The 57671-nt window shown below is 36.2% G+C and carries 52 protein-coding genes, 1 other RNA gene, 1 pseudogene and 2 riboswitches (1 of these 56 running past the window's edge); of the genes and pseudogenes, 42 read left to right on the forward strand and 12 right to left on the reverse strand.

From position 1 onward, the window contains the following. The first annotated feature begins 192 nt into the window (after nt 1-192). The 5 genes from ACQV2G_RS04270 to ACQV2G_RS04290 all read left to right on the forward strand — a co-directional run bounded on the left by ACQV2G_RS04270 (nt 193) and on the right by ACQV2G_RS04290 (nt 6160). Nucleotides 193-2190, forward strand: coding sequence for a DHH family phosphoesterase (locus ACQV2G_RS04270; protein ID WP_428873051.1), 1998 nt, complete (start codon nt 193-195; stop codon nt 2188-2190). Nucleotides 2191-2192: 2 nt separating this feature from the next. Beyond that, nucleotides 2193-2645 (forward strand): 50S ribosomal protein L9, encoded by a 453-nt coding sequence (rplI, locus tag ACQV2G_RS04275; RefSeq protein ID WP_428873052.1) that lies wholly within the window; start codon nt 2193-2195, stop codon nt 2643-2645. Nucleotides 2646-2668: 23 nt separating this feature from the next. Further along, the gene (dnaB, locus tag ACQV2G_RS04280) at nt 2669-4048 is read left to right on the forward strand and encodes a replicative DNA helicase (protein ID WP_428876220.1); all 1380 of its coding nucleotides are present in this window, start codon (nt 2669-2671) and stop codon (nt 4046-4048) included. A gap of 69 nt (nt 4049-4117) precedes the next feature. Next, nucleotides 4118-4936, forward strand: a complete 819-nt coding sequence (locus ACQV2G_RS04285; protein ID WP_428875072.1) for a hypothetical protein — start codon at nt 4118-4120, stop codon at nt 4934-4936. 33 nt (nt 4937-4969) lie between these two features. Then, complete coding sequence (locus ACQV2G_RS04290; RefSeq protein WP_428876221.1) at nt 4970-6160, forward strand: acetyl-CoA C-acetyltransferase; 1191 nt, start codon at nt 4970-4972, stop codon at nt 6158-6160. Between the two features lie 563 nt (nt 6161-6723). Here the strand turns inward: ACQV2G_RS04290 and ACQV2G_RS04295 are convergent. Together ACQV2G_RS04295 and ACQV2G_RS04300 are read right to left on the reverse strand one after the other, a co-directional pair. After that, nucleotides 6724-7581: a cation diffusion facilitator family transporter gene (locus tag ACQV2G_RS04295; protein WP_428873056.1), complete on the reverse strand. Its 858-nt coding sequence runs from the start codon at nt 7579-7581 to the stop codon at nt 6724-6726. A gap of 43 nt (nt 7582-7624) precedes the next feature. After that, nucleotides 7625-8572: a C39 family peptidase gene (locus tag ACQV2G_RS04300; RefSeq protein WP_428876222.1), complete on the reverse strand. Its 948-nt coding sequence runs from the start codon at nt 8570-8572 to the stop codon at nt 7625-7627. A 229-nt stretch (nt 8573-8801) separates the two neighbouring features. Between ACQV2G_RS04300 and ACQV2G_RS04305 the strand changes: the two genes are divergently transcribed. The 24 genes from ACQV2G_RS04305 (at nt 8802) to ACQV2G_RS04420 (ending at nt 32595) form a co-directional block, all read left to right on the forward strand. Beyond that, nucleotides 8802-10253 carry an alpha-amylase gene (locus ACQV2G_RS04305; protein ID WP_428876223.1) on the forward strand — a complete coding sequence of 484 codons (1452 nt, stop codon included), beginning with the start codon at nt 8802-8804 and terminating at the stop codon, nt 10251-10253. A 121-nt stretch (nt 10254-10374) separates the two neighbouring features. Next, the gene (locus ACQV2G_RS04310; protein WP_428876224.1) at nt 10375-10911 is read left to right on the forward strand and encodes a dUTP diphosphatase; all 537 of its coding nucleotides are present in this window, start codon (nt 10375-10377) and stop codon (nt 10909-10911) included. Between the two features lie 12 nt (nt 10912-10923). Next, a complete protein-coding gene (radA, locus tag ACQV2G_RS04315; RefSeq protein ID WP_428873060.1) occupies nt 10924-12300 on the forward strand; it encodes a DNA repair protein RadA in 1377 nt (458 codons plus the stop codon). A 29-nt stretch (nt 12301-12329) separates the two neighbouring features. Next, nucleotides 12330-13424 carry a PIN/TRAM domain-containing protein gene (locus ACQV2G_RS04320; protein ID WP_428873061.1) on the forward strand — a complete coding sequence of 365 codons (1095 nt, stop codon included), beginning with the start codon at nt 12330-12332 and terminating at the stop codon, nt 13422-13424. A gap of 73 nt (nt 13425-13497) precedes the next feature. Beyond that, entirely contained in the window at nt 13498-14970 is a 1473-nt protein-coding gene (gene gltX, locus ACQV2G_RS04325; protein WP_428873062.1) for a glutamate--tRNA ligase, read from the forward strand. A gap of 110 nt (nt 14971-15080) precedes the next feature. Beyond that, nucleotides 15081-16088 (forward strand): lipoate--protein ligase, encoded by a 1008-nt coding sequence (locus ACQV2G_RS04330; RefSeq protein ID WP_428873063.1) that lies wholly within the window; start codon nt 15081-15083, stop codon nt 16086-16088. A 145-nt stretch (nt 16089-16233) separates the two neighbouring features. Then, nucleotides 16234-17664, forward strand: a complete 1431-nt coding sequence (cysS, locus tag ACQV2G_RS04335; RefSeq protein ID WP_428876225.1) for a cysteine--tRNA ligase — start codon at nt 16234-16236, stop codon at nt 17662-17664. Between the two features lie 2 nt (nt 17665-17666). Then, a complete protein-coding gene (locus ACQV2G_RS04340; RefSeq protein ID WP_428876226.1) occupies nt 17667-18083 on the forward strand; it encodes a Mini-ribonuclease 3 in 417 nt (138 codons plus the stop codon). A 2-nt stretch (nt 18084-18085) separates the two neighbouring features. Next, the gene (gene rlmB / locus ACQV2G_RS04345; protein ID WP_428873066.1) at nt 18086-18916 is read left to right on the forward strand and encodes a 23S rRNA (guanosine(2251)-2'-O)-methyltransferase RlmB; all 831 of its coding nucleotides are present in this window, start codon (nt 18086-18088) and stop codon (nt 18914-18916) included. An 8-nt stretch (nt 18917-18924) separates the two neighbouring features. Beyond that, a complete protein-coding gene (locus ACQV2G_RS04350) occupies nt 18925-19467 on the forward strand; it encodes an NYN domain-containing protein (protein WP_428873067.1) in 543 nt (180 codons plus the stop codon). A gap of 12 nt (nt 19468-19479) precedes the next feature. Beyond that, nucleotides 19480-20085 (forward strand): sigma-70 family RNA polymerase sigma factor, encoded by a 606-nt coding sequence (locus tag ACQV2G_RS04355; RefSeq protein ID WP_428873068.1) that lies wholly within the window; start codon nt 19480-19482, stop codon nt 20083-20085. Nucleotides 20086-20292: 207 nt separating this feature from the next. Continuing rightward, nucleotides 20293-20817, forward strand: a complete 525-nt coding sequence (locus tag ACQV2G_RS04360) for a QueT transporter family protein (protein WP_428876227.1) — start codon at nt 20293-20295, stop codon at nt 20815-20817. 137 nt (nt 20818-20954) lie between these two features. Next, nucleotides 20955-21054: riboswitch (TPP riboswitch) on the forward strand. 47 nt (nt 21055-21101) lie between these two features. Continuing rightward, entirely contained in the window at nt 21102-21656 is a 555-nt protein-coding gene (thiT, locus tag ACQV2G_RS04365) for an energy-coupled thiamine transporter ThiT (protein WP_428876228.1), read from the forward strand. Nucleotides 21657-21877: 221 nt separating this feature from the next. Then, entirely contained in the window at nt 21878-22609 is a 732-nt protein-coding gene (locus tag ACQV2G_RS04370) for a methionine ABC transporter ATP-binding protein (protein WP_428876229.1), read from the forward strand. Nucleotide 22610: 1 nt separating this feature from the next. After that, nucleotides 22611-23300: a methionine ABC transporter permease gene (locus ACQV2G_RS04375; protein ID WP_428873072.1), complete on the forward strand. Its 690-nt coding sequence runs from the start codon at nt 22611-22613 to the stop codon at nt 23298-23300. Between the two features lie 13 nt (nt 23301-23313). Further along, nucleotides 23314-24219 (forward strand): MetQ/NlpA family ABC transporter substrate-binding protein, encoded by a 906-nt coding sequence (locus tag ACQV2G_RS04380; protein WP_428876230.1) that lies wholly within the window; start codon nt 23314-23316, stop codon nt 24217-24219. Nucleotides 24220-24362: 143 nt separating this feature from the next. Beyond that, nucleotides 24363-25679, forward strand: a complete 1317-nt coding sequence (brnQ, locus tag ACQV2G_RS04385) for a branched-chain amino acid transport system II carrier protein (protein WP_428876231.1) — start codon at nt 24363-24365, stop codon at nt 25677-25679. Between the two features lie 575 nt (nt 25680-26254). Next, complete coding sequence (locus tag ACQV2G_RS04390; RefSeq protein ID WP_428873075.1) at nt 26255-27775, forward strand: ABC transporter substrate-binding protein; 1521 nt, start codon at nt 26255-26257, stop codon at nt 27773-27775. Between the two features lie 63 nt (nt 27776-27838). Further along, entirely contained in the window at nt 27839-28768 is a 930-nt protein-coding gene (locus ACQV2G_RS04395) for an ABC transporter permease (RefSeq protein ID WP_428873076.1), read from the forward strand. A gap of 12 nt (nt 28769-28780) precedes the next feature. Then, nucleotides 28781-29758, forward strand: coding sequence for a nickel transporter permease (gene nikC / locus ACQV2G_RS04400; protein ID WP_428875066.1), 978 nt, complete (start codon nt 28781-28783; stop codon nt 29756-29758). Between the two features lie 11 nt (nt 29759-29769). Next, nucleotides 29770-30753 (forward strand): ABC transporter ATP-binding protein, encoded by a 984-nt coding sequence (locus tag ACQV2G_RS04405; protein ID WP_428873078.1) that lies wholly within the window; start codon nt 29770-29772, stop codon nt 30751-30753. Then, nucleotides 30746-31765: an ABC transporter ATP-binding protein gene (locus tag ACQV2G_RS04410; RefSeq protein WP_428875065.1), complete on the forward strand. Its 1020-nt coding sequence runs from the start codon at nt 30746-30748 to the stop codon at nt 31763-31765. Before ACQV2G_RS04405 ends, ACQV2G_RS04410 begins: the two co-directional genes overlap by 8 nt. A 301-nt stretch (nt 31766-32066) precedes the next feature. After that, the gene (locus tag ACQV2G_RS04415; protein WP_428873080.1) at nt 32067-32381 is read left to right on the forward strand and encodes a DUF6442 family protein; all 315 of its coding nucleotides are present in this window, start codon (nt 32067-32069) and stop codon (nt 32379-32381) included. Further along, entirely contained in the window at nt 32374-32595 is a 222-nt protein-coding gene (locus tag ACQV2G_RS04420) for a helix-turn-helix transcriptional regulator (RefSeq protein WP_090289833.1), read from the forward strand. The genes ACQV2G_RS04415 and ACQV2G_RS04420 overlap by 8 nt, the downstream gene beginning before the upstream one ends. Nucleotides 32596-32766: 171 nt before the next feature. Here the strand turns inward: ACQV2G_RS04420 and ACQV2G_RS04425 are convergent, their stop codons facing one another. Both ACQV2G_RS04425 and ACQV2G_RS04430 read right to left on the reverse strand, forming a co-directional pair. Continuing rightward, nucleotides 32767-33471, reverse strand: a complete 705-nt coding sequence (locus ACQV2G_RS04425; protein ID WP_428876232.1) for a YaaA family protein — start codon at nt 33469-33471, stop codon at nt 32767-32769. A gap of 12 nt (nt 33472-33483) precedes the next feature. Next, nucleotides 33484-34137 (reverse strand): YitT family protein, encoded by a 654-nt coding sequence (locus tag ACQV2G_RS04430; protein ID WP_428876233.1) that lies wholly within the window; start codon nt 34135-34137, stop codon nt 33484-33486. A 386-nt stretch (nt 34138-34523) separates the two neighbouring features. Beyond that, a riboswitch (Fluoride riboswitch) is annotated at nt 34524-34606 on the forward strand. 43 nt (nt 34607-34649) lie between these two features. Here ACQV2G_RS04430 and ACQV2G_RS04435 point away from each other — a divergent pair. Continuing rightward, a complete protein-coding gene (locus ACQV2G_RS04435; protein ID WP_428876234.1) occupies nt 34650-35843 on the forward strand; it encodes a cation:proton antiporter in 1194 nt (397 codons plus the stop codon). Nucleotides 35844-35952: 109 nt separating this feature from the next. Here ACQV2G_RS04435 and ACQV2G_RS04440 read toward each other — a convergent pair whose 3' ends face one another. Both ACQV2G_RS04440 and ACQV2G_RS04445 read right to left on the reverse strand, forming a co-directional pair. After that, a complete protein-coding gene (locus ACQV2G_RS04440) occupies nt 35953-36108 on the reverse strand; it encodes a transposase (RefSeq protein WP_428876242.1) in 156 nt (51 codons plus the stop codon). Between the two features lie 351 nt (nt 36109-36459). Further along, nucleotides 36460-36762: a rhodanese-like domain-containing protein gene (locus tag ACQV2G_RS04445; RefSeq protein ID WP_428875062.1), complete on the reverse strand. Its 303-nt coding sequence runs from the start codon at nt 36760-36762 to the stop codon at nt 36460-36462. 167 nt (nt 36763-36929) lie between these two features. Between ACQV2G_RS04445 and ACQV2G_RS04450 the strand changes: the two genes are divergently transcribed. The 5 genes and pseudogenes from ACQV2G_RS04450 to ACQV2G_RS04470 all read left to right on the forward strand — a co-directional run bounded on the left by ACQV2G_RS04450 (nt 36930) and on the right by ACQV2G_RS04470 (nt 41625). Then, nucleotides 36930-37196, forward strand: coding sequence for a metal-sensitive transcriptional regulator (locus ACQV2G_RS04450; RefSeq protein ID WP_428873085.1), 267 nt, complete (start codon nt 36930-36932; stop codon nt 37194-37196). A gap of 117 nt (nt 37197-37313) precedes the next feature. Continuing rightward, nucleotides 37314-37724 (forward strand): OsmC family protein, encoded by a 411-nt coding sequence (locus ACQV2G_RS04455; RefSeq protein WP_428873086.1) that lies wholly within the window; start codon nt 37314-37316, stop codon nt 37722-37724. A 47-nt stretch (nt 37725-37771) separates the two neighbouring features. After that, nucleotides 37772-39091 (forward strand): DUF4767 domain-containing protein, encoded by a 1320-nt coding sequence (locus ACQV2G_RS04460; protein WP_428873087.1) that lies wholly within the window; start codon nt 37772-37774, stop codon nt 39089-39091. A 130-nt stretch (nt 39092-39221) separates the two neighbouring features. Then, the gene (locus tag ACQV2G_RS04465) at nt 39222-40493 is read left to right on the forward strand and encodes a GntP family permease (protein WP_428876235.1); all 1272 of its coding nucleotides are present in this window, start codon (nt 39222-39224) and stop codon (nt 40491-40493) included. A 20-nt stretch (nt 40494-40513) separates the two neighbouring features. Beyond that, a pseudogene (locus ACQV2G_RS04470) lies at nt 40514-41625 on the forward strand (glycerate kinase family protein). A gap of 58 nt (nt 41626-41683) precedes the next feature. Here ACQV2G_RS04470 and ACQV2G_RS04475 read toward each other — a convergent pair. The 6 genes from ACQV2G_RS04475 to ACQV2G_RS04500 form a co-directional block, all read right to left on the reverse strand. After that, on the reverse strand, nt 41684-42574 hold the full coding sequence (locus tag ACQV2G_RS04475) for an ABC transporter ATP-binding protein (protein WP_428875060.1): 891 nt from the start codon (nt 42572-42574) through the stop codon (nt 41684-41686). Continuing rightward, nucleotides 42567-43637: an ABC transporter ATP-binding protein gene (locus ACQV2G_RS04480; protein WP_428876236.1), complete on the reverse strand. Its 1071-nt coding sequence runs from the start codon at nt 43635-43637 to the stop codon at nt 42567-42569. Before ACQV2G_RS04480 ends, ACQV2G_RS04475 begins: the two co-directional genes overlap by 8 nt. Before the next feature lie 8 nt (nt 43638-43645). Then, a complete protein-coding gene (gene opp3C / locus ACQV2G_RS04485; protein WP_428873092.1) occupies nt 43646-44716 on the reverse strand; it encodes an oligopeptide ABC transporter permease in 1071 nt (356 codons plus the stop codon). Further along, nucleotides 44717-45658, reverse strand: coding sequence for an ABC transporter permease (locus tag ACQV2G_RS04490; protein ID WP_428873093.1), 942 nt, complete (start codon nt 45656-45658; stop codon nt 44717-44719). Nucleotides 45659-46428: 770 nt separating this feature from the next. Beyond that, nucleotides 46429-48063, reverse strand: a complete 1635-nt coding sequence (locus ACQV2G_RS04495; RefSeq protein WP_428876237.1) for a peptide ABC transporter substrate-binding protein — start codon at nt 48061-48063, stop codon at nt 46429-46431. 163 nt (nt 48064-48226) lie between these two features. After that, nucleotides 48227-50839, reverse strand: a complete 2613-nt coding sequence (locus tag ACQV2G_RS04500; protein WP_428876238.1) for a vitamin B12-dependent ribonucleotide reductase — start codon at nt 50837-50839, stop codon at nt 48227-48229. 320 nt (nt 50840-51159) lie between these two features. Between ACQV2G_RS04500 and ACQV2G_RS04505 the strand changes: the two genes are divergently transcribed. The 7 genes from ACQV2G_RS04505 to ACQV2G_RS04535 all read left to right on the forward strand — a co-directional run. Beyond that, nucleotides 51160-51630 carry a CtsR family transcriptional regulator gene (locus tag ACQV2G_RS04505; protein WP_428876239.1) on the forward strand — a complete coding sequence of 157 codons (471 nt, stop codon included), beginning with the start codon at nt 51160-51162 and terminating at the stop codon, nt 51628-51630. Nucleotides 51631-51666: 36 nt separating this feature from the next. Then, nucleotides 51667-54138 (forward strand): ATP-dependent Clp protease ATP-binding subunit, encoded by a 2472-nt coding sequence (locus ACQV2G_RS04510; RefSeq protein WP_428873097.1) that lies wholly within the window; start codon nt 51667-51669, stop codon nt 54136-54138. 185 nt (nt 54139-54323) lie between these two features. Further along, a complete protein-coding gene (locus ACQV2G_RS04515) occupies nt 54324-54674 on the forward strand; it encodes a hypothetical protein (RefSeq protein WP_258437020.1) in 351 nt (116 codons plus the stop codon). Nucleotides 54675-54760: 86 nt separating this feature from the next. After that, on the forward strand, nt 54761-55285 hold the full coding sequence (gene tadA, locus ACQV2G_RS04520) for a tRNA adenosine(34) deaminase TadA (protein WP_428873098.1): 525 nt from the start codon (nt 54761-54763) through the stop codon (nt 55283-55285). A 117-nt stretch (nt 55286-55402) separates the two neighbouring features. After that, nucleotides 55403-55493: signal recognition particle sRNA small type (gene ffs, locus ACQV2G_RS04525), an RNA gene on the forward strand. 706 nt (nt 55494-56199) lie between these two features. Continuing rightward, nucleotides 56200-57516, forward strand: coding sequence for an ABC transporter substrate-binding protein (locus ACQV2G_RS04530; protein ID WP_428875056.1), 1317 nt, complete (start codon nt 56200-56202; stop codon nt 57514-57516). Between the two features lie 97 nt (nt 57517-57613). Then, a protein-coding gene (locus ACQV2G_RS04535; protein WP_428876240.1) for a carbohydrate ABC transporter permease crosses the window boundary here: on the forward strand, nt 57614-57671 show its start. The gene runs 827 nt beyond the window's last position; 58 of the gene's 885 nt are visible here — the first part of the coding sequence; the start codon lies at nt 57614-57616; its stop codon lies off the right edge, out of view.

Raw genomic sequence — 57671 nt, forward strand, 5'->3', positions numbered from 1 at the left:
TTTCTTTTTATTATATATCAAAAAGCCCTCTAAATCACCATAGGTTGGTGATTTAGAGGACTTTGTCTACAGTCTGTACCACCCTTTGGGTGGTTTTTTTGTTTCACGTGAAACATTAAGTAATTAATTAGTAGATAGAACATTTCACTTAAATATGATAAAATAAGTGATATTAATACTACGAGGTGTACTGTGTTTAAAAAAATAAAACTAAAAGAATTTTTTGATTACTTCCATTCGCTTCAAATTTCTTGGCAGATTTATTCTATTTTATTAATTTATATAGTTTTAATTGGAGTAGCCTTTAAATTAGAGTGGCGTATAGGTGTATTATTACTAATTTTTCTTAGTATCATCATTCTATTTTTTACCTTTAATATTAAAGGTTTTATTAAGGATTTAACGAAGATGGCGAGTCATATGTCAGAAAATGCTTCTTTAGCGCAAGAATATGCCCTATATAATGCTCCAATAGGAGTAATACTCTATGATCAAGAAGAAAGAGTAACGTGGACTAACCCAGCTATTAAGAAGATTTTTGAACAGGATATTATTGGTGAAAAAATTGAAAAAGTGGATGGGAAATTGACACAAATTCTTGGACAAAGTAATATGAGTCAATGGCAAGAAGTGTCTTTAACTAATGGGTATTACCGAGCCTTACATCATCATGAATATAAAGCACTTTATCTTTATGACATTACACAAGATATCGAAATTCAAAAAGTAATCGGTGAATCCATTCTAGTAATGGGATCTTTATTATTAGATGATTTTGATGATCTCATTTATGCGATGGATGATGAAGCAAGTGCAAAATTTGAATCTGATTTAATCAGTCGTCTTAATCGCTGGGCAGATCATTATCAAATTTACTTAAAGCAAACTGATGAAGATCAGTTTCTACTTTTGTTGAATGAGAGTTCTTTAAATGAACTCGAAAAAGAAAAGTTTGAATCCATTGAAGCTATTAAAGAGTATTATACCAGTCGAAAAATTCCTATATCGCTTTCTCTCGCTTTTTCTTATAGTCGAAATACTCAACAAAATATAATTGAAGTTTCTAAGCAGGTTAAATCCAACCTAGACTTAGCACTAGGTCGTGGCGGAGACCAAGTTGTCATTCGTGAAATAGAAGGAAAAGCAAGGTTCTATGGCGCAAAGACTAGTTTTACAGAAAACCGTTCGGATATACGCAGTAAAATGTTTTTCCAGGCGCTTAAAAGTACGGTATTAACTTATGATCGAATTTTAATTAGTGGACATCAGTCACCAGACTTAGATTCAATTGGTTCAGCCTTAGCTGTCAGACAAATTGTAAAATCTTTTGATCGCCAAGCCAAAATTCTGATTGATAGAGATGAACTCAACCAAGATATAAAAGGGATTATTAATAATGAGTACTTCGAGAAGTCTGATGAAGAAGTTTTCATTGAAGAAGCAGATTTAGATAACTACTTAAATGAAAAAACTTTACTAATTTTGGTAGACCATCATCGAGCGATGATTTCACAAGCTGAGTCAATCTTTTTTGACTACGATATTGTTATCATTGATCACCATCGCCAGGCAGAAGAATTCCCCAAAAATTGTGTGCTAAGTTATTTAGAACCTTCGGCTTCATCAGCGGTCGAATTACTCACGGAATACTTTAGTGTGATGGATGAAAAGGAAAATGCAATTGATGAAATGCTTGCAACAGTTATGCTAGCTGGTATAATTATTGATACCAATCAATTTTCTTTAAGGACCGGGTCGAGAACTTTTGAAGCAGCGGCATATTTAAAGTCTATGGGTGCAGATAATATAAAAATTAAGCATCTGTTAAAAGAAAGTTTAGAAAGCATTAAAATTAAAAATCGCTTGATTGAGAATACTGAAATAATCGATAAGGTCTTTGCGGTAACAGTAACGGATGAAGATATAGTAGTGGACAATGTCTTAGCTTCTCAAACAGCTGATGATTTGTTAGGAATTGATCAAATTGAAGCTTCATTTGTTATTTATAAACGCCATGAGAACGAAATAGGTATTTCAGCTAGAAGCTTGGGTAAAATAAATGTCCAAGTTATTATGGAAAAGCTTGGAGGTGGAGGTCATTTATCTAACGCAGCAACACAGATAAAAGACCAAACAATCCAAGAAGTAGAAGAACAATTAATTAAGGTAATTAATGTTAAGGAGGACTAAAAATGAAAGTCATTTTGTTAGAAGATGTTCGTAAGCAAGGTAAAAAGGGTCAGATTATAAATGTTTCAGATGGTTATGCTAATAATTACTTAATTAAAAATGGTTTAGCAAAAGTAGCTGATGCTAAAGCAATGAGTGAATTCAAAGCACAAAAGAAAGCTCAAGCAAAGTTGGAAGCGGAAGCATTGCAAGAGGCAAAAGATTTAAAAGTACAAATTGAAAAAGAAGAAACCATCGTTATCATTTCAGCTAAATCAGGTGAAGATGGTCGTTTATTTGGAACCATCCCTTCTAAACAAATAGCACAAGAATTAAAGAAACAATACGACATAGAAGTAGATAAACGTAAAATTGAGTTAGAAAATAACCTTTCATCCTTAGGTTTCCACAATGTTCCGGTTAAATTGCACACCGAAGTAATAGCAACTATTCGTGTAAAAGTCGAAGCAGTTTAGATAAAATATAAAGAGGTGAGACGATGGATATTTCGCAAATGAATCAGATGCAAGCACCTCAAAATATTGAAGCAGAAAGATCTGTCTTAGGTGGTCTTTTATTAGATCCAAAGAAATTAGCAACTGTTCAAACACTTTTACAAGAGCAGGACTTTTATAAAGTAGCCCATCAGCAAATTTTTGCAGCTATGGAGAGAGTTTTTGATCGCGATAATACCTTAGACCATTTGATGTTAAAGAATCAATTAGATGCTTTGGATCAACTAGAAAATGTCGGAGGCTATGAATATATTGTTGAACTAACAGGTTTCACTCCGACCACTGCTAATATTGAAAATTATGCCAGAATTGTTAAAGAAAAATCTATATTGCGACAACTCATTCATGCATCATCGAAAATTTCTCAAGTTGCTTATGATGAAGAACATGCAATAGAAGAGATCATCGATCAAAGTGAAAAGTTAATTTTATCAATAGGAGAAGGCTCTCAGAGTAATAGACCTCAAATGATGAGGCAATTGATAGCCGAGGCTTTTGATAATATCGTAAAATTAGCAGAGGAAAAACGTGATGTTGTTGGTCTTCCTACTGGTTATCATGAGCTGGACAAATTAACTAGTGGTTTTCAACCCGATCAGTTAGTTATTATTGCCGCTAGACCTTCTGTTGGTAAAACAGCATTTGCCTTAAATATAGCACAGAATGTCGCAACTAAATCTAAGGTTCCAGTTGTAATTTTCTCCTTAGAGATGGGTGCATTAGACATGGTATATCGGATGATTTGTGCAGAAGGAAGTATACATGCATCGAATCTACGAACAGGGCAATTGACGGATGATGAATGGAAAAGTTTCACGGTAGCAACTGATATATTAAGAGAAGCTCCTATTTATATTGATGACTCAGCTGGTATACGCGTTTCAGAAATTAGGGCTAAGTGTCGTCGTCTAAAACAAGAAAATCCTGATTTAGGTTTAATCGTCATTGACTATTTACAACTTATTGATGGAAATGGAAGAGAAAACCGCCAACAAGAAGTCTCAGAAATTTCGCGTCAGTTAAAGAAACTTTCTAAGGAATTATCGGTTCCAGTAATTGCCTTATCACAACTTTCTCGTGGTCTGGAACAAAGGCAAAATAAGCGACCTATTTTAAGTGATATTCGCGAGTCGGGTTCAATTGAACAAGATGCAGATATTGTTGCTTTTCTTTACCGTGAGGATTATCACCAGCAAAATGGTGATGCAGACGAAGGACACAAGGACGATTTACCAGATAATACGGTAGAAGTAATTATTGCTAAAAATAGAGCAGGTGCAAGAGATACTGTCAAACTACTTTTTAAAAAAGAGTATAATAAGTTTTCAAGTTTATCCTATCAAAAAGAACCTTTTACTGTATAATATAGTAAAAGGTTCTTTTGTTATTTGACAAAGAGTAGTGATTTGAAAGATAGAATACGAGGAGATAATATGGAAGAATATTTAACAGCCCAGGAATTTGCTGATGAATTAGAAGTTACTCGACAATTGATCTATTATCATGCAAAAAAGATTCCTAATGAGGAGAAAGTGTATAATGAAGAAAACAGATTGGTTTTTACAAAAGAACAGCAAAAGCTATTAAAATCTTTTATGACAGATACATTTGACACTCAAATAGAAGAAACAGTCAAAGCCAAAGCCGAAAATAAAAATGAAGTGACAAAAGAAAAAAGTCAGAATTATGAAGAAAGTATAAAAGATAAACCAGGTGAGGAAAATACTGAATCCCTAGATCATTTGACAGAACTCAAGCGTGATTTTTCTTATGATCCTGAACTGGCGAAGCAAATCTCATTTGTACTTGAAAATGAACGTGACTCAAAAAACGAAAAGTCAAGTGAAAACGAAGAAGTAAAAGAAAAAGGCTCTTCAAATACTATAAAAAAAAATCTGATGTCAGATGATACGGATCTAAAAAAACAGCAACAAGCTATTAGAACTTATATTGAAAAGACTGTCAAAGAACAACTGAAAGAAAAATGGTTGAAGGATGAAAAAGAAAGAAATGTTCTTATTAATGAACTAAAAGAAAAAAATAAACAAATTAATGATTTACTGCAATTAGTCGACCAGCAACAGCAGCTAATGCTCTTGACAGAAAAGAAGAATAATCATTTAATAGAGACTATTGAACATCTGGGAATAGAAGATAAAGTAGCTCAATCGATGAAAGTCTCTTCGGATGAAGATGATGAACAAAACGAATCAATTAAGTCAAAGTCATGGTTGCAAAGGTTATTTAGCTAATTTTATTCGCAGTAAGAAATTTAGGAGGATTTTATGAATTTAGAGGAAGTAGTGATTGTTTCAGCAAATCGAACAGCTATAGGAAGATTTGGCGGCAGTTTGAAAGATGTTTCGGCAGTGGAAATGACTAGTCAGTTACTCAAAAGGATGCTTGATAATATCACTCTCGATCCTTCTTTAGTTGATGAAGTTTTCATGGGAAATGTCTTGTCCGCAGGTTTAGGTCAAAACGTTGCTCGTCAAATAGCTATTCAATCTGGTATTAGTTTCAAAACACCTGCTACAACTATCAATCAAGTTTGCGGATCCGGAATGAAAGCTGTTATGTTAGCTAGCCAGTCTATTATGACAGGTGAAAATGAAATTGTGGTGGCGGGGGGTTGTGAAAATATGAGTCAAGCCCCTCATATTCTTTCCAATCATCGCTGGGGCTCCAAGCTAGGCAATGATAGGGTAGTGGATACTTTAGTTTTTGATGGTTTGACTGATGCTTTTGAAGGTTATCACATGGGAGTAACCGCTGAAAACTTGGCTGAAAAATATCAAATCAGTCGCGAAGAACAAGATGAATTTGCGTTAAGCAGTCAAAAGAAAGCTGAAAAAGCTTATTCTTCTGGTCGGTTTAAGCAAGAAATTATTCCTATTGTCCAAATGAAGCGTGGTCAAGAAGTTGTTTTTGAAGAGGATGAAAATATTCGCATGGGACAAACTCTTGCCGACTTAGAAAAATTGAAACCAGTATTTAAAGAGAATGGGACTGTGACTGCAGGCAATTCCTCAACTATTAATGATGGTGCTGCTGTCTTACTCCTAATGTCTAAGCGTAAAGCGAAAGAGTTAGGACTAGAAATAATGGCTAGTATTCGTTCAATAGGTAAAGCAGGCGTTGAACCCTCTTTAATGGGAACAGGACCTATTCCAGCTACTCAAAATGCTTTAAATAATGTCGGTTTAACCATTGAAGATATGGATTTAATCGAAGGAAATGAAGCATTCGCAGTTCAATCTTTAGTAGTCAATCGAGCATTAGGAATTAAGGACGAAATCATTAATGTTAATGGAGGAGCTATTGCTTTAGGGCATCCAATTGGCTGTAGTGGAGCGAGAATTCTTGTCACCCTGATTCACGAAATGAAGATACGTAATGTGGAAAGAGGATTAGCGACCTTATGTATAGGTGGCGGACAAGGAAATGCTGTCATAATAGAAAGAACGCGAGCATAATTTTACAAAAAATAAAGGGGCTGGGACAAAAGCCTTGAATAATTAAAGAAAGTCCGGTCAACGAGACAATCGTTAATCGGACTTTTTCTTTAAAAATATAAACAAAGAAAGCTTTTATTGTTGTAATAGTAGTAATCACAAAACCATTGTGGAGGGTTTTCTACGTAGCAACAGTATACTATGAATTAAAATTGCTTGTCACTGAAAATGGATTGTTTATTCCCTGAAAATCATAGTGTTTAGGTGAATTCATGAGATAGTCGAACAGATTCAACCTGAGATTCAGCAGGTCATGTCTTTCGATCAAGCTGATACCTTCCTGGAAGCCCTTGTTACGATTGAGAAGCGTTTGTAAACGGAAAAGAAAAAGCAAAGTTAGATTTTACTCGCCACCCCCTTTGTGATAAAGATAAGGTGAAGATCGAAGTCAAGCTGATATTTGTGGTCAATAATCTACGTAAATACGCAAAGTAGCGAGCCTAGATTGGAAAGTGACTTTCCAATCTAGGCTCGCTGAAAATTTTGAGGCGGCTGAGAAGCCCTTTTGTTCCAGCCGCTTTAATTTATTCATAGGGTTCAACATGAATGTCGATATCTTTAATTTGAAATTGATCTTGTAAGATAGCTTCGATTTCTTCTGTAATACAATGTGATTGATAGACGGACATACTCGGATCTAAAGCAATGGTAACATCTAAATAGATCTGTTGTGTAGCCATTCTTGCGCGAATGGAATTAATAGCAATCACATCAGGGTGGGAGAGAATACATTTTTCATAAATTAATAATGTTTCAGGGTCAAATCCATCTGATAAAGTAAAAGTCGATTCTTTAAAGACTTCAAAGGCAGACAGTATAATAATAATGCCCACTGTAATTGAAAGAAACGTATCGATAATAGGAAAGCCCCAGCTGACACATAAACTTCCGATAAGAGTTGCTATTGAAATAAGTAAGTCACCTTGCATATCCTTAGCAGTAGCTTTTAAACCGACAGAATTTGATTGGGTGGCTAATTTTTTTAAATAGGACTTCGTTAAAGTCAGAATTACGATTGAAAGAAGTGTAGTAAGAAGAACTTGTTGGCTTGTTTGTGAATAGTCTTTGGAAAAAAGTTGACTCATTCCTGAAAGAATTACTTGAAAGCCAATTGTGAACATTAGCAAAGAGACAATGAAACTGGATATAATTTCGTATTTTTCATGTCCAAATTTATGGTTATGATCAGCAGGCTTCTTTGCTAAATATAATCCAATCCACACAGCAGAAGAGGCAATAATGTCTGATAAGTTATTCAGACCATCAGCTTGTAAAGAATTTGCTTTAAAGATTGAAGCGGTAGTTAACTTGATTGTTGTCAGTAATAAATAAACTGTAATTCCAATCACTGCACCTTTGGAAGCGAGTTTGTAATTATTCATAAAGATTGAAAACTCCTAACGGTTTATTTCTATGAAATTAAATTTAATCATTATAAAAAGACCAGTAGTTTAATCCTTCATCTAGCAAAATTTGCTCATTAATGGGCTGGAAACTATACATTTTTTCAGGATTATCATTGGGATCATTGACATAGACATAGCCAGGTTCATAGCCACGAATTACGATAATGTGACCTACATCGGTAAAGAAACCAGGTTTGACAGATGCAATCACCACTTGGCCTTTTTGGACAGCTTCCATAGCAGAGTAAAAATTATTACCATGATTATAAAAATTAAATCCATGATCGGTTGCATAATCTGAAAATATAGTCCAGGAGGTACCCTCATTTTCGAAAAAATAATCGTGACCGGACCATTCAAGCACTTCTTCTGGCTCAACTAATCGGTTGGATAGATAAGAATATACCATGGCTAAAGATACGATTGCACAACCATTGTCACCTAAAGTATCTTGTTGACTAGCGCCATAATCGATGTCTGAATAAAGGGGTGACTTTTGTAAAATTAATGGAACATCCATTTGTAAATAAGAGTTTTTACTAGCGAAGGAAGGCTGATCAGGGAGAAAGAGGGTTCCTTCTCTTTCAATACTCATCTGGTTCTCATTGATGGCTTGTACAATATCTTGTTGAGCACTCATAATATTTCCTTGATAATCTGTTCTTATAATATCAGCAATCGATTCTTGAACATCTTGAATGGAAGCTGTTTTGGAACCATATTTATTTAATTCAAGGGCCAGCATTTTTTCTTCTTCTGTAGCTGTTTCTTCATTAATGGTTTCATTTTTTACACTCGGTAATTTTTTTTTAATTAGTGCTTGATTGGATGTTGTAACTTTCTCTGGACTGGTATTTTCTTTTGTAGAAAGATGGTTTAAGTAGAAAGTTAAGCTTAGACTTAATAGGATGGTTATAAGGGATAAGAAGGCTGCAAGACGATTTATTTTGTCTTGAAATGAATGCATGGTTTTCCTCCTCAATGGAGCATTACTCCGTAAATTCTTGTTTATGATAGCATAAATTATAAGGGAAACCTATCGAAAAACAAAACTAAAAAATTTGTAATCATATCGCAATTAGGTAAATTTAAATTCTAAATGAGAATCTCTAAGAGCTTATTTGTGACTATTTTTAAGTCCTGTGTTTTAATGGAAGAGTATATAAAGGAGAGAGTACAGTGGAAAAAATAACTTATTGATGCAGTATTTTGAATGGTATCTGCCTAATGAAGGAAAACATTGGATAAACTTACAAAATGATGTAGATCACTTGTATGAAATAGGTGTGGATCATATCTGGCTTCCTCCTTTTTGTAAAGCCACTTCTATTAATGATGTGGGGTATGGAGTCTATGATCTTTGGGATTTGGGCGAGTTTGATCAAGCAGGAAATGTGCGCACTAAGTATGGTAAAAAGGAAGACTTATTGAAGGCTATTCAATTACTCAAACAAAAAGATATTCTACCAATTGCTGATCTTGTGATTAATCATAAGGCTTATGCAGATGGTAAAGAAAAATTTCATGTGATGAAAGTGAATCCTGAAAACCGTCAAGAAATGATTTCTGATCCTTATGAAATTGAAGGTTGGACCCATTTCTATTTTCCAGGTAGAGCGAATAAATACTCAGATTTTGAATGGCACTGGTACCATTTTAGTGGCATTGATTATGATGCGACTAATAATGAAGAGGGTGTTTATTTAATTTTAGGCGACGAAAAAGGTTGGGCTGATGATCAATCGGTAGATAGTACCTATGGTAATTATGACTATCTGATGTTTGCTGATATTGATTTTTCTCATCCTGAAGTAAACGAACATATCAAACAGTGGTTAAAATGGATGGTGAATGAAACGGGAGTTAAAGGTTTACGCTTCGATGCATTAAAACATATTGATTCTCACTATATAAAAGAACTCTGTGAAGAAATTAATTTTACACAAGGTGATGATTTTTATTTAATTGGTGAATATTGGAATCCTGATCTTGAAAAAAAATTAGATTATTTAGAATCGATTAATTATCAGTTAGATCTCTTTGATGTAGGCTTACATATGAATTTATACCAAGCCAGTCAAGCGGGTAATCAGTATGATTTAAGTAAAATTTTTGCAGGAAGCTTAGTTAAGGACAATCCATTAGTCAGTGTAACATTTGTTAATAATCACGACACACAACTAGGACAATCTCTTGAGTCTCAAGTCGAAGAATGGTTTATACAACATGCCTATGCTTTAATTCTTTTGCGTCAGCAAGGACTTCCTACTCTCTTTTATGGCGATTATTATGGAGTACAAAATGGAGAGAAGTCCCCATCCTATCAAGAGCAAATCGATCCTTTACTACACTTGCGAAAATATCATACTTACGGAGAGCAAGTGGATTACTTTGACCATCGAAATACCGTAGGCTGGACTTGTCTAGGAACACAAGAACATCCCTATGGGATAGCAGTAGTGATGACTAATAGTGAGGCAGGTTTTAAAGAGATGAGTATGGGTGAATTGAATGCAGGAGCTATTTATGTTGATTATCTAAATAATCACTCAGGCAAAGTAGAATTAAATGAGCAAGGAAAAGGATTTTTCCCAGTTAATCAAGCCTCAGTATCTGTTTGGATTGATGAAAAAGCTATATGGGACTAGTGAAATAAGATAAATTTAAAACTATTAAAGATAGATATATCTAAAAGAATCACGTATAATATTATTAAGCGTTTTCATATAAACGGCTTATTTAGCATGGGAATGAAAGGATGTGAATAAAATGGAAAAGAAAAATCGGGGCTTTGAAGTTATCCGTTCGTATAAGGATAAAGCGATTCGAATTCCTCAACGGCAAACCAAGTACTCAGCTGGCTATGACATTGAAGCTGCCGAAACGGTTGTACTTCCTTCCTTTTGGAAACAGTCTGTTTATTATTTAATACATAATACCTTTTTAATGATTAAGGGTCAGGAAACCATGAAGGAAGATGACTTATGGCAGGCTACTTTAGTTCCAACGGGTTTAAAGGCCTACATGATGGAAAACGAATATTTGAAGATTGTTAATCGCTCGTCGGGAAGTTATAAGTACCAAACAACCCTACCTAATGGTATTGGTATTATTGATCAAGATTATTATAATAATGAAAAAAATGAAGGACATATATATATTCAACTTATTAATTATGGCTTGAAGGATCGAACCATTCATAAGGGTGAAAGGATTGCTCAAGGAATTTTTTCTAAATTTCTACAAGTAGATGACGATCAAGTAGTTAATAGTGATCGACAGGGTGGTTTTGGGTCATCTGGTTAAGGGAGGGATTGAATGGCAAAAAATAAGGTAATGTATGAGTGTTTAGCTTGTGGCTATGAGTCACCTAAGTGGTTAGGAAAATGTCCAAATTGTGGCAGTTGGAATCAAATGGAAGAACAATTGGTCCCTACAACCACTACTTCAACTACTTTGACTCATACATCACAATCAATGGTCGGCAAAGCCACTCAATTGGATCAAATTCCAAGTCAAGTTGAAGAAAGAATTAATACAAAAATGGGAGAGTTCGATCGAGTATTAGGCGGGGGAATTGTTCCAGGTGGTTTAGTTTTAATTGGAGGCGATCCTGGAATTGGGAAATCGACTTTATTACTTCAGGTATCCATTCGCTTGGCTAATTTGAAACAGCGGGTCCTTTATGTTTCTGGTGAAGAAAGTTTAACCCAAATTAAACTCAGAGCTGAAAGACTGGCATTAAGTGGTAAAGATTTTTATTTATTATCTGATACGGACTTGGGTAATATTGTGACTCAAATTCAAGAAGTGAATCCTGAAATCGTAGTCATCGATTCTATTCAAACGATGGCATCACCAGACAATCAAGGCTTAGTGGGATCTGTTTCTCAGTTACGGGCAGCGACTAATATTTTGATGCGAATAGCCAAAGACCATAAAATTGCTATTTTTATAGTTGGCCATGTAACTAAAGAAGGCAATATAGCGGGACCTAGAATGTTGGAACATATGGTAGATGCGGTTTTATACTTTGAAGGTGAAAAACATAATCGCTTCAGAATCTTAAGGGCTGTAAAAAACCGATACGGATCTACCAATGAGATTGGCGTCTTTGAAATGATTGATACAGGTTTAGTAGAAGTAACCAACCCCTCAGAGTTATTCTTAGAGGAGAGGATAGAAGGTGCTACCGGATCCACAGTTGTTGCTGCCATGGAAGGGACGCGAACGGTATTAGCTGAAATCCAATCATTAATGACTCCGACGGTGTTTGGTAACGCCAAACGCACCGCATCAGGAATAGAGTACCAACGTATATCGCTCTTATTAGCAGTCATGGAGAAACATTGTGGTCTTTTAGTTCAAAACCAAGATGCTTTTTTTAAAACGACTGGAGGGGTTCGCTTAGATGAACCCGCCATTGATTTAGCCATAGCTGTAAGCATTGCTTCTAGCTATTGGAATCGAGAAGTGAGAGTAGATGATGTCTTTATTGGTGAGATTGGTCTAACTGGAGAAATTAGAAGAGTCAATCAGATTGAAGAACGAATTAAGGAAGCAAGTAAATTAGGCTTTAAGCGTGTTTTTATCCCTTATAATAATCAATCGCATCTAAAACAACTGGACCTATCGATTGAAGTCATCCCAGTTAAAACGATCAAACAAGCTATTTCAATCGTTTTTCCTAAATAATTGAAAATTCTTACAAAGGAGGTGAAAAAATGATAAAAAAAATGACGATTAGTGTATCAATGATTGTTGGCTTAAGTTTTGGCTATACTTTAGGAGCAGAAATTTGGCGTAGTCTTCGCTTATACCATCAATTATTAATCAATCCTTTTGTGAATAGTATGATTTTCGGACTTATTTTTATGTTATTAGGTATTTTACTTGCGCCGCTTTTTGAACAATTAATTCATAAATTACTATCTATTTTGGAAAAGCAGTCAACGCCAAATCTGTTATTCGGTGCTTTAGGCATTTTATTAGGACTATTAATCGGTTATTTACTTTCGTTGCCGATTGGGTCTTTAGATATCCCTTTCTTATCGAGTACAATGCCGCTTGTTCTGACTGTTTTAGGGGGAATGATTGGTTATCAAATGATGATCAATCGCCGAGATGAAGTCTTACATCTCTTTACAAAATCTGGCCAAAAACTACAATCTGCTTCTTTTGAATTGAATAAAAAACCTAAACAAAGCGAAGTCAAAGCAGGTCAAAGATTGAAGATATTAGACACTAGTGTAATTATTGATGGAAGAATAGCAGAAGTGGTTCAAACAGGCTTTATAGAAGGAAGTTTATTAGTTCCAAAATTTGTCTTATCTGAATTGCAACATATTGCAGATGCTTCTGATTCTTTAAAAAGGGCAAAAGGTAGACGTGGGTTAGATATTCTAAACCTTTTACAAAAGTCTTCCAAAATAAATATTGATTTTTTTGAAGGAGACTATGCGGATATCGAAGAAGTTGATGCGAAATTAGTAAGGCTAGCTAAAGATTTAAATGCGATCTTGGTAACCAATGATTACAATTTAAATAAAGTTTCAGAATTTCAAAATGTTCCTGTCTTGAACATTAATGAGTTAGCCAATGCGGTAAAACCAGAAGTGTTACCTGGTGAGGAAATGCAAGTTCAAATTATAAAAGCAGGAACCGAACGCCGCCAAGGGGTGGCCTATCTTGATGATGGCACCATGGTAGTGGTTGAGGATGGCCAAAATTATATTAATAAGCATTTAAATGTAGTAGTTACTTCATCTTTGCAAACAGCTGCTGGTAGAATGATTTTTGCTAAAATTTTTGAAAATTAAGAGCATTTGAATCTCATTAGATGAAGGAGTACAATAGCTTTTGTAGACTAGATGGAATTAAAGGAGAAATACAATGAGCGATAAAATTCGTGTGCGTTATGCACCAAGCCCTACGGGCGATTTACACATTGGGAATGCGAGAACAGCTTTGTTTAATTATCTATATGCACGTTCACAAGATGGAACGTTTATCATTCGGACAGAAGATACAGATACAAAACGTAATCTAGAACATGGTGAACAAAGCCAATTAGACAATCTAACTTGGCTAGGTATTGATTGGGACGAATCCCCGGTTAATCCTGGTGAATATGGTCCTTACAGACAATCAGAGCGTTTGCATATCTATCAACCCTTGATTGATGACTTATTAGCTCGTGACTTGGCTTATAAATGCTATATGACTGAAGAAGAGTTAGAAGCAGAAAGAGAAGAACAAAAGGCTCGTGGAGAAATGCCTCATTATGGGGGAAAACATGCCCACTTAACCAAGGAAGAACAAGAAACTTTTGAAGCTGAGGGCCGTCAGCCTGTTGTTCGTTTTAGAGTACCAGCAAATGTTACTTATCAATTTGATGATATAGTAAAAGGGCCTGTAAGCTTTGAATCGAAAAATATTTCAGGCGATTGGGTAATTCAAAAGAGAGACGGTATGCCTACTTATAACTTTGCTGTAACTGTGGATGATCATATGATGAAGATCACTCATGTTTTACGTGGAGATGACCATATTGCGAACACCCCTAAACAAATGATGATTTATGATGCTTTTGATTGGGAATATCCAGAATTTGGTCATATGACATTAATTATTAATGCCGAAACTAATAAAAAGTTATCTAAACGTGATGGTGGAATCCTACAATTTATTGAGCAATACCGTAACTTAGGTTATTTACCAGAGGCTTTGTTTAACTTTATTGCCTTATTAGGTTGGTCACCAAAAGGTGAAGAAGAAATCTTCTCGCCACAAGAGTTAGTGGAACAATTTGACCCAGAACGTCTATCAACTTCTCCTGCTTCATTTGATAAGAAGAAATTAGAATGGATTAACAACACTTACATGAAAGCAGCAGATCTTGAGACAGTGGTAGACTATGCATTACCTCATTTACAAAAAGCAGGAAAAGTAAGTGCTGATCCTAATGCAGAAGAATTAGCCTGGGTTAAAAAGCTAGTTAGCTTATACCATGAGCAAATTTCTTATGGTGCTGAGATTGTTGAAGCATCTAGCTTATTCTTCAATGATAAGTTAGAGCTGAGTGAGGAAGCAAAAGAAATTATGCAAGCTGAGAGTGCTTCAACAGTCGTTCAAGCTATGCAAAGCAAATTACAGGCTTTGTCAGATGAAGATTTTGTAGCTAGCAATATCAAACCATTGACTAAGGAAATTCAAAAGGAAACTGGTATTAAAGGGAAAACCCTCTTTATGCCAATCCGAATTGCGGTTTCTGGTCAAATGCATGGTCCAGAATTGCCGGATATGATTGAAGTACTAGGCAAGAAAAAAGCCTTAGACCATATTCAGCAAGTTTTATCGCTTTAGTGAATACAAAGTGGAAACCGATGGTTTCCACTTTTGTTTGAGAGCTTTTTCTTGAGCTTTAAATAATGGAATGTCATAATAAATATGCACAAATTTGAAGGAGGCTACTTATGTATTTCGTAGATAATGAAAATAACTATGATGCGAGTGTCAATATTGCTTTGGAAACTTATTTAGTAGAGAATCGCTTAGTCGATGAGCCAATTTTACTTTTCTACATTAATGAACCTTCGATTATTATTGGCCGTAATCAAAACACTTTTGAAGAAATTAATCAAGCTTATGTTGATGAACATAATATTCGAGTAGTTCGCCGTATGTCAGGTGGGGGAGCCGTTTACCATGATTTAGGAAACTTCTCATTCTGCTTTATCAAAGATGATGATGGAACATTTAGAGATTTTAAAGCATTTACTCAACCCGTCATTGATGCTTTACATAAGATGGGAGCCACTTCAGCTGAATTGTTAGGCCGAAATGATTTACTAGTAGATGGCAAGAAGTTCTCTGGTAATGCAATGTATGCTAAACGTGGGCGTATGACAGCTCATGGAACGATTTTATTCGATTCTGATTTAGACGAAGTCAATAATGCATTAAAACCAAACAAAGCAAAGTTTGAATCTAAAGGTGTCAAGTCAGTACGCTCACGGGTGACAAACTTAAAGCCTTACGTGGATGATAAGTATAAAGAGTTAACTACTGAGCAATTCAGAGACCTTGTCTTATTAGAAATCTTTAATGTTGAAAAACGCGAAGATGTTAAAGAATATCATTTGACAAAAGAAGACTGGGAAAAGGTTTATCAAATTCGTGAAGAGCGTTTTGGTAATTGGGATTGGAACTACGGTCACTCACCAAAATTTGATATTCAAGCCTCTCACAAATTCCCTTTCGGTTTTGTAGATATGCGCTTCAACATTAAAGATGCCATGATTACCGATACCAAAATTTATGGTGATTTCTTTGGACTTGGTGAAATTGAAGATGTAGAAAATGCTATAACTGGCGTTAAATTTGAACGTCAAAGTATTTTAAAGGCCCTAGAAAATATGGATCTTAAAAAATATTTAGGAAATGTTGAAGCAGAAGAGCTTGTTGAAATGATTTTCTCATAAAAGTGCAATAAATTATTGGCCGGAAATATTTCCGGCTTTTTTAATTCTTTATGGACTCATTAAATGCCAATATATTTATTCGAAAGTAAGTGCTAGTAATGATATAATAAGCCTCAAGTTTAATGATAGAAAGAGGGTTCATAAGATGGCTATTCAATTATTTAATACCTTAACACGTCAAAAGGAAAACTTTATTCCCCTAGAAGAAGGAAAAGTGAGCTTTTATCTTTGTGGGCCAACAGTATATAACTATATTCATATTGGTAATGCACGTTCTGCTGTTGCTTTTGATACTATTCGTCGTTATTTAGAGTATCGCGGTTATGAAGTGAATTTTGTCAGTAACTTTACTGATGTGGATGATAAAATTATTAAGGCAGCTGAAAAGGAAGGATTAACAGCCAAAGAGCTTTCTGATAAGTATATTGCTGCCTATAAAGAAGATATGCGTGCGATTAATGTTAAGCCCGCCAGCAATAACCCGCGTGTTATGGAAAACATCCCAGAAATCATTGATTTTATTAAAGTTTTAATCGATAAGGGCTATGCTTATGAAAGCCAAGGAGACGTCTATTATCGGACAGCTAAATTTGAGAAGTATGGCCAATTATCGGACCAGTCTATCAGCGATTTGCGTGATGGCGCTAGTCAACGAATTACTGATGAAGAGAGTGAAAAAAAGGAAAATGCGATTGATTTTGCTTTATGGAAGGCAGCTGGAAAAAGTGCGGTTTCTTGGGAATCGCCATGGAGTAAAGGTAGACCCGGATGGCATATTGAGTGCTCGGTAATGGCTACGAAATACTTGGGTGAAACGATTGATATTCATGGGGGTGGTCAAGACTTACAGTTTCCTCATCATGAAAATGAAATCGCTCAGTCCGAAGCCCATTCTGATTATTCTCATCCATTTGCTAAATATTGGTTACATAATGGGTTTGTAACTATGGGATCCAATGGAGAGAAAATGTCGAAATCATTAGGTAATTTTGTGCTTCTAAGGGATATTATTAAAGAATACGATCCAATGGTTATACGCTATCTTTTAGCTAGTGTGCAATACCGTCGTCCTATCCGTTATGATGCTAATGCCATCGCTACTGCAAGTCGTGAAGTTGAACGTTTGAAAGAACTGATGGATCGCTTAGCCTATCGAATGGATCATTTAGGAAGTGGACAAGCTAGTCTTGATAGAGAACAGGAAGTAAGAGAAGCAATCAAAGAAGGCCTGGATGCTTTTAATCAAGCGATGGAAGATGACTTCAATACGGCTAATGCTTTATCAGCTATTTTTGAAATGAGTAAGCAAATTCATCGCTATCTTGATCAAGAAGCTGTGGCGCTTCAATTGTTAAAAGAAATCAATCAATTGATGTATCAACTTTTAGGGATCTTCGGTTTGGAATTAAATTCGACAGAAGTCCTTGATAGCGAAATTGAAAATTTAATTGAGGAAAGAAATCAAGCGCGTAAAGAGAAAAACTTTCAAAGAGCGGATGAAATTCGTGATTGGTTGAAAGAGCAAAATATTTTATTAGATGATACTCCGCAAGGAACAAGGTGGAAAAGAGGATAAAAGTGACAAATGAAAATACACCAGATAAGTATTCTTTGCTAAATGGCGCAGCCTTAGCCTATGTAGGAGATGCTGTTTTTGAAGTAGAGATACGCAAGCATGTGATTGAATTAGGAAAAACGCATCCCAATAAATTGCACAAAGCCGCCATCAAATATGTTTCGGCTAAGGGGCAAGCGAAAGTGATGCATCATTGGATTCAGCAAGATGATTTCTTAACAGCTGAAGAAATTCAAATCTATAAACGTGGGCGCAATCATAAGGCCAATACAAAAGCTAAAAATGCTTCGATCGGTGATTACCGTCAAGCTAGCGGATTTGAGGCATTATTGGGTTGGCTTAAATTAAGTGGACAAGAAGAGCGTTGCTATCATTTAATTGAACTAGCGATTCAATATATTAATGAAGAAGGAGCCTAATAATGAGAAAGAAAAATCATACAGCGGATTTTCATAAGAAAAAACGCTCCAATATAAATTCTTTCAAAGAGCCTTTGGTAGACTCAAAAGCTTTTGAAAATAGTGAATCGATCTACGGTAAACATGCTGTTCAAGCTTATTTAGAAACAAAAAAGCAAGTTAATAAATTATTTATTCAAATAGGGATTGCAGGAGAAGTAATATCTAGTATAATAAAAATGGCTAAAATTAAAGGAATTGTATTCCAGGAAGTGCCAAAGTCGAAGCTAGATGAAATGGTTGATGGTGAAAATCATCAAGGTGTTGTTCTAACTATTCCTCCTTTTGATTACGCTGAACTAGAAGATGCTCTTCAGTTAGCAGCTTCAAGAGGAGAGGATCCTTTTATTCTTATTTTAGATGGGATTGTCGATCCACATAACTTGGGCTCTATTCTAAGAACGGCAGACGCTACAGGCGTTCATGGGGTGATTATCCCTAAAAGACGTTCAGTTGGATTAACCAATGTAGTTGCAAAAATATCTACTGGAGCCATTGAACATGTTCCAGTGATCCGAGTAGCTAACATTAAACAGGTTATGGATCAGTTAAAAGAAAAGGGAATATGGATCTTTGCGACGGATATGGCTGGAGAAGATATGCGTCAGTGGGATTCACATGGACCAATTGCATTAGTAATTGGTAATGAAGGTCAAGGGGTTTCTGAACTTGTAAAAAAATCAGCAGATGGAATCGTTACTATTCCGATGGTTGGGCATGTGCAAAGTCTGAATGCATCTGTTGCAAGTGCAGTCTTGATGTATGAAGTAGCACGCCACCGTATTGGAAAGTAGGGATTATCATGCGATATAAACGTCAGGAAATTTTATTTGTTGACGGTTATAACATGATTGGTGCATGGCCAGAACTTACCCAACTTAAAAAAATGGACCAGTTAAATCAAGCGCGCGATCAATTATTATTTGAGCTTTCAGAATATCGAAAATACCGAGACCTCAAAATTATCGTTGTCTTTGATGCACAATTTGTTCCCGGAATAACACAAATTTATGAACACTATCAAGTCGAAGTTGTTTTTACACAAGAAGGGGAAACAGCTGATTCCTATATTGAAAGAGAAGTAGCTCATTGGATTTCTCCTCTTAATCGTGTGGTAGTTGCGACAAGCGATATGGCAGAGCAATGGCTAATTTTTCAAAAAGGTGCCATGCGAATGTCTGCTAATGAGCTTTATATGCAGTTACAATTTAATAAAAGACAAGTTCGACAAACAGTTGAAGACCACTATTCACAGTTAATCAGGCGGCGGAGCCCTTGGAAGCTTGACCAATTGAAGCTATTAGATGATCTAAGATTTCGCTTAGATGATGACAAGAATGAATAATGGAGAGATGAAATGAACGAGTTTGACCATTTGACCAATGAAATGTTGATTATGCGCTTGAAAGAAAATATCGCTGATGAGTTTTCATTTATGTTACTAGTTGAACGTTTTATTCCCCTCTTAAAAAAATTTGCTTATCAAATGCCAGTGGATGGCTATGAACCAGAAGACATTATTCAAGAAGGAGTTATCCTGATGTATCGGGTAATTCAACATTATGATCCTGCTTATGGTGGTTATTTTGCCCCTTATTTTCAAAGATCATTGTATAATTACCTGATTAATTTACTCCGTCGCAATTCCAAAGAAGCTCAAACCATTCGCTTTGGAATGGACGCTGAACGCGATCAGCTTGAAATTGGTGATAGTATTAGTCATAAGAGCTTAAGCTATGACTATCAATTAGCAACTACTCCCGAATTACAAGTTATTGTCAATGAAGAAAAAGAACGTTATCTTGCTAAGCTAAGTCTTTTTGAAAGACAGATTATCTTCTGTTATAGTGATTTATCAATGAAACCAAGAGAAATTGCTGAGTATTTAGGTATTGATAAAAATCGAGTCAAAAATGCTTTGAGACGAGCAAAAGATAAGTTAAGAGATATTATCGCTGAGTAGAAACTACTAATAATTTATCCAAGAATTAGTCGAAAATAGACCGATTCTTGGCTTTTTTATTAGGAATCTGAGTCTTTACTTGTGCAATCTACTTATGATATACTACGGTCTGTTCTTTATGAACACTATGATTCTTCGGTGGATCAAGCCACCCTCAGTCCTTTGGTCATAGTAATTACTAGAGCCTGCTCTATAAAGGAGACTAATATGAAAAAAAAATATACTACTAATGATTTAACGCGAATAGCATTAGTTGCTGCTTGCTACATTGTGTTGACTTTGATAATTTCCCCTCTTTCCTTTGGATTGGGAATTCGTATCAGTGAGGGATTGAATTTTTTAGCCCTTTATAATAAACGTTATATTTTAGGAGTTACTTTAGGCGTTTTTATTGTCAATTATTTTTCTTACGGTATTTGGGATATGATCATTGGCTCGCTCACTAGCTTTATTTTTTTACATTTAGCTTGCTTTATCATTGAAAAACTATTTCCTTTAATTGATAGTAAGAAAGATGAAATTAATAAGTCGCTGTTTTTCAAATATTTAATTATTGGCCTATCCATGACTATATCGATGGTTAATATTGCCTTGTTAGTTGTTTTTTTAGGAGCTCCTTGGGAAACTTTTATAACCCGACTTGTAAGTATGATGGTTAGTGAAGGCTTATCTCTATTGGTTGGAGGAATAATTATCTATTTTATCAGTGAGCGAATCGATTTAAGACGTTAAGTGATAGATTATTAGAAGCAATCATCAATTTATATTTCAAAAACGGTCAAGAAATATTAGCTTTTTTAAAATGAAAATTGAAAAGAATTAATTTACAAGCAAACATTTGAATGCTAAAATAATGGCAGTTAAATAATCGTAAAGTAAAGGGGAGCCTTGAAGCTGAGAGTGGACTTGTTCCAGACCCTTGAACCTGATCACGGTCAAACGTGCGTAGGAATTACTTTGAAATAGGGACTTTATGCCTTTTCTCTTTACTTTGCAAAAATGTAAGGAGTTTTTTTATGGGAAAGAATAAAAATGTTTTACTTCTAGTAGAAGCAGCTATTTTTGCTGCTATCGCAGTGGTCCTGTCTTTATTACCGACAAATTTCGGTGCTTCATTAACGATTTCTTTAGGCATGGTACCATTGACAATTTTATCCTTAAAACGAGGATTTAAATGGGGGCTGTTTTGCGGCTTTCTATGGGGTTTGCTACATTTCCCCCTAGGGAATGTATATTTTTTAAGCGTTAGTCAGGTATTAATTGAATACCTCCTTGCTTTTGCTTTTGGTGGTTTTGCGGGCTTAATGTCTGAGCGTTTTTATCAGTCTGAAAATAAAGCTTGGCCTTTAATTTTAGCAACTTTCATTGGAACATTTGCACGTTTCTTCTGGCACTTTGTCGCTGGCTATATTTATTGGGGATCTTATGCACCTGAAGGGATGTCACCCTTAGTCTTCTCATTTATCATGAATGGAGCGAGTGCCTTATTAACATCTTTTGCTTCGGCAATCATTCTAATCCTAGTCTATCAAGCAGCCCCTCGTTTATTCGATCGTAAGCTATATAGATAATAAGTTTATATTTAAAGTAGTGAATATTTCTCCACTACTTTTTTTGTGCACATTTTTAAATTAAATTTAAACCAATCACAATAAAAAGTTAAATAAAAGCATTTATACTAACGTTTCAATTTATATTTTCACAATACCTTTTAATCTTCATTTAATGTGAAATATCAAAAAGTTATGTTATAATGCTCTTATGACTTGTGGCAGAAAGGTGGTGATTGGTTGTGATCGAATTATTTGATGTTGCTAAACATTACTATTTGAATAATAAACAAGTTAAAGCGGTTGATGGTGTTTCCCTAACGATCCAAAATAAGGAAATTTTTGGTTTGGTAGGAGAAAGTGGTGCTGGAAAATCGACTCTTTTAAGGTTTATTAATCTTTTAGAAAAACCAGATAAAGGAAAGGTATTAATTGATGGACAAGATCTATTGCAACTCAGCAAGGAAGAACTGCGACTCCATCGTAAGTCTGTAGGTATGATTTTTCAGCATTTTAATTTATTGAATAATAAAACAGTTGGTGAAAATATCACCTTACCCCTTAAATTGTTTAAATATTCAAATGCCCTGTCTCTTGATTCTGTTCTTGATTTTGTTGGTCTAGCTGATAAAAAAGATCAATATCCTGGTCAGTTGTCGGGGGGGCAAAAACAAAGAGTTGGTATTGCAAGAGCGTTAATTACTAAACCAAAAATTTTGCTTTGTGATGAGCCGACCTCTGCTTTGGATGTCATGCGAACGAATGAAATTGTTCAAATATTAAAAGCAGCACATCAACAATTCGACATGACAATTATAGTGGTGACCCATGAATTGGGTTTTGTAAGGCAACTTTGCGACAGAGTGGCAATTATGGAAAAAGGTGGTTTACTAGATATAGTTGATAATTTGACCGACCGTGACCAAGAACTAGTAGGAAGTTATTATGATAAAGTGAAGGAGGTCCTAAGCTAAGATGTTGGAAGAAATAATAGTGCGCGTCATTGAATATTGGCCAAAATTATGGGAAAGTCTTCAAGAAACAAGTATTATGCTTTTTTTCTCCTCAGCAGCAGCTATTTTGTTAGGTCTTCCTTTAGGTACTCTTTTATTTTTGACTAGTCCGGGTCAGCGAATGGGTAAAGCAAGAAAGGATTATTTTTTGAATTCTAGCTTAAACCTATTTGTAAATATTGTTCGTTCTTTTCCTTTTTTGTTACTTGTTGTCGCAATGCAACCCCTTATTCGAATGGTTTATGGGCGAGCAACTGGCGATCCGATTGCAGCATCCTTTCCGATGATGTTGATTGCCATTGCCCTTTATGCTCGCTTCGTGGAACAGTCTTTGCATGACATTCCTAAAGGCGTGGTGGAATTAGCTGATTCCCTTGGAGCGAATACTTGGGAGTTAGTCACTCAATTTCTATTTGTTGAAGCACGGTCATCTTTAATTATTGGATTTACCACTGCTTTTGTATCCTTTCTATCTTATTCGACCATTATGGGGGTAGTTGGCGGCGGTGGGATAGGAGATTTTGCTATCCGATATGGTTACCAGAGGTATGAAACGGATATCATGTATTTTGCGATTATTCTAATCATAATCATTGTTCAAATTCTACAATGGTTAGGTTTAAAAATTGCGCGTAAGTTAGATAAGAGATAATAGGAGGAATTAGATGTTTAATAAAAATTTATTTAAGAGCTTTGTTACTTTTGCATCAGTGTCACTAGCTTTAAGCGGTCTACTATCCGTTTCGGCACAAGAAGATAATGTATTAAAGATTGCTTCTCATATGCCACCGATGACTGATATCGTTGAAATTGCAGCGGATGTAATTGAAGAGCCTTACTCTATTGAATTAGTAGAGGTTTCTGATAATATTCAATACAATGAAGCAGTGTTTAATGACGAAGCTTTTGGAAGTTTTGCACAACACCTTCCATTTATGGAAATGTTCAATGAAGAGCGTGAAGCAGATTTAGTAGCCATTCAACCAGTATATAACGCTGTTGTTGGGTTCTATTCACCTGTTTATGAGTCAATGGAAGATATCGAAGAGGGCGCAGAAGTGGCTATTCCTTCAGATCCAACAAATGAGGCACGTGCATTATTCGTCCTTGAACAAAATGACTTAATTGAATTAGATGATGAAGCAGGCCTTTTCCCGACAGTAGATGACATTACTGAAAATCCTTATAACTTCGAGTTTACAAGTATTGACTTATTAAACTTAACAGGTGCTTATGAGGATGGCGTTGAATTAGTTTTCAACTACCCAACTTATATTGCTTCAATTGATTTAAAACCTGAAGATGCTTTGTTCTTAGAAAAAGATGATGAAAATACTTTTGCTATTATTCTTTCAGTTCGTGAAGGAAATAAAGATAGTGAAGCAGCTAAGGCATTACAAAAAGCTTTCTCATCTCCTGAAGTACGTGAATTTGTCGATAAATTAGCGGAAGAAGGACACTTAGAACCAGCTTTTGATTCTAAAGACAATGAAGACAATGAAGACGATGAAGACGATCAGAATGAAGAAGCATCTGATGATCAAGATGATTCTTCAGAAGAAGCAGAATAATAGAAAAAGTAAAAGCTGGCTAATGGCCAGCTTTTTTGATTGTATAAATGAATTCGTTTACTTAATTTTTATTAGAAATTCCTCTTGAAATCCTCATGCAATTTTAATAAAATAAATCTACTTTATTTTCTGGAGGGATTAGTATGAAGAAGAAAGATCTATTAGCTATTGGTTTTATGTTATTTGCCATGTTTTTTGGAGCAGGTAACTTAATCTTTCCAGTTGCTCTCGGCCACGAAGCAGGTCAGAGTTTATTACCAGCTATTTTAGGTTTCATCATTACCGGCGTCGGGTTGCCATTATTGTCGATGATTGTTGGCTCAAGTTTAAAAGGCGGTTATTTTAATGCTTTGAGTAAAATTAACTCTGTCTTTGCGATTGTTTTATTAACTTGTAACTATTTAATCATAGGGCCCTTGTTTGCTATTCCGCGGACGGCCACAACTACTTATGAGATGTCCGCTCTTCCATATATATCTAACGCTAATGGGATTACTTTAGCCCTATTTACCTTCGTCTTTTTTGGCCTTGTTTTGTGGATTTCATTAAATAAGAATTCGATAGTTGATGCGATTGGCAAGTGGCTGACGCCAGCTTTGTTAATTTCCTTAGTCATTTTTCTAGTAAGATCCTATTTCCTTTATCGAACAAATGAACCTTCTGCTCCGATGAAAATAGCATATCAAAACAATCCTTTGGCTGAAGGTTTTGTTAAGGGTTATGCTACTATGGACACACTTGCCACATTAGCCTTTGCTATTGTTGTTAAAAGTGCTTTTGAAACAAAAGGTGTCTTTGATCAAAAAACACTATTAAAAGAAGGAAGCAAGGCTTCATTAATTGCAGCAAGCTTATTGGGACTTTTCTACTTTGGTCTAGCATGGGTTGGTAATCATATTAGTCTAACAGGGGCTCTGCCTGAAGGTCAAAATCTTGGAACTTTTCTATTACAGACTATAGCAAATAATGCTATGGGGCAATCCGGTGTTGCTTTGTTAGGAATTATTGTCTTTTTAGCTTGTTTAACCACCGCTTGTGGCCTAGTAGCAGCAATTAGTCAGTTTTTTCATGATCTATACCCTAAGATTTCCTATCAAAATCATGTTATCATAATGACTGCTGTGTCATGGTTAATGGCCAATCAAGGATTGGATCAAATTATAGCGACTAGTGGTCCTGTTTTAGAGATAATTTATCCTGTCACTATGTCTCTTATTTTTCTTGTCATCTTACATAAAGTGCGACCACTTAACAGAATGCAATTTTTATTACCTCTACTGTTCGTCTTATTAGTTAGCTTTTTTTCTGTTCTATTGAACGCTAAAGTCATCGAGTGGAAGTGGCTTGTAGATATGCCCCTAGTAAAAATTGGCTTTGCATGGATTCCAACTCTCGTCCTTGGAACTTTAGTCAGTGTTATTTTTGTCGACCGTTCCCAAAGCTTAGACTTTACTGTCTAAAGAAATTAAAGCATTTGCCTAATAAAATTTTTAATAATTTATTTTCAAATTAACATTTCAATAAAGTGATAAAAAAATGCTGGACTTAGATCCAGTATTTTTTTATTGAATTTTTTGATCTAGAGAATGCACAATCTATAATTACTTAATTCATTGAAATAAAGTCGTTCTTATCCAATAAAGATTGTGAAGAAAATCAAAGAAAAGAAACTATTTAAATGAATAATATGCTCAACAAAAAAATGAAGGTCGTTCATATTTATTTATTCACAATATAAATAAAATATTAACCAAAAATTAACTAAAAAATTTCACTAAATAAATCAATAAATTTTTTGATAGTTACTCATATTATATTTTAGAGCAAAATAAAAATTTTAAAAGATAGCTGTATGTCAATAAAGAAAGCGTTGACAAACAAACAGGTAAAAGGTAGACTGAAAATATGAATCCGCTTGCAACGGAATGAATATTTATGGAAGGAGGATAATGGGTAAGTTATTGTTATCTGGTCTTTGTGAAAAATTTCACTTTTAAGAGAGTTGATTTTTCAAATAAATAAAGGAGCAATTATGATGAAAAGAAAATTAGGATTATTTACGTTATTGTTAATGGGCGTATTTTTATTAGTAGGCTGTTCTGGTGGAGGAAGTGGAGAAACTTTAACAGTTGCTGTATCTGGGGATGCAATTTCACTCGATCCGATTGCCACCAATGATAACCAGTCCAGTCATGTTATGACTCAAATATATGAGGGATTAGTTAAAATCAATGATGAGGGTAAGGCAGAACCTAGCTTGGCTGAAAGTTTTGATCAACCTGATGAAACAACATACGTTTTTAAATTAAAACAAGGAATCAAATTCCATAACGGAGAAGAATTAAAGGCATCTGACGTTGTTTTTTCTCTAAAACGTGCGATTGAAGCACCAAACGTGAAGCACTTATTCGAAACAATCGATATTGACTCTGTAAAAGCTACTGATGACTATACAGTAGAATTTAAACAAACTGAGCCGTTTTCTGGTATTTTAGCTGCTTTATGCCACCCAGGTGCATATATCGTAAATGAAAAAGCAGTAAACGAAGCAGGTAATGATTACGCACGTAATCCTGTAGGAACTAACGCTGTGAAATTTGTTAAGTGGACCAAGGCAGATTCTGTTGAAATGGAACGTTTTGATGATTACCATGGGGAAAAAACTGAATACAAGAATTTAATTTTCCGTGTAATCCCTGAACCAAGTAACCGTGTGATTGAGTTGGAATCTGGTGGGGTAGATATTGCTTATGACATCTCAGCAATTGATCTTGAGAAGGTTGAAAACAATGATAAATTACAATTATTGAAATCTTTTGACTATGGGACAACTTATTTAGGATTTAATATTGCTAAAGAACCATTTAATGATCCAAAAGTTCGTGAAGCGATTTCTTATGCAATTGACATTGATTCGATCGTTAAAGCTGTATTTAAAGGATTAGGTCAAACAGCTACAGGTGTAATGTCACCTACGTTAGCTTATTCTATCTCTGATGAATATGAGCCACGTGCACGCGACGTTGAAAAAGCGAAAGAATTACTAGAAGAAGCTGGTTTCCCAGATGGCTTTGAAACTTCTATTTCAACTAATGAAAACAAAGACCGGATTGATATGGCAACTGCTATGAAGGAACAATTATCAGAAGTAGGTATTGATGTTTCAATAAACGTATTAGAATGGTCAGCATTTAACGAGTTAATTAAGAATGGTAAACACGATATGTTTGAAATTGCATGGACAGCAGATTCTCCAGACCCAGATACTTTCTTATATCCATGCTTCCACTCTTCAGCTAAAGGTGAAGGTGGTAACTACATCTATCTTGAAGATGATGAGTTAGATAAGATGTTAGAAGAAGCCCGTTTCTCTCAAGATGATGAGGAGCGTGCAGACCTTTACCGTCAAGCACAAGAACATTTAATGGATATCACAGCTTGGATTCCAGAGCACAATAAAGAATTGACAGTGGGTGCTCAAAAAGATGTTAAAAATATTAAACTTTCTCCATTTGGATGGTATCAATTAGCGCCGGTAACTAAGGGAGAAAAATAGTTCATTGTATTCTAGAGGAGATGGAAACATCTCCTCTATCTAAAGAAGAGGGTGCGTTAAAACATGCTAAAATATATATTAAAAAGGCTACTGTATTTAATTCCTGTCATTTTAGGCGTCTCTTTTATTGTATTTGCTTTGCTTTATATCACTCCAGGAGATCCTGCACGAAATGCTTTAGGACCTTCTGCTTCTGAGGCAGCAGTTAAGGCTTTAAGACTAGAAATGGGATTAGAAGATCCGTTCTTAGTACAATTTGGTCGTTACATTAAGAATGTATTTACTAAATTAGATTTAGGAACTTCCTATATTACTAAGTCTTCAGTTGCAGCTGAGATTTTTAACCGAGCAGGTGCTACAATAAAATTAGCATTTCTTTCCATTTCTTTTGCTGTTCTATTAGGTATTCCAATTGGAATTATCTGTGCGATTAAACAGTATTCTATTTTTGATAATATCGCTATGGTTTTTGCTTTAATTGGTATTTCAATGCCAGTATTCTGGTTAGGACTTTTACTTATTATGTTATTCTCTGTTAGACTAGGCTGGTTCCCATCATCAGGATTTTCAATGCCATCTCAGATGGTTCTTCCTGCTGTTGCCTTGGGATCCCAGTCCGTTTCGGTTATTACGCGGATGACTCGATCTTCAATGCTGGAAGTTATTCGACAAGACTATATTCAAACAGCAAAAGCCAAGGGTCAGCGGCAAAATGTTGTCGTTTGGAAGCATGCGCTTGGAAACGCCTTGATTCCAATCATTACAATTGTCGGTACTCAGTTTGGTCAGCTTATGGGGGGAGCCTTAATGACAGAGGTAATCTTCTCAATTCCTGGTATTGGTCGTTTGATGGTTGACTCCATCAAGATGCGTGATATGCCGATGGTTCTGGGATGTGTTCTCTTTGTGGCGGTAACCTTTAGTATTGTTAACTTAATTGTGGATATCCTATATACCTATGTTGACCCACGAATTAAGACAAAATATGTGTAAGGGGGTATCAACATGGAAAATCCTAAATTAAACTCTGAAAAAGATGAAGTAGCTGAATTAGACCGTAATCCGATAGTTAGCGGAATGGAAGAAGAGCATTCAGTTGTAAAGGACCATTATCTGAAAGAGCAAGAACATAAGCGTGGTCGCTTCCGTGGTCTGCAAGACATTTGGATTCGTATGAAACGTAATAAATTGGCAATGGTGGGTCTCTTTATTATTGGACTTTTGGTATTAGTGGCTATTTTTGCAGATCAGATTGCTCCTTATGGTTTTGCTGAACAAAACCTACAAAATCAATTTGCACCACCAAGTTCAGAACATCTATTTGGAACAGATGATTTGGGTCGTGATATTTTTTCTAGGGTTATTTATGGATCAAGAATTTCCCTAAAAGTTGGATTTATTTCGGTATCGATTTCACTGATTATTGGTGTAGCGATTGGAGCAGTTACAGGTTATTATGGTGGTCGAGTAGATAATATGCTTATGCGCTTTATTGATATTCTACAATCGATACCAGATATTCTATTAGCGATTGCTATTATGGCAGCTTTAGGGCCCGGATTGGCAAACCTTATGATTGCTGTGGGGATTGCAGCTATTCCCGGTTATGCGCGTTTAGTACGCTCCTCTGTGCTTTCTATTCGTGATATGGAATTTGTGGAAGCAGCTAAAGCAAATGGTTCGAGTGATTTTAGAATTATCTTAAAACATATCATTCCAAACTGTATGGCACCGATTATTGTTCAAGCGACCCTCGGGGTTGCCTATGCAATTATTAATGCTGCTGGTTTAAGTTTTATCGGTTTAGGATTAGAGCCACCAACACCAGAGTGGGGAGCTATGTTATCAGGTGGTCGTTCTTACATTCGAGATGCTGTACATATGACCCTCTTCCCAGGACTGGCTATTGTTACAACGATTTTTGCATTAAATGTCTTAGGGGATGGTCTGCGTGATGCACTCGATCCTAAGCTGAAGCGCTAGGGGGAAAGATTATGGTGGAATTATTAGACTTACGAAATGTTAGTGTACAATATGAGACAGATTCAGGAACTGTATACGCAGTTAATAATTTGAATCTGTCAATCGGTAAGAAAGAGACCTTGGGGTTAGTTGGAGAAACTGGTGCAGGAAAAACAACAACGGCTTTAGCTATTATGCAATTAATTCAAGATCCTCCTGGTAAGATTACCTCAGGTGAAATCTTACTTGAAGATCAAGACTTAATGAATGTTAAAGAAAAGGATATGTTCAATATCCGAGGCAATAAAATTTCGATGATTTTCCAAGATCCAATGACTTCATTAAATCCGATAATGACCGTTGGAGATCAAATTAAGGAAGTTATCGAACTCCATCAAGATCTTACTAAAGAAGAAACCGTTGCAAAAGCAGAAGAAATGTTAGAGTTAGTTGGAATCCGTAAAGAAAGATTGAATGACTATCCACATCAATTCTCTGGTGGTATGAAGCAGCGGGTGGTTATTGCGATGGCTCTTGCATGTAATCCGGAATTAATTATTGCCGATGAACCGACAACGGCTCTCGATGTAACCATTCAAGCACAAGTATTAGAATTAATGAAAGATTTAAAAGATAAATACGATACATCAATGATTTTAATCACTCACGATTTAGGTGTAGTCGCTGAAATTTGCGACTATGTATCGGTTATTTATGCCGGTACGATTGTGGAACATGCTTCTGTTGAGAGTTTATATGAAGAACCACTGCATCCTTATACGCGAGGTTTGTTTGATTCCATTCCAAGTGCCGATGAAGATGTGGATAAATTAAAAGTCATTTCTGGCTCAACACCGGACCCTTCGGATTTACCGTCAGGCTGTCGCTTCCATCCAAGATGTAAACATTGCATGGAAATTTGTAAGTATAAATTTCCAGAATATCGTGAAGTAAAACCTGGTCACTATGTAGCTTGTCATTTATATAACCAGGAAGGGGGAGAAAACCTTGACTAACAATAATCAAGAAGCATTGATTAGTGTGCGTAATCTTAAAAAATATTTCCCCACTAAAGCCGGTGATTTAAAAGCGGTTGATAATATTAGTTTTGATATTAAAAAAGGTGAGACTTTGGGTCTAGTGGGTGAGTCTGGTTGTGGAAAGTCTACGGCAGGACGTGCCATTATTCGTTTACATGAACCAACGGCCGGTGAGATTTACCTTGAAGGTAAGAACATTATGGAATACAAGGGCTTGAAAGAAATGCGCTTGATGCGTCAAGAGATGCAAATAGTTTTTCAAGACCCTTACTCTTCTCTTAATCCAAGGATGTCCACTTTTGACTTAATAGCTGAGCCCTTACGTGTTAATAAATTGACAAGAAACCAGGCTGAATTAGAGCAAAAAGTGTATAAAATGATGGAGACGGTAGGTCTAGCTAGACGGTTAGCTGGTTCATTCCCACATGAATTAGATGGCGGACGGCGTCAAAGAATTGGTATTGCTAGGGCACTTATTCTTCAACCGAAGTTTCTTGTTTTAGATGAACCGGTTTCTGCCTTGGATGTTTCCATTCAGGCTCAAATCTTAAACTTGATGGATCAACTGCAAGAGGAATTTGGTCTGACTTATCTCTTTATTTCACATGACTTATCAGTTGTTCGGCATATTTCTGACCGGATAGCTGTTATGTATCTTGGTCAGATCGTGGAATTAGGTACTTATGATCGGATTTTTGAAAATCCATTACATCCTTATACGAGAGCTTTACTTTCAGCTATTCCGATTCCAAAAGTTGGAGTTAAACGAGAGCGGATTTTCTTAGAAGGAGATGTACCAAGTCCGGTGAACCCTCCAGAGGGTTGTCGTTTTGCTGGTAGATGTAAACACTGTATGGAGATTTGTAAGACAACTCCAGTTGAACTCAGAGAAGTTGAACCGGGTCACTTTGTGGCATGTCACTTATACAATGATATTAAATTTGCACAGTCGGTAGAATTTCCTGAAGAACAGATGAAATTGATTTAAATTAATATCCCTTCTAAAACACCTCTGTACTAGGTAGTTAGAAGGGATTTTTATAATGATTTTATTTCATTAAGCAATAGTTGATTTGTTTCTTTTGGAAATTACCTTTCATATAAGCGTAGTTAAAAGCTTTATTCTCATAAAAGCTTTCTAAGTCAGAGGATTTATGCGAAGGAGATGTTTGAGCCAATCAATTCATAGTTTTTTCGTAATTATTGAAGATAATAAATTTTTATCTTGACAAGTTAACTTTGCAAATATACAATTTAAGAAAAGTAAACATGGCAAAGGGGAGATAAACTTGGAAAAAGATGATTTTTTAAAGCTGGCTCAAAAGGAAAAAAAAGATGAGGGAGAGATTTTTGTTAATGATAAATCGAGCGTTTGGATTTCGAGGGCATTAATTGGTATCGCTGCATTTATTTCCGCTATTAAAGAATCGCAGAATCTCCCTTTTTTGGATATTCTTGCCATGCTGTGTCTTTCAATTGGGGTAGGAGAATTATATAAATACTTTGCAAGGAAAGAAATAAAATATTTATTTTTGTTTATCCTATTGTTTACAGTGGGATTAGTTGCAATAGTGTTTTTTTTAAAGGATCTTTATTATGGATGAAAAGTTAAAACTAAAGAATAATCTAAAAGGTTTACGAAAAGAATTAAAACTAACCCAAGAAGAATTGGCAAAAATGGTTGGAGTATCTCGAAATACTATTTCCTCAATAGAAACAGGTCAGTATAACCCAACTGCAAAATTGGCCTATTTACTATGTTTAGCACTCGATAAGAAATTTGAAGAAATTTTTTATCTATCTACTGGAGATAATTAATACGATATTTTAATCAAAATTTATTCTTAACTAAGATTTTATAGAATATAGTTTAAAATGTAGGTAAAATCTGTAGAGTTTCCAGCAGATAAATGAAATTGATTTAAATAAGAACCCTCTTAAACACCTTATCATGTTGTTTTAAGAGGGTTTTAGATTTTGAATATTTTACTAATTGAGACAGTAGTTAATTTCTTTGTTTTCGAAATCACCATTGGCATAGCTATATTCAAAGGCCTTAAATGCTTTAAAGGTATTTAAATCTAAAGATTTTGTTTGTAGTAAATAGTTGAGTAGAGCTCCTCTCAATTTTTTACTGGTGGCTGAAGGTGCCTTTTTACCTAATTCTATATCTTTATAGAAGTTAATCTGGATGAGTTGCATTTTTTTAGGGTCTAGTAAAGAAGCAAACTCATTAGAAGCGAGATTAATGACGGTTTGTTCTTCGAACACATTATTGTAAAGAGGTTTCCACAAGCTTTTTAAGCTTTGATTTTTGATTTTTAGCGAGGTATTAAAGTCTAAACGGTAGGGATTGATTGGTTGAATGGGAGAGATTGGCCCATATAAAGCAGACAGAATTTTCAGATGGTCAATGGCATAGTTCAAGTCAATTTTATCCCATTCGATTTGCCGAAAGGCTAGACCTTGATAGACTTGATAAGCCTGACGAGCTGTTTTTTCATTAATGACTTGATAACGATGATAGATATCTTGAGCAAGCTCAGCTGAGCATTTAAAGAGTTTTTCTAACTCAGTCGTATCTTTTAAGGCAAGCTCTTTAATAATGGCTTGGACGGGATCTGATTGAGGAATTAAATCATTACCGGCTACTGTATCCATCTCTTTACTGGGGGAGAAAATAATTAAAGTCATAGGCACACTCCTTTATTGGGCTTTAGCAACGGATGAAGCTTTTGGTAATTCAAAGCTAGGAAAATGTAGTTCGAATTGACCAATAATTGTTGATGAAACTAAAGTGGTAATAAAAGAAAAGATCAGGTGTTGTGGAGCAATATATAGCAGTGAAAGTAATAAAACCACGCCATCTGTTAACAAATAGGCTTTTGTAATTGATACGTAGGCCCTCTCAGAAATAACCATTGCCAAAGCATCATCGCCCCCTGCGGCACAACCTTGACTGATACATAAACCACATCCTACGCCGATTGCAATTCCACCAAGAATTGCTGCTAAGAGAGGTTGGTTATAAAGGCTCGGAAAAACGGGCCCAACCCAAAGACAAAGGCGATAGAAAACAGCAAATAGAAAGGATGCGTGAATGGCACGGCGAATAAAATCTTTACCTAATAAGGATAAGCCAATAAGGTAGCAGCTAATATCTGCTAAAAAACTTAATTTAGATGGCTCCCAGCCAAAGAAATGATAGCAGAAGAGAACTAAACCAATGACACCCCCTTCTGTAATTTTAGCGGGTATATGAATGTTCACCAAGCCAAAAGCCATGATAAAGGCTCCTAATGCAATAACCAATATTTCTTTTTTACTTAATAAAAAGCGACTCAAAAAGCGCTTAAGCATATTTACACTCCTAATTTTTATTACACGAAGTCTCATTAGGACACAAAAAAAGACTGCTTGTGTCGTAGGCTAACCTCGTACGGCAATCTTAAGATGGTATGGATGCTTTTTTTGTTTGCTAATTTTTCTTTTGGTAAAACTCTGAGCTTCTAGTAATCTTTTTAGCCTTTGCAGACTCTACATCAGGTTTCAACTAGGCTCTTTATCGACGATATAAGCATCAGATAAACCCTACTGATCGAAATGAACGAACCAGTATCCATCGTAAAACGATACTATAAAAATTATAGCACGAACTAGGAATTTGGCAAATAAAATTACCCTTTTAAAATTATTGCTTTTCTTAAAAGTTTAGCTTGCCTAACAAAATAGAATAGGGTAAACTAAGATTTAAAGGAAATGAAGTACTTCCTATTTACCTTCAGCAAGGTAGATAAACCGCTAATTAGCTGATGACTTCTGTATGCTTTTTTGGCATACAGAAGTTTTTGTATTTTAAAGGAGGAAAAGCAATGTTGTGGAGTTTAGGGCTTGTCTTGATATTGGGGTGGTTGTTTGGAAAACTATTCGAAAAAATTAACTTACCAAAACTGTTAGCCTATTTGGTATTAGGTATTTGTTTAGGTCCAAATGTTTTCAATTTATTATCTGGTGAATTAACACATTTGGCGGGAGAAATTCGTCAAATTGCTTTGATGATTATTTTGATTAGAGCTGGACTAACTTTAAAATTTTCGGATTTAATTAAAGTAGGAAGACCAGCTATTTTAATGTGTTTTTTACCTGCAATTTGTGAAATTTTAGCTATTGGTTTGATTGGACCTTATCTTTTAAACATATCTTATGTTGATTCATTTTTATTAGCTAGTGTACTGGCGGCTGTATCACCTGCGGTATTAGTACCGAGAATGGTGGGGTTAATTGACCGAGGATTAGGAACTAAACAGGCCATTCCTCAAATGATTTTAGCAGGCGGGACAGCAGATGATATTTTAATTTTTGTATTATTTGCAGCCTTTATGCAATTAGCTCAAGGTCAAGGTGTTTCAGCATCAACGGTATTATCTGCACCTATTTCAGTAGTCACAGGAATATTTTTGGGGTTTTTAGTGGGGCATAGCTTAAGTTATTTCTTAAACCGCTATCAGTGGGAAGGGCAACAAGCTTTAATTGTCTCTTTAGCTATTTCTTTTTTAGTTCTTGGTTTAGAGAGCTTATTAACTGACATCCTGCCTTATTCAGGTGTGCTTGCTGTTTTAGTGATTTTCCTAATTGTGCAAAAGAAAGCGCCGCAAAGGGCTGTCACTTTAACAGCCTCGTATCAAAAAATTTGGCAGTTTGCTGAAATTTTCCTCTTTGTCTTCCTAGGAGTGATTGTCAATCCGAGTTTAGCCTTAGAAGCGGGCTGGCCGATAGTAATCATTATTGTAATAGGCCTTATTTTCCGTATGTTGGGGGTTGCTTTATCCATTTTAAAGACACCATTTGCAAAGAAAGAGCGTTATTTTATTATGGGAGCTTATTTACCAAAAGCTACGGTTCAAGCTTCCCTCGGTGGACTCCCATTAATGGCTGGTATTGCTAGTGGTTCTTTAATTTTAATAGCCGCCACTGTATCTATTTTAATAACAGCTCCATTAGGCGCTATCTTTATTGATTATTTTGCGCCGCTTTGGTTAGAACATGAGGATACTTCAGTCAAATAATTAGCACAAAAAGCCATCATGATCTGTTGTGGCACTGTACCCCATAAATGGGACAGAATAAAAAACACCTTTGTTAGGCTGCTTGTTGTCGGTATTGAACCGGTGACACCTAGCTTAATTTTTGTTGAACTCGCTTATGATTAACAGTTTTTTCTGTTTCTAAGTTGATTAAATGGGTGATTTTACGGTAACCATAGGTGAAAGGCTGTTTCTTACATAATTGTCCAATTTTAATTTTCCCTTCATTTTCTAGGTTAGCATTTATACGAACTTTCTAACGATAATAAGTAGATCGAGCGGATCCCTAAGCAGGAGAGGATTAAACTCACCGAATCATGCGCTTTTAAACTTTCAACCGTTTCGACGACCACTTTTGGTACCCACTCCTCTTCAACTCTTTGTGTTTTTTTAGGACATCCATCGCTGCTTGATGACGTTTCAATTCAATACATTTCGATTTTGTTTCTGCAGAGTAAGCTAGGTGATTAACCCTAATCAAACACCTCCATTAAATTCATTTCATACGAATTCAACGGAGGTGTTTTTATGTTTGTCTCACTATTCGGGGTCCGTGCCTTATTAGATCTGATGGCTTTTATAATTTAATAATTTCTGCTTAGTCGGTGGTTAGTTCACCAGGCCAAGAAGGTGCTCCAGGTGTAACATTAGTCACTTGATAATCCATTTTAGATAAGAATTGGCTAGCTCTTTTAGAACGTCCACCCGAGTGGCATACTAAATAGTATTCTTTATCTTGATTAAGAGATGTATATTCATTTGGGAGCTGATTCAAGGGGATGTTTTTAGATCCAGGGATATGTCCTTCTTGGAATTCAGCTTCACCTCGAACATCAATAATATTAAGCGATTTTTCCTGAGATTTTTGATAAAGTTCTTCAATGGAAATCGTTGGGAACATGGTATCTTCCTTTCTGTTTGACATATAAAAGTGATTTTTTATAAATAAGTGGTAGTTTAAGCCAATAAATTATATACTTAATATACCCGGTAGGGTATATTAAACATCAATGCAAAAGATTTGTCAAGTTTTAAAATTTAAGAACAAATACATAAGAGGAGTTTATCATGCATAAAGATAATAATAAGAAAAACCTACTTAATCGTTTAAAACGAGCAGAAGGTCAATTAAGAGGGGTCCAAAAGATGTTAGAAGAGGACAGAGACTGTATGGATATAGTAACCCAACTAACTGCTATTCGTTCGAGTGTGGATCGTATTATGGGCATAATCATGGTTGAAAATTTAAAAGAATGTTTAACTACTGGTGATAAAGATTCAGAAAAGCAGAATCAACGACTAGAGCAAGCTATTTCGATGATTATAAAAAAATAGAGTGTGAGCTATCAAGTAATGAAAGCGAAAGATTTAGTTTTTAGTGAGACATAGATAGCATATTCTAAAAAAAGCTTATACAATAGTATCAGAAAGAGTACAGGAGGTTTTTTGCAAATGATGGAAGGAAAAACGCTTTATCAAACTAAAGTAGTTAATCGAGACGGTATTCAAGGCAAAACCTTTGTTGAAGATCCAGCAGGTTTTGAAGTTAAGGTTTCCAGTCCATTAAGTGAAATAGAAGGTAGTAATCCGGAGCAACTTCTGGGAATGGCCATAGCAACTTGTCTAAATGCTACCATAGAAGCAGAAGAAATTCGTCGAGGGATTAAACACCAGACTCAAGTATCTGTCTTGGTCGAACTACACCAAGATAATCCCGGCTATCAATTTGTGGTTAAAGTTCAAATCTCTATGCCCCATGTTCAAGCAGATTTAGCTGATTCTATCGTAGAAGTTGCTCTTGAACGCTGTCCCATGCATAAGTTAATGAAAGCTAATGCTACTTACCAAGTTGTTATCAACTAAAAGTGTTCAATCGTTATGAATAAAAAATAAGGGAAAGGGTGTTAGCAATGAAGAAAATTTTACGACTTGGCCTGATGATGGTGACTGGCTTCAGTGGTATGGGGATGGTTCATTCTCCTCATCAAAGTTACTTTGCTCAAGGTGAGAATTTAGTCTTTGCCGAAGAAGCAGTAGATATTCAAGAAGTTCGACAAGCAATGGAACTGTGGCAAGAAACGGTACAATCCTATTCATTAGATGCTCCCCAATATACTATTGCTAGTTTACAGCAAATGGGGCCGGCTAATTTTGATACCTCCTATCATTGGATCATTCCAAAGCTTTACAATGATTATTATGAGAATCTTATTGAATATCAAAGTGTTGAAGAAGACGCGAATCATATTGGCAATTTAAGAGAAATATTTTCACATTCTTTTGGTCTAGAAAAGATGTTGTTAGCTGAATTAAGTTCAGCAGATCAAAAAGCTTTGAATCAATTACGTCTTTTCATAGTCAGTGCGATTATGGAATCTTATCAAGCCGGTATCAATCAGAACTTACCGGGCTATTTTCTATTAGAGGGGACTGATTTTGCAAAAAACATTGTGAAATATTTAGCACTTGATGATCAACATCTCGACCAATTAATTCGCATCAGTCTAGCTTCTAGCTATGCACCAGAAGCCTATAGTTTTGGTTTTGGTGACGAGATGTTTACTATTCCTGAAGAGTTAGAGTATCCGAGTGAACAATATGAAATGTATACCATCACCAACGGAGCATTTGTACAAGATATTGGGGGAACGACTCCTTATTATTTCCATATTCCTTCTGGTAAAATCACAGAGGGTCACTTGGCTAGTCCTGAGCTACATCCTTTAGTAGCTTACGATTGGTCACAAGTATATGGTCGAGTGATTAATAATTATTACCCCAATTATCAAGTCCAGTCATTATCGACTGAAGCAAAAGAGCAATCATTAAATGGGTCATCAAAGCAAAAACAAGCATTGATGACAGCAGTCAGAGACTGGCAAGCAAAAATGGGTCAAAAATATGAGTTTGTCACTCCAGAGACGCCTATAGACTTCTTAGGTGGGGACCTTCCTTTAAAGTCAATGGTAATTCACTTAGATGGTCAGGAACGAAAGGCTCATTATCAAGCTGAACAGCTTATTAATGATGAAATCAATGTCTTAATGGCAATGACTGATATTCGTGATCAAGATAATCCTAGAGCGGAACGACATTTTTATTTATTTGTTGAAGATCAAGGAATCCCAAGAGTTTTGATTACCATGGAAGGACCTGACAATTTAGCGGTTCATCATTTTAAAGACACAGCCAATGTAGAACTTTATCAACTTTTTAAATCCATTTATTAAATCATTAGAAAAAGATAGCTTCTCTTTTGAAGCTGTCTTTTTATATAGTCACTGATTGGCTAATAAGATTGGCAAAGATATTAAGAAACAATATAATGAAGCCATTCAATAATCAATTAGGAGTGGGGAAATGGAAGTAGTAACAGTAACGGCTATCGGCGCTTTGTTAGGTCTATTATTGGCTATCTTATTAATCTTTAAAAAGTTTCCAGTTTTTTATGCTTTATTTATCGGCGCTTTATTCGGAGGATTATTAGGAGGAGCGAATCTAAGTGAAACCATCAGTCTCATGACAAATGGTGCGCAAGGCATGATTACCTCTATCTTAAGGATACTAGCAGCTGGAATCCTTGCAGGTGTTTTAATTAAGACAGGTTCGGCAGCTGCCATTGCCCATGCTATTATTAAGGGATTGGGAAGCGAAAGAGCTTTATTAGCGATCGCACTTGCTACTATGATTTTAACTTTTGTGGGGGTTTTTATTGATATATCTGTCATAACGGTTGCGCCTATCGCTTTAGAGATTGGTAAAGAATTGGGTTATTCACGGACTGCACTTTTGATGGCTATGATTGGTGGCGGCAAATCAGGTAATATTATTTCACCAAATCCTAACTCTATTGCTGTTTCCGATGGTTTTGGTGTTTCCTTAACTCAAGTCATGTTAGCTGGTCTTATTCCAGCCTTGATTGGGGTGATGTTTACAGCTTGGCTAGCCAAACGATTAATTAATAAAGGCAGTCAAATTGAACAAACAGGAACTTCAAGAGACGATCAAACAGCAGAAAATTTACCTTATTTATGGAAAGCCTTGTCAGGACCTGTTTTAGCGATTGTTTTACTATCTTTACGCCCCTTGTTTAATATAATGATTGATCCTATGTTGGCTCTTCCTCTGGGAGGTCTTTTTGGCTTGATAATGGTGGGACATGTTAAGCACTTACAAGAATATACTCAATATGGTTTAAGTAAGATGATTAATGTGGCTATTATCCTTTTAGGAACAGGTTTAATCGCAGGAGTGATTACCAATTCTACTTTAGGAGATGTCCTTACTAATAGTCTAGACTCTTTAGGTTTACCTGCCTATCTTTTAGCACCTTTAGCAGGAATTTTTATGAGTGCGGCGACCGCTTCGACTACTTCAGGATCGGCAGTTGGCTCAGCTGTTTTTTCACCAACTATTCTCTCGTCAGGTGTTTCTCCTATCAGTGGAGCTGCTATGTTACACGCAGGGGCGACAGTATTAGACCATTTACCTCATGGTTCATTCTTCCACGCGACAGGAGGATCCGTATCAGCTGATTTTAAAGAATGTCTAAAACTAATTCCATATGAATCATTAGTAGGTTTCGTTTTAACTATTGTTTCAACCAGTATCTATGGCGTTTTAGGAGGTTAGTAAAATTAATGAAAATTGTGATGGCCTGTGATTCTTTTAAAGAAGCGGTTTCGGCAAAACATGCTTGCCAGGCTATAAAAAAAGGTGTGCAACAAGTCTTTCCTCAAGCAGAAATTCTTCAGCTTCCGATGGCAGATGGAGGTGAAGGTACCACTGAAGCCTTGATTGATGCGAGTCAGGGAGTTTATTATACAGTCGAAGTGCAGGGACCTTTAGGAGAAAAAATTCAAGCCCGGTATGGTATTTTAGGAGATGGCAAAACAGCCGTAATTGAAATGGCCAGTGCATCAGGCATTCATCTTATTGAAAAAGAAGATCGTAATCCTTTATTAACATCAACCTATGGAACAGGTCAAGTCATTAAGGCATGTCTAGATCGAGGAGTTCGCTCATTTATTTTAGGGATTGGAGGGTCTGCTACGAATGACGGGGGAGCCGGTATGGCTCAAGCCTTAGGCTATCGTTTATTAGACATAGAAGGTCAAGAGATTCCTTTCGGCAACCAAGGCTTATCGCATTTGGATAGGATTGATTGTCAGACTATTCATCCTGGTCTAGAGCATGCTATCTTCAAGGTTGCCTGTGATGCCAATAATCTGCTGTGTGGTCCGCAAGGAGCTTCGGCTGTAGTCGGTCCGCAAAAAGGGGCAAGTCCAGAAATGATTGAAAAGCTTGATGCGAATCTTGAACATTTCTCACGCCTTATTTATCGTGACTTGAATCGTGAAGTGGCTCATATTGCTGGTTCTGGGGCTGCTGGTGGGTTAGGGGCAGGATTATTAGCATTTACTTCTGCAAAACATAAAAGAGGCATCGATATTGTTATAGAAACAGTCAATTTGAAGACAGCTTTACAAGATGTCGATATTTGTTTTACAGGAGAGGGTCAGATTGACTTTCAAACGCAATACGGTAAACCCCTTTTGGAGTCATGCAATTAGCTAAACAAGTAGCTTTCCGGTCGAAAGTGATCGCATTATGTGGTTCTGTCAGAAATGATATTGAAATCTTATATCAGTTAGGCTTTGATGCGATTTTGAGTATTACGCCTGGGCCAAGCTCCTTGCAAGACCTACTAACTCATACAGAGGAAAATTTAACAGCAGTAGCCAAGCTGTTTGTCAACTATTAAAGAGTTAAAAGTAAAATCACCATTGAATAAACTTATTCAATGGTGATTTTTGTTTAGTTTATTGAGCAAGCCAGTGATTAGGTTTGACTTCTTTAAGGATCTCTTCAGCCAACTTTTCTGGATCAACCTGATAATGAATACGTTGACGTTGACGTTCGTAATCAGGATCTGGTAAAGGAATTGCTGAGAGTAAGGACTGGGTATAGGCATGTAAAGGGTTTGCATACAATTCCTCAGCTTCGGCTAACTCTAAAATCCGACCACGGTTCATAATGGCAATGCGATCACTGACATATTTAACCATGGATAAATCATGGGCAATAAAGAGATAGGTTAGTCCTCTTGATTCTTTTAGTTCTTGTAATAAATTGACCACTTGAGCTTGAATGGAAACATCTAAAGCTGATATCGGTTCATCAGCAACAATGAATTTTGGTTCAACTGCTAAAGCTCGTGCTATCCCAATACGTTGACGTTGACCGCCAGAAAATTCATGAGGATAGCGACCAGCGTGATCAATATTGAGCCCTACATCTTCTAAGAGTCGATTGACTTTTTCGTCTCTTTCCTCTTTTGATTGTGCGAGTCCATGAATATCAATGCCTTCAGCAATAATATCACGAACCTTCATACGAGGATTTAAAGAAGCATAAGGGTCTTGGAAAATCATCTGAATTTCTTTATGGAATTTCAAACGTTCCTTTTTGTTGTAGCTACTCGATAAAGCTTTGTCTTGAAAGATAATTTCACCACTGGTCGGTTGATAGAGGTTAACAATTGCTTTGCCAATCGTTGATTTACCAGAACCTGATTCTCCAACTAACCCAAAAGTTTCTCCAGGAAAGATTTCAAAGGAAACATCGTCTACCGCTTTGACTTCCTTATCAGTTCCTTGGTGGTAGTATTGTTTCAAGTGCTTAACTTGTAGAATAGGTGCATGCTTATTCATAATGCTCCTCCATTCCACTCTTATCGGTCTGTGACTGCTTTTTTCGACAACGTTGATATCTTTCTAAGATAGCAGTTGGCGGGGTCATTTTTGGAGCCATTGGGTGGAGTAACCAAGTGGCTGCATAATGCCCAGGTTTGACTTCAAACATGGGCGGTTCCTCCTCAAAATCGATAGCCAAAGCATATTCTGACCGATAGGCGAAAGCATCTCCTTTAGGAGGATTTAAAAGGTCAGGTGGGCTACCGGGGATAGCATATAATTGATCTTGTTTGGAAATGGTTGGCATAGCTGTCAAAAGTCCCCAGGTATAGGGATGTTGAGGATGGTAGTAAATATCATCCACTGTCCCTATTTCAACGATTTTACCCGCATACATAACGGCAATTCGGTCTGCTACATTGGCAACCACACCCAAATCATGAGTGATAAAGATAATGGTCATATTCTTTTCTTGTTGAATTTTTTTAAGTAATTCAATGATTTGTGCTTGAATGGTTACATCTAAAGCAGTTGTGGGCTCATCGGCAATAAGCACTTCAGGATCTCCCGCTAAAGCAATCGCTATCACAATCCTCTGTCTTTGACCACCTGAAAATTGATGTGGATACTGATTAATTCTTTTCTCTGATTGAACAATTCCACATAAATCCAAAAGGTTAATGGCTTCTTTACGCGCTTGTGAGTGATTAAAACCGCGTTTACGAATTAAAACTTCAGTAATTTGTCTTCCGATGGTTAGGGTAGGATTGAGGGCGGTCATTGGATCTTGAAAAATCATGGCAATTTTGCTACCACGTATAGCTTCCATTTCTTTTTTAGATAATTTTAAAAGGTCTCGTTTTTCAAATATCACTTCGCCTGCTTCAATGGTCGCATTTTTAGCTAGAAGCCCCATCAATGCACGTGTGGTTACTGATTTACCTGAGCCTGATTCGCCAACAATTGCTAATGTTTCACCGGCATACAAGGATAAGTTGATTCCACGAATAGCTTTTAATTGGCCAGCAAAGGTTTTGAAGGAAATATTTAAGTCTTTAATTTGAATGATAGCCTTATTCATGAAGTCACCTACTCTTTCATTTTGGGATCAAAAGCATCACGCAGTCCATCTGCTAATAAGTTAAAGGACAACATGATTAATGAGATAACAGCTGCTGGATACCACATTAAATGGGGTAAAAAGCGAAAAGTCTTGTAACCTTCACTCAATAAAGTTCCTAAGGAAGCGTTGGGTGCAGGGATTCCAATCCCGATGAAACTTAAAAAAGCTTCAAAGAAGATGGCAGATGGTATAGCAAACATCATTTGGACAATAATAATTCCTAACATATTGGGAAGGATATGTTTTAATAGAATCTTGCCAGTCGATTGGCCTAATACCTTAGCAGCTAAGACATATTCTTGTTGTTTTAAACGAAGTGTTTGCGCTCTTACCACCCGGGACATTGATATCCAAGAGGTGAGAGCAATCGTAATAATAATAGATAGTAAACCGGGCTGCAATACTAAAAGCATCAGAACAACGATTACTAAATTGGGAACACCTGAAATAATTTCCAGTATTCTTTGCATCAGTGTATCTACCTTACCGCCTAGCCAACCAGATATCATGCCATAGGTTACACCGATAATGACATTGATTAGAACAGCAATAAATGCGACTAAAAGTGAAATTCGAGTTCCATATAAAATACGTGAGAGGAGGTCACGACCTAAACCATCTGTTCCAAGATAGTAGTAGGTTCCCTCAGCCACATTGGCATTTTGATAGGCATCAGTCAAAGCACCACCTCGGTTGACACTTTTACCACTAAACCATGAAAAATCTTCTAAACCTGGTATTTTAGGAGGGAGGTTTGCTTGAGCTGGATTTTGTTGGAACGGTGAAGCGGGTGCAATCCATGGGGCTAAAATAGCAAGAAGTAGAATTAAAATAACGAAAAAGAGTGAAATCATAGCACCTTTATTCTTTTTTAATCTCCGCCATGAATCTTGTAGAAAGTTCAGTGAAGGGGCTTCAATTTTTTCGTTGTCTTCACTTTGGATAGAAATTTTCGGTTGAAAGAGCTTTGGATCTATATCCGCTGTGTGTTTTGTTGAAGCATTATTCGCCGTATTTAAAGAATTTTCGATTGGCATCTAGCCACCTCCTTCAACTTGTCGCATTCTAGGATCTATAAAGCCGTATAGAATATCGACGATTAAAATAATAACAACTAATAAGACAGAATACATAATTGTAATTCCCATAATGGTTGGGTAGTCATTCACTAAAATTGACTTGGTAAACTGCTCACCAATTCCAGGAATTGAAAAAATTTGTTCAATTACCAGTGAGCCGGTCATGGCAGCTGCTGTCATGGGTCCTACTATTGTTAATAGAGGTATAATCGCATTACGCAGCGCATGCTTAGTAACTATATAAAATTTTGAAAAGCCTTTAGCGGTTGCTAATTCAATATAGTCAGAGTGAAGCACTTCAATCATCTCAGTTCGAACGAAACGCGCAGACTCTGCCATAGGTGAAATGGCTAAAGCAAGACTTGGAAGAATAGTTGAGGCATAGCCGTCACGCCAGAAAGCAATTGGTAGCCAATCTAGCCAAACAGCAAACAGAAATTGAAGGACCACAGCATAAACAAAGTTGGGAACAGATCTTCCGCCAATAGCAAAAACGGAGGTGAAGGTATCGATCCAAGTGTTTTGTTTAACAGCTGCAATCATTCCTAAGATAGTTCCAATTACCACACCAAAACCCATGGCTTGAGCTCCTAAAATCATAGAGGGGCCGGCTCGATCTAAAATAATTTTAGTAACAGGTAAGTTATTATATTGAAAGGAGACCCCTAAATCCCCTTTTAATATATTTGCTAAGTAGGAAAAATAGCGAACAAGTAAAGGTTGGTTGAGACCATATTTTTCATTTAAAAGTTGAAGTTGGGTCTCGGTTAAAAGATCTTGATTGGCAAAAGGGGAACCAGGTAAGAACTGTAAGAGGAAAAAGGTAACGGAAATAATAATCCAAAGCGTAATTAACATATAAAAAACACGCCGGATTATAAATTTTGTGTAGGAATTCATGGTTATCCACCTTTCGTATTTTAAAGTTAAACAGTATAAACCCTTTTGTGTCAATCATGCCATTATTGCTTATATTATCTTTTATTTTAATACAATTAAGTAAGAATTATCCACTTCATGAGCTGATAGAGTCAAAAATTTATAATGGAAAGCCATTAAAATTTAAAGCTTTAGTAGAATATTGGCAGACTATTAATAGTTCTAGCTAATAATACTACATGGCTGTTTAATGATCTAGCTTGTATAATACTTGATAAATGGATAAAGTCCAATAATAATTAAAGCTTTTAAACTAAATAAATTTGTTATTCGAACCATAAATAATTAAGGAATGATTAATTTTAAGGGAGTGACACATGGGTGATATTAAGAAAGCGATTTGTCTCAAAGATTTAGATAGAACAGATATCCGATAGCTAGAATTCGTTGAGTAGAAGCTATTAAACAATCGGATAAGTTAGTGACCTTTGACGACTTTGAACGTAATACTTTAGCAAGAAGGAGAATATCCTAAAGCTGAAATTGAAGGGAAGCAGGCATTATTTGTGGTAAATCTTGAGCCAAGAGAGATGCTTGTGATTCAATCACATGGTATGTTAGATAATATTAGCTATTCTTAAAAAAGAGATTCCTAACGGAAGTTGAGCAGGTTGGTATCTATTGAACGGATGATAAATACCGAAAATTAGGCTACCTGGTAGTGGATCTTCCACAGCTAGGTAGCCTAATTATTTTAATAAAGAAAGTTTAGAGTTTCATTTATTATAGATTTACTCTGCAGTTCGATATGCAGTTCTTAAATTGATTGTTCGACCAAATGGTAAAACTTCGAAGCCTTTTACGTTAGTATCCAATAAGTAGGTAGTAGATGCTTGATAGAATGAAGACTGAGAAGCTTCATCAGCGACGGCAATCTTTTCTGCTTCAATAAGAGCTTGACGACGTTTTTCTGGGTCATTGGCAAACTCGTTTCTGGCTTGATCAATTAATTGATCCACTTTCTCATTGGAGTATTGACCAAAGTTGATGCCTCCGTCTGATTCCATTTGTTCTACAAAGTTGATCGCATCTTGATAGTCTGGAGCCCAAGTTCCATAGAAGATATCGAAATCAAGTGATCTTTGTAATTCTAAACGATTTTGTAGAGGGACAGAACGAATTGTAATCGTTAATCCGGGAAGATTTTGCATTAATTGAGCTTGAATATACTCAGCTGTACGACTAGCTAAATCTGAGTCAGAAATTAGTAATTGTAACTCAATATTATCTTGTCCTAATTCTTTTTGAGCTGTTTCCCAATCTTTTTGAGCTGCCTCAATATCGAATGTAAGCATTTCACCCGCTTCTTCACGGTAATCCACGCCTTCATCATTTACATCAAATCCTGAAGGAACGAAACCGTTTAAAGAAGTTGACCCATCTTGAATGACTGACTGGGTATAAGTGTCTTTATCAATCGCTTGAATAATGGCCCTACGCAAAGCAATATTATTGGTTGGTTCTTTGGTGGCATTGAACTGTAGGTGTCCGACAGTTGCTTTAGGAATCTGGTTGAAGAAATCAGCGCCATTGTATTGTCCTACAAATTGATCATTCAAGATAGTATAGTCTAGTTCGCCGGCGTCAAATAAGTCAGCTCCGGTTCCTGTTTCCTTAACAACAGACACTAGGACTTCTTCTAAAAAGACCTTTTCAGCATCCCAGTAATTTGGGTTTTTAATCAATTTCCATTCTAAACTGGTTCCTTCCCATCCTTCAATGAGGAAAGGACCATTCATAGCAATACTGTCTGCGCTTGTTCCATAAGCTTGACCTTTTTCTTCAACAACCTTTTGGTTAACTGGCATAAAACGAGAACCTGTGAGTAATTTTGGTAGATATGGAGCTGGATATTCTAACTCAATTACCAAAGTTTTCTCATCAGGAGCAGTCACTCCTAAATCAGAAAGTTCAGCTTCACCATTACGAACTTTGCTAGCGTTTTTAAACACTTCAACAGAAGAAGAGGTATTGGCGTTATTCGGATCGACTAATCTTTGATAAGTAAAGACATAATCGTTAGCTGTAACAGGGTCACCATTAGACCAAGTTAAACCATCTCTTAAGGTGAAAGTATAGGTTAAACCGTCTTCAGAGATATCGACATTTTCAGCTTGCCCCAATTCGACTTCACTACCAGTTGAAACACGGTAAAGTCCTTCAAAAATTTGTCCGATCATATCTGAAGATGGGGTATCATTATAAAGCATAGCGTCTAGAGTTGCTAGTTCTCCAATCGACATAATAGATAATTTTTGTTCGACATTGGGATCTATTTCTTGAGCTGATATCGGCGCAAGATTTCCTATGAGAAGACCAGTAACTGCGATAGAAATCGTTATAAATTTGAATAGTTTATTTTTCATAAGCCGCTCCTTTTTAATTTTTCTTTAATATAACATAGATAAGTGAAAAACTCACAAAATAAGATTGGGGGGTCGATTAAAAGAGAAATTGATAAACCTTATCTCAAGATTAAGATAAGGTTTATCAATTAGAGATTACATTTGTGCAAGCAAATTTAAATACTTAGAGACCACATCGTAACTGAGCATTACAATTTGTACAAGTGTTACAACCCCCAATATCTTCAACGATTCCTTTACGACAAATTGGACAAGTATCTCCTACTTCTGAACCGTAGACCACATCATCAGTATGACCGCTTTGGGTATAATGATCTTTCTCAGCTAAATCAACTAACTGACGCAATTCTTCAACTTCATCGACAACACGTATTTCTTGATCTTCAACCTCAAAAAGAGCAATATTTTGATCTTTTTCATTTTCCTCTGCTTTGAGAGTAAGAACTTGAGAATCTCTTGAACCATCAACATAAACGGTTCCGCCTTTAGCTCCCCCACTGTATAAACGTTCATATATTTCTTCGACTTGTTGAACAGTATAACCTTTGGGGGCATTCACTGTTTTAGAGATGGATGAGTCTACCCATCGCTGGATAGTTGTTTGAACATCGACGTGTTCTTCTGGCTTTAATTCCATGGCTGAAACAAAAGTTTCTGGTAAGTGATCAGCATCTGCTTCTGGATGACGCCCTAAATATTCTTGAACAATTCCAGCGTTTACTTCAATAAACTTACCTAAACGTCCAGAGCGATAATATTTAAAGGCAAAATAAGGCTCAAGACCCGTAGCTACTCCAACCATCGTACCGGTTGATCCAGTAGGAGCGACTGTTAGTAAGTGAGAGTTTCTAATGCCATGTTCTAAAATACCCTGATGAATGTGCTTAGGTAATTTCTGCATATAACCTGTTGAAATAAAGTTTTGACGCAATTGTTTCGTTTCTTCATCGGTTGAACCTATTAGGAAGGGGAAACTTCCCTTTTCTTTGGCTAATTCAATCGAAGTTTCATAAGCAGTGATCGCAATCGTTTGGAAGACTTTATCAATCAATTGATTACCTGAAGCAGAACCATAACGTTGATTAGTATAGATCAATAAGTCAGCTAGACCCATAACACCTAAACCGATTCGGCGCTCTCCTAAAGCTTGATGACGATTGGCTGCTAAGAAATAAGGGGTAGCATCGATAACGTTATCTTGCATACGCACACCAACACGAACCGTTTCTTTCAATTTTTCAAAATTAACCGTGTGTTCATCTTTATTAGCCATATTTGCTAAGTTTATAGCTGCTAAATTACATACAGAATATGGAGCTAAAGGTTGCTCACCACAAGGGTTAGTGGCTACGACTTTTTGGCCATAGGCTTTAGCATTGGTATCCTTATTAGCATTATCAATAAAGAAAATACCAGGCTCTGCTGAATAGGTGGCACAAATATTAATCAATTTCCATAGTTCACGAGCGGGAATACTTCGGTATGTTCTGACTGCATAACCCATCTCTTCCCAATCACGTACATCTCCTACTTGATGCCATTGAGTATTATAAGCATGCATTTCTTCTTTATTATAATGTTCGACATCAGGGAAACGTAAGTCCCAATCTAGGTTTTGCTCTACCGCTTCCATAAATTCCGAAGTGATAGTTACTGAGATATTTGCTCCTGTTAAAAAGTCTTCATTGTGGACTTCATAAGCACCCTTATCACGTAAAACAGCTCTAGAATGCTCAATGATATCTACATTAAAGCCACCAAAATCCTCTTTATTTTGATAGGAAGCAATTGTTTCATGCATTACTTGGTCATTAGGAGTGAGTGGAACAAATTTAAGTTTTTCCTGTGCTAGCTTTTGAATTAATTCATCTTCTGTTTGTTCAATTAAATAACGTAGAACGCGGGGGTTTTGCATTTTAGAAATGATAAATTCAATAATATCTGGATGCCAATCTGCTAACATAATCATTTGTGCACCCCGGCGCGAGCCACCTTGCTCAACAAGGTGAGTTAATTGAGCAATATCGTTTAACCAAGAAACAGAACCCGAGGACTTACCGTTTACTCCTCTTGCCAGAGTATTTCGAGGTCTTAGAGTGGAGCCGTTAGTTCCTACACCGCCACCGCGCGACATGATTTCCATTACTTCTTTGCGGTGTTCAGCGATTCCCTCGCGAGAATCAGGGACAAACGGCATAACGTAGCAATTAAAATAAGTAACATCCGTTTGTGAGCCTGCTCCATATAGGACACGACCAGCCGGGACAAAGTTTAAATTAGAAAGCTGATTATAAAAAGCTTCAAAAGAGCTTTCTTGTTTTTCTTTTGTACTTTCAATTTCAGCTAAACCGACTGCATTACGGTGGGCGATTTGTTCATAATATATTTCTAAAGGCTTATCTAAACTGTCAATGCTTCGCAAGATTAAGCCACTAAGGCGCTCTTTTTCGTTTTCAAGATTACCACGGTATTCTTCTTCTAATAAAACAAGAGCTTGACCTTTTTCCCAATCAAGTTCTTGCACAATACCAATACCTCTTGCAGGATAGGATGGATCAGGCTTTACAGTTAAGACTACTAAATCGCCAGCTTTTAGAGTTTTCTTAGCGGTGTCTTTAAAAGAATACCTGTCTAACATAACCATTCGTGAGACACCAGAGTGAGTGATTTTCATTTCCGATGTAACAGGAGTTACTTGAGGGAAATGTTTGATAGCCTCATTAAGATCTTGACGGTTCCATTCGACAGTCTTTGGAATTAAAGTATTCGTTTCCATAATCAGTTCAGCCTCTCTATTAAGATCTTCGATACATTTTGAATATTCTAACAAACATAGCAAGAAACACAATATATAGGATATAAAGATAAAATAAAGCCCAATATATTGTGTTTATTAAGTTCTGTAGTTTAGTATACTTGCTAAAAAACAAAATTTCAATCTTAAAAACACAAACATTGAATGAAATTATACCTATGACTACTTAATCGTGATTAAGAGACAAGTCCAAACAAATAGCTTTTCAAAAATAAAAAGATTGTGTATAATGGTCAAAGAAAGTCAATGTTAAACAAAATTAGCTTGAAGGAGGGTTGAATTTGTCCAGAAAAAATATGTCCGATATAATTGAAGCTTATCTTAAATCCTTCTTGCAAAACGCAGAACATGTAGAGATAAAGCGCAGCGATATTGCTGATCAATTTGACTGTGTCCCTTCACAGATCAACTATGTTATTAATACACGATTTACTCAAGAGCATGGTTATCTGGTTGAAAGTAAACGAGGGGGCGGCGGTTATATCCGTATTTTAAAAACTCAATTGACCTCGGATGCAGATGAAGTTGCTTCAATGTTAGAATTAATTGGCAATCAAATTTCACATCGAAATGGTGTGAATATTATTGAAACGTTGATTGAAAGAGAAATAATCACACAAAGGGAAGGAAGACTTATTTTATCAGTGATTGAAAAATCTGTCCTTCATGCGATTTCAAATCAAGATCAAGTGGCTCGAGCCATGTTGTTAAAAACTTTTCTCCATCAATTACGCTATGAATTAACTAGTTAGCTCTCAGTCGAGGATTATTAAATAGAGGTGAAATAAATGTTTGAAGAATTATTTACAGAAAGTGCACGCCAGGCTATGATGTTTGCAGCTGAGCATGCCTATGTTTTCCACCATCAAGCAGTTGGTACAGAACATATTTTGTTAGGATTAGCTCGTGAAGAAAATGGAATTGCCGGTAAAGTCTTAAGAGATTATGGGGCAGAATATGCTGTGCTTGTAGATGAATTAGAAATGATTCATGGAAAAAGCTTAAAAGCAGGTAGACGTGGTGAAGTGGTCATTCCTTATTCCCCACGCGCCAAAAAAGTAATAATGAATGCCTCTAGTGATGCTAAACGTCTTGGCGCTCCAAAAGTAGGGACAGAGCATTTACTTTTAGGCTTACTGAAAGAAGAAATACTCGCTACGGTATTATTGAAAAATATAGGAATTAATCTGGCAGAATTACGTAAAGGAATATTCGAGGAAATTGGAATTAATCAGCAGAAGCGTTCAGATAGTCAAAGTAAAAGAGGGCGACGTCAACAAAACACGAATACTCAATCTAATACTGCTACTTTGGATGGAGTTTCAAGAGATCTAACACAATTGGCACGCGAAGGTAAATTAGATCCGGTTATCGGTCGCGAAAAAGAAATTCGTCGTATGATTCAAATTATTTCTCGCAGAACGAAAAACAACCCTGTTCTTGTAGGAGAACCGGGCGTTGGAAAAACAGCGATTGCTGAAGGGCTGGCTCAAGCAATGGTGACAGGGAAAGTACCAAGTGAAATTGCTGAGAAACGTCTAATGATGTTAGATACAGCTGCTTTAGTTGCAGGGACTAAATATCGAGGCGAATTTGAAGAACGAATGAAGAAGATAATCGAAGAAATATCTCAAGATGGTAAAGTAATTCTTTTTATAGATGAACTCCACACACTTATTGGAGCTGGAGGAGCCGAAGGAGCAATTGATGCTGCCAACATTCTTAAACCGGCTTTAGCAAGGGGAGAAATTCAAACAGTGGGAGCTACAACCTTCGATGAATATCAAAAGCATATTGAAAAAGACTCTGCCTTAGAACGTCGTTTTTCTAAAATTGTGATTGAAGAGCCTTCTCAAGCTGAGTCTATTCAAATTATAACTGGACTAAGGTCTAAATATGAACAGCATCATCATGTGGAGATAAGTGATGAAGCGATTGAAGCGGCAGTCAAATTGTCCTCACGCTATATGAATGAGCGTAAGTTACCTGATAAGGCGGTTGATTTAATCGATGAAGCATCGGCTAAAGTAAGAATCGAAGAAGGCAAGCAAACTGATAATTTAGCAGAGCTAGAATTGCAACAAAAAAACCTAGCGAATCGTAAAGAACAAGCCATTCTCGACCGCAATTTTGAATTAGCTGCCGATATTCGAAAAGAAGAGCAAGATTTAGAAAAAGTTATTGAGAAGGCTAACAAAAAAGCCAAGAAAAAAAATGAACAAAAAGAATTAAGTTATCCAAAAGTAACCGCTGAACATGTAGCTGAAGTAACAGCACTGGCAACAGGTGTGCCAATCTATCAAATGGATGTAGCGGAAGCTAAACGTTTAGTTCATTTAGAAGCTGAGTTGCATGAACGCGTAATAGGACAAGATTCAGCCGTTTCTTCAGTAGCGCGTGCTATTCGGCGTGCTCGTTCAGGCTTGAAGAGTCCACAAAGACCAATTGGCTCCTTCTTATTCTTAGGACCGACTGGTGTTGGAAAAACAGAATTAGCCAAAACCTTAGCTAACTCCATGTTTGGTTCACAAGATAATATGATTCGTGTTGATATGTCTGAGTATATGGAAAAACACGCCGTTTCTCGTTTAGTCGGTTCTCCTCCAGGATATGTCGGTTATGACGAGTCTGGACAATTAACTGAAAAAGTTCGCCAAAAACCATATTCAGTGATTCTACTAGATGAAATTGAGAAGGCGCATCCAGATGTCTTTAATATCTTATTACAGGTTTTTGATGACGGTCATTTAACAGATGGTAAGGGTCGTCGGGTCGACTTTAGAAATACAATTATTATCATGACATCTAATATCGGTGCTACTGCTCTTCGCGACGAGAAGTCAGTTGGCTTCAGTGCGGTTAGCTTTGCTGATGACTTTAAAGCGATGGAAAAGCGTATCTTAGAAGAGTTAAAACGTGCTTTCCGTCCAGAATTTTTAAACCGTATCGACGAAACGATTGTCTTTCACTCATTGGATAAAGAACATATTAAAGAAATTGTTAAACTTCAAACCAATGAGATTGTTAAACGATTAGATGAATTAGAAATTAATGCGCGTATAACTGATACAGCAATCGATATTATAGCGGAAGCAGGATTTGATCCAGAATATGGAGCGCGTCCAATCCGCCGAGCTATTCAAAAACAAATTGAAGATGAATTAAGTGAGATGCTCTTGAATGGAGATATTGCTTTAGGAGATAAAATAACAATTGGTGGTCGCTCAGGATCCATTCGGATTAACAACCGATCAAAATAGCTGGAAAAATCGATGATCTTATCTAGAATAGTAGCCGAGTAAGCCTAGCTTATTCAGCTACTATTTTTTGATTATAATAATTGATAGTCTATCAAAAGCTGAAAGCATTTTACTATCTATTTTATACGTTTAGTGATAAGGTTTATATGAAGTAAAAAGAAATTAATAAAGAGGTGGAATATATTATGTTGAATAAAAAGAACAGATTGACCAATATCATCGCTGGTACAGCAATTGTTGCAGCCGTTACAGGCGTTATTCTTTATGCATATTTAGATGATGATGCTAATGAACGTGTAAGAGGCATGATTAACCGTGAGAAAGTCAAAGCTTATGTTAAGCATCAATTAAAAGGCTCCGATCATTTAGTGAATATCGTAAATGACCTTTCTGATGAAGAAGTAAATACTTTAGTAGGTATTGCTAATAAGACTAAGGCCACTCAGTCTCAAATGAGTGAAGGTTTTATTCAGATTATTAACCGTGCTAAAGAACTAGCTGATGATGCTGGTGAAAAAATGCATAATCTGTTTTAATAATTACAGATATATAGTCAAAAGCAACCTATAGATGGAGGTTGCTTTTTAATTTGAAATACTTTTATTTAAATAGGAGTCAGTGAATGGAGAATTTATTATTTAAAGAGTTGGATTCAAATCAACAGGTCCAGCATAAAAAATGGATGCTTGAAGCAATTAAGGAAGCAAAAAAAGCTGAAGCAATTGGTGAGGTGCCGATTGGAGCTGTCGTTGTATACAATGATGAAATAATTGGAAGAGGCTTTAATGTTAGAGAAAGTCAGCACCAAGCTACAGGTCACGCTGAAATATTAGCGATAAATCAAGCTAATGAAAGGCTACAAGCATGGCGGCTTCAAGGGGCTAAATTGTATGTAACTTTAGAACCTTGTCCAATGTGTGCTGGAGCATCTGTGTTAGCGAGACTTGAACAAGTAATTTTTGCTACCAGAGATCCTAAAGGGGGTTGCAGTGGCAGCTTAATGAATTTATTACAAGAGGAACGCTTTAATCATCAAGTGGAAGTTATTGAGGGGGTTTTAAAAGAAGAATGTAGCCAGATGATGTCTAATTTCTTTAGACAACTGCGACAGAAGAAAAAAGCAAAGAAGAAAGACAAGGCGAAATAGGAGGATATCCACAGAAAAGTTGTGCAAAAGACGACTTATGCACAACTTTATACACAGGCAAGAGATGAACCTTAGCTCTAAAACATGAATTTTACAAAAGGAGCCATTCATGCTATACTATAAAAAGGCAATGATGGATTCACGAACCGAGTCAGGACCGGAAGGTAGCAGCTATAAGTGATGAAGTCATGTGCCTATTTTATTTTGTCTAATTTCCTTATTAGATAGGCTTTTACAGTATTTTTTAAACTTAAAGGGTAGCAAAAAGATAACTTCTTATATTCTTGAATATTTTTATGAGGTCATCAAAAGCTATCATAACAACACATAATCTAAGCGCTGTCACATTGTTGTAAATGTGTGAAAGTGACTCATGCGACTTTTTGTCTTGATCGTCTATTTTATAAGCTTCTGAGGGGATCTATATCTAAAAGAGAGTACTCCTAGAAGATTATATAATTGAGAGTACATACCATGGTGAGTGTTATTTTACTTTTAAGAGACAAGCTAATAATATAGTTAATGTTGATTAAAAAATAGATTATTATATAGTTTAAACTTGTTGCAAAGGTTGATGATATTAAGTATATATAAATAAATACTTATTAATTTGCTAATCAATATAAAGATATATCGAATGTTTGTAGGGGTATTTTGCATAAGAAACTAAGCGACATACCTACATGGGTGCATGGGGGGAAATTACCTTTAGTATATTTAGTATTATAGGCGCCTTGAAAATCGTTTTTGATTTAATGTAATTTTCCACCTTATAAAGGTGTTTTTTATTCTCTGAAAAAATTGCATGTAAATTTACAAAATATTTACAATGAATTTACTTAAAGTTAATACTAGCATGCTATATTTTTGTCAACGGTCACTTTAAAAGGATCGATAACAAAGGAGGAAGCACCATGAAAAAAGTAATTAAGAAATTGATGGTGGGATTACTATCAGCTTCAATGTCAGTAACGAGTGTATTACCTTTAAGTCAAACTGTTCAAGCTGCAGAGCCAGTTAAATTATCATTCTGGCATGGAATGGGAGGCTCTGTTGGAGAAGCTTTACAAAAACTAGTAGATCAATATAATGAATCTCAAGATGCGGTGGAAGTTGATGCACAGTATCAAGGGTCTTATGACGAAACATTAACCAAATTACGTTCTTCTGCTTCAGGATCAGAAGTGGGTGCAGATGTGGTTCAAGTATTTGAAGTTGGAACAACCTTTATGATTGATTCAGGTTTAACGGTTCCAATTCAAGATTATGTAGATAAGACAGATTTTGATTTAGATTTATTGGAGCCTAATTTATTGGCTTATTTCACTATTGAGGATCGATTACACTCGATGCCTTTTAATAATTCGACCCCTTTAATGTACTATAATAAAGATATTTTTGATAAAGCTGGCGTAGAAGTTCCAACAACCTTAGAAGACTTAATTGAAATTGGACCCAAATTACAAGAAGCTGGTGCCGCTATGCCAGCATCTATCGGAATCTATGGTTGGTGGATTGATCAATGGTTTAACAAAATGGAAAAAGAAATCTTTGACCATGCTAACGGACGCGATGGAGCACCTGAATCAGTGGCCTTTATTGAAAATGGAGGTATGGAAAAGATTTTAACCATGTGGAAAAAAGGTGTGGATGCGGGTGTTATGCCTAACGTAGGTCGTGAGGGTGGACATCCAGAATTTATTGCAGGGCAATCAGCTATTACTTTTGGTTCCACTGCAAGTTTACGTCAATTGTTAACTGAAGTAGATGGGCGTTTTGAAATTGGTACGGCTTATTATCCTGGTATCGACTCAGAAGATAAGGGTGGCGTATCCATTGGAGGCGCTTCTCTTTGGATGATTGAATCAGATGATGAGGCTAAAAAAGATGCAGCTTGGGACTTTATTCAATTCTTAGTATCTCCTGCCTCACAAGCACAATGGAATGTTGATACAGGATATTTCCCAGTTAACCTAGCGGCCCACGAGGAGCAAAACTTTAAAGACAATTTAGAAGCATTCCCGCAATTCCAAACAGCGATTGATCAGCTGCATGATTCGACCGCAGATGATCAAGGGGCTTTAGCAGGTGTTGCTCAAGAAGCGCGTCAAGTTTTTGAAAATGAACTTGAAAAAGTTATTAATGGTGAAACAGATCCTAAATCAGCTGCACAAGCTATGGCAGATCAAATCAATAAAGCGATTGAAAACTACAATCAAGCCAACCAATAATTTAATGAATTAAATGTATAGATAATCGAGGGAGCTTCATTATTGGTGTTCTCTCGATTTTTTATGTGGAAGATTTTTGATGGGAAGAGGTGGAAAGATGGAAGAAATTGTAATCATCGAGTCAAAGAGAAGTACTTGGGAAAAAGTAAAAGGAT

The organism is Facklamia sp. P12955 (assembly GCF_050409565.1).
Taxonomy (GTDB): Bacteria; Bacillota; Bacilli; order Lactobacillales; family Aerococcaceae; genus Facklamia.

Excerpts from the sequence above, each read along its gene's own strand:
- ACQV2G_RS04290 (WP_428876221.1), top strand. The coding sequence starts at position 4,970 with ATGAATTTAGAGGAAGTAGTGATTGTTTCAGCAAATCGAACAGCTATA.
- ACQV2G_RS04480 (WP_428876236.1), bottom strand. The coding sequence starts at position 43,637 with ATGAATAAGGCTATCATTCAAATTAAAGACTTAAATATTTCCTTCAAA.
- ACQV2G_RS04515 (WP_258437020.1), top strand. The coding sequence starts at position 54,324 with ATGTTGAATAAAAAGAACAGATTGACCAATATCATCGCTGGTACAGCA.
- ACQV2G_RS04500 (WP_428876238.1), bottom strand. The coding sequence starts at position 50,839 with ATGGAAACGAATACTTTAATTCCAAAGACTGTCGAATGGAACCGTCAA.
- ACQV2G_RS04455 (WP_428873086.1), top strand. The coding sequence starts at position 37,314 with ATGATGGAAGGAAAAACGCTTTATCAAACTAAAGTAGTTAATCGAGAC.
- gltX (WP_428873062.1), top strand. The coding sequence starts at position 13,498 with ATGAGCGATAAAATTCGTGTGCGTTATGCACCAAGCCCTACGGGCGAT.
- ACQV2G_RS04295 (WP_428873056.1), bottom strand. The coding sequence starts at position 7,581 with ATGAATAATTACAAACTCGCTTCCAAAGGTGCAGTGATTGGAATTACA.
- ACQV2G_RS04320 (WP_428873061.1), top strand. The coding sequence starts at position 12,330 with ATGATAAAAAAAATGACGATTAGTGTATCAATGATTGTTGGCTTAAGT.
- ACQV2G_RS04350 (WP_428873067.1), top strand. The coding sequence starts at position 18,925 with ATGCGATATAAACGTCAGGAAATTTTATTTGTTGACGGTTATAACATG.
- ACQV2G_RS04430 (WP_428876233.1), bottom strand. The coding sequence starts at position 34,137 with ATGCTTAAGCGCTTTTTGAGTCGCTTTTTATTAAGTAAAAAAGAAATA.
- ACQV2G_RS04300 (WP_428876222.1), bottom strand. The coding sequence starts at position 8,572 with ATGCATTCATTTCAAGACAAAATAAATCGTCTTGCAGCCTTCTTATCC.
- thiT (WP_428876228.1), top strand. The coding sequence starts at position 21,102 with ATGGGAAAGAATAAAAATGTTTTACTTCTAGTAGAAGCAGCTATTTTT.
- ACQV2G_RS04510 (WP_428873097.1), top strand. The coding sequence starts at position 51,667 with ATGTTTGAAGAATTATTTACAGAAAGTGCACGCCAGGCTATGATGTTT.
- ACQV2G_RS04420 (WP_090289833.1), top strand. The coding sequence starts at position 32,374 with ATGGATGAAAAGTTAAAACTAAAGAATAATCTAAAAGGTTTACGAAAA.
- ACQV2G_RS04360 (WP_428876227.1), top strand. The coding sequence starts at position 20,293 with ATGAAAAAAAAATATACTACTAATGATTTAACGCGAATAGCATTAGTT.
- ACQV2G_RS04395 (WP_428873076.1), top strand. The coding sequence starts at position 27,839 with ATGCTAAAATATATATTAAAAAGGCTACTGTATTTAATTCCTGTCATT.
- rlmB (WP_428873066.1), top strand. The coding sequence starts at position 18,086 with ATGAGAAAGAAAAATCATACAGCGGATTTTCATAAGAAAAAACGCTCC.
- ACQV2G_RS04285 (WP_428875072.1), top strand. The coding sequence starts at position 4,118 with ATGGAAGAATATTTAACAGCCCAGGAATTTGCTGATGAATTAGAAGTT.
- tadA (WP_428873098.1), top strand. The coding sequence starts at position 54,761 with ATGGAGAATTTATTATTTAAAGAGTTGGATTCAAATCAACAGGTCCAG.
- ACQV2G_RS04390 (WP_428873075.1), top strand. The coding sequence starts at position 26,255 with ATGAAAAGAAAATTAGGATTATTTACGTTATTGTTAATGGGCGTATTT.
- ACQV2G_RS04465 (WP_428876235.1), top strand. The coding sequence starts at position 39,222 with ATGGAAGTAGTAACAGTAACGGCTATCGGCGCTTTGTTAGGTCTATTA.
- ACQV2G_RS04310 (WP_428876224.1), top strand. The coding sequence starts at position 10,375 with ATGGAAAAGAAAAATCGGGGCTTTGAAGTTATCCGTTCGTATAAGGAT.
- ACQV2G_RS04530 (WP_428875056.1), top strand. The coding sequence starts at position 56,200 with ATGAAAAAAGTAATTAAGAAATTGATGGTGGGATTACTATCAGCTTCA.
- ACQV2G_RS04490 (WP_428873093.1), bottom strand. The coding sequence starts at position 45,658 with ATGAATTCCTACACAAAATTTATAATCCGGCGTGTTTTTTATATGTTA.
- ACQV2G_RS04330 (WP_428873063.1), top strand. The coding sequence starts at position 15,081 with ATGTATTTCGTAGATAATGAAAATAACTATGATGCGAGTGTCAATATT.
- ACQV2G_RS04495 (WP_428876237.1), bottom strand. The coding sequence starts at position 48,063 with ATGAAAAATAAACTATTCAAATTTATAACGATTTCTATCGCAGTTACT.
- ACQV2G_RS04460 (WP_428873087.1), top strand. The coding sequence starts at position 37,772 with ATGAAGAAAATTTTACGACTTGGCCTGATGATGGTGACTGGCTTCAGT.
- rplI (WP_428873052.1), top strand. The coding sequence starts at position 2,193 with ATGAAAGTCATTTTGTTAGAAGATGTTCGTAAGCAAGGTAAAAAGGGT.
- nikC (WP_428875066.1), top strand. The coding sequence starts at position 28,781 with ATGGAAAATCCTAAATTAAACTCTGAAAAAGATGAAGTAGCTGAATTA.
- ACQV2G_RS04380 (WP_428876230.1), top strand. The coding sequence starts at position 23,314 with ATGTTTAATAAAAATTTATTTAAGAGCTTTGTTACTTTTGCATCAGTG.
- ACQV2G_RS04425 (WP_428876232.1), bottom strand. The coding sequence starts at position 33,471 with ATGACTTTAATTATTTTCTCCCCCAGTAAAGAGATGGATACAGTAGCC.
- ACQV2G_RS04475 (WP_428875060.1), bottom strand. The coding sequence starts at position 42,574 with ATGAATAAGCATGCACCTATTCTACAAGTTAAGCACTTGAAACAATAC.
- cysS (WP_428876225.1), top strand. The coding sequence starts at position 16,234 with ATGGCTATTCAATTATTTAATACCTTAACACGTCAAAAGGAAAACTTT.
- ACQV2G_RS04450 (WP_428873085.1), top strand. The coding sequence starts at position 36,930 with ATGCATAAAGATAATAATAAGAAAAACCTACTTAATCGTTTAAAACGA.
- brnQ (WP_428876231.1), top strand. The coding sequence starts at position 24,363 with ATGAAGAAGAAAGATCTATTAGCTATTGGTTTTATGTTATTTGCCATG.
- opp3C (WP_428873092.1), bottom strand. The coding sequence starts at position 44,716 with ATGCCAATCGAAAATTCTTTAAATACGGCGAATAATGCTTCAACAAAA.
- ACQV2G_RS04355 (WP_428873068.1), top strand. The coding sequence starts at position 19,480 with ATGAACGAGTTTGACCATTTGACCAATGAAATGTTGATTATGCGCTTG.
- ACQV2G_RS04375 (WP_428873072.1), top strand. The coding sequence starts at position 22,611 with ATGTTGGAAGAAATAATAGTGCGCGTCATTGAATATTGGCCAAAATTA.
- radA (WP_428873060.1), top strand. The coding sequence starts at position 10,924 with ATGGCAAAAAATAAGGTAATGTATGAGTGTTTAGCTTGTGGCTATGAG.
- ACQV2G_RS04435 (WP_428876234.1), top strand. The coding sequence starts at position 34,650 with ATGTTGTGGAGTTTAGGGCTTGTCTTGATATTGGGGTGGTTGTTTGGA.
- ACQV2G_RS04405 (WP_428873078.1), top strand. The coding sequence starts at position 29,770 with ATGGTGGAATTATTAGACTTACGAAATGTTAGTGTACAATATGAGACA.
- ACQV2G_RS04445 (WP_428875062.1), bottom strand. The coding sequence starts at position 36,762 with ATGTTCCCAACGATTTCCATTGAAGAACTTTATCAAAAATCTCAGGAA.
- dnaB (WP_428876220.1), top strand. The coding sequence starts at position 2,669 with ATGGATATTTCGCAAATGAATCAGATGCAAGCACCTCAAAATATTGAA.